This window comes from Streptomyces sp. NPDC030021 (genome assembly GCF_055574035.1).
Genome location: NZ_JBVIAH010000004.1, coordinates 419,201 through 476,368, shown reverse-complemented (window position 1 = coordinate 476,368; position 57,168 = coordinate 419,201). Strand labels below are relative to the sequence as shown.

Below are 57,168 nucleotides of genomic sequence, written 5' to 3'. Positions count from 1 at the left end.
CCGCGCTGTGCCCCTGTACGTCCCCGATGACGAAGGCCACATGACCGTCGCGGAGCGGAATGACGTCGTACCAGTCGCCGCCGACCTCGAGTCCGGCGGTCGCGGGCAGGTAGCGGGCGACGGCGACCCCGCCCGGCAGTTCCGGGAGCTTACGGGGCAGCAGACTGCGCTGGAGCATGGTGGCGAGTTCGTGGCGCGCGTCGAGCGCATGGGCGCGCATCAGAGCCTGCCCCACCAGCCCCGCGGTCGCTGTCAGCAGCGACCGCTCTTCCGGTCCGAACCGGTGCTCCTCGTCCCACCCCACCAGACACACCCCGACGATCCGGCCTTCGGCCGGCAGCGGCACCACCGCGAGGCCGCCGGGCCCGACGCCCAGAAGACCGGGTTCGAGGGCCGCACCCGGCGGCCACAGGCTCAGATGCCCCCCACGCAGCGCGCTCTGCAGGGTGGGCAGGTCGCTGAGCGGCGCGTCGGGCCACTCGGACCGCCATTCGGAGCGCCAGACCCCGGGCCAGGCATCGGGCTCGGGAGGGTCGAGGGCGGTGACGATGAGCCGTTCGGGCTCCAGTTCGCCGACCGCGACCCGGGAGGCGCCGAGCGGCTCGCGCAGGGCGGCGACCGCCAGGCGGCTGACCTCGCGGACGGTCGCAGCTCCCGCCAGCGTGGCCGACAGCCGCTGTACGAGGGAGACCTCGTCGGCGCTGGGGCGCAGATAGGTGGCATCGGCCACCACACCCAGGACGCGCTGCGGCGTACCCTCGGCGTCCACCTCCACCCGGCAGCGCAGCCCCAGCCAGCGCAGCTCGCCGTTCGGGCGGCGGATACGGAACGCCAGCTGCTGTCCGGTGGCGGCCAGTCGGCCCGGCTCCACGATCGCCATCAGTGCGGGCATGTCGTCGGGGACGGCACAGGCGAGCACGGTCTCCGCCTGCCCGTCGAACTGCTCGGGAGGCAGACCGAGCAGTTCCAGCACATGCGCGTGGGCCTCCATCCGGCCGCTGCTCAGTTCCAGGATGAACGCGCCGCCCTGGTCGGGCACCAGCGACTGCCCCAGATGGGCCTGCGGGGACTTGCGTCCGGCGAAGCGAGCGGCGGCCGATACGAGTCCGGCGGCCACCTGGTCGGCGTAGAGCTCCAGAAGGCTGCGGTCGTCGGCGGTGAAGCCGTCCCCGGCCTGCCCGGCGACGATCAGGCACCCGAGCTCCTGGTCCCCGTGTCCCAGTGGCAGCGCGCCCAGCGAGATCCTGGCCGGAGAGTTGGGCGGACCGCCCCGCACCCGGGTGGGGAAGTGGTGGGGGTCCTCCTCGATGAACGCGGCGAGTTCCTTGGGCGCCAGCCACAGCGGGCGGCCGGAGCGGAAGGCATTGGCGGCGGGCGAATGGCCGGCCACGGCGAGGATCGCCGGCAGCCCGTACAGGACGCCGCGGTTTCCGGTCAGCTCGGCCAGATGGAGCTCCCTGCCCTGGTCGGCGACCACGTAGACGGCGGCGAGCTCAGCCCCGCAGAACGAGAAGCGATGACTGGTCACTGTCCGTACCACCTCCTTCCGGGGGCATCTCGCCGACCGCCCTCACTCCATGCTGTCGCGTCCGGGACCGTCCGGGCGAGTCCACGGGCACTACGCCGGACCTCCGGCCGGCGGGCGCCCCTCGTCCTCGCACCGGTCGACCACGAGGATGGCCGCGTCGTCCGCCAGGCGGTTCTCGGTATGGCGGAGCAATGCCTGGTGCAGGTCCTCCAGGAACGCCTCCCGGCTGTGGTCGCGCATGGTCACCATGGCCCGGGCCAGGTCGAAGAAGGTGTTGTCCCGGTCGCGGGCCTCGATGACACCGTCGGTGTACAGGAGCAGCCGGTCCCCCGGTGCGAACGGATAGCTGTCCGCCCGTCCGGGGGGACCGGTGACGAATTCCTCCAGGCCGAGCGGCGGCAGGGGAGTGGTGGGCATCAGGGGCCGGACCGCGCCGTCGGACAGCAGCAGCGGTGGCGGATGGCCCCGGTTGATCACGTCGATACGAGAGGCGTCCGGGATCTGGGCCACGAGCGCGGTGACGAACCCTTCCAGGAGGGCGTCCTCGCTTTCGGCCGCGCCCGCGACGGCCGCGTCCCGCCGCAGGGCCGCTCCGCAGTGGTTGACGACCTCCACCAGATCGTCCTCGTAGTGCGCGGACTCCCGGAACGCGCCCAGCACGACCGCGGCGGCCCGCACCGCGGGCAGGCCCTTGCCCCGGACATCGCCGACGATCATCCGGACCCCGTACCGGGTCTGCACCACGTCGTACAGATCGCCGCCGATCTGCGCGCCCGTCTCGGCCGCCAGGTACATGCTGGCCGCCCGTACGGGACCCAGCCGGACCGGCACCGGCCGCAGCAGGACGTCCTGGGCGGCGGTGGCGATCCGCTGGACCTGGTCGAGCTCGCCCTCCTGGCGGGTACGCGCGGACCGGCTCGTCATGAAGCTCGCCGCCGTGACCAGGAACAGGGCGAGGAAGTTCGTGTAGACCTGCTGGCTGCCCCAGGCGCCGTTGTAGCTGGCGGTGGTCACACTGACACCGACGGCCACCCCGGCCGCCGCGAGCGTGCCCCTGGGGCCCATCGTCACGGCCGCCAGAGCGGGCGTCGCGACCAGCAGGGGGCCGGTGTACAGGACGTGCAGGGGCGTGAACTCGACGAGGAGCACCAGCAGGGCGATCGCGAAGGGCACACACTCCGCCAAGACGAAAAGGACCTGGTGGTGGCCGTCGGCTCGCGGTCCCGGAGGCGAGCGCAAGGGCGCTCTCATGAGTCCAGACTGCCTCGCCCGCACCCGTGGCCGCCACTTAGGTCCACCGCCCACACAGCCGTCCGGCCGCGGCCGGCGCCTCCGATCCTGGAGCGCAACAGGGTCGCCCGGGCTCAGCCGCGGACCTGCGTCAGGAGCACGAAGTCGGCGTTCGACGGGTCGAGGCAGACGGCGAGCCGGCCGACGCCTTCCGCGTCCTGCGGCCCCATCTGCACACGGCCGCCGTTCCCGGTGACCGCGGCGACCGCCGCATCGCAGTCGGCGACGGCGAAGACCGGGTGCCAATACGGCCGCCCGTGCGCGAGGGCCAGGTGCTCCGCGGGGAGCTCCATGAGACCGCCGTGCGTCCGCTCCTCGGGGAGCCCGGCGGGAGTGATGAGGGCGTACGCGCCCCCGCCGCCGGGCAGCGCCATGTCGCTGAACCGCCAGCCGAAGACGCCGCCGTAGAACTCCTTCGCGGCCGCGGCGTCACTCGTGTACAGCTCGGTCCAGCACAGCGAGCCCGGTTCGTCCACCAGCTCGACGCCCGTGTTCCTCCCCGGCTGCCAGACGGCGAACTGTCCCCCCAGGGGGTCGCTGTACTGCGCCATCCGGCCCCACTCGCCGAGGTCCCTCGGGGCCACCCGGACCGTGCCGCCCAGGCGTTCCACCGCCTGGGTGGTGGCGTCCGCGTCGGTGACGCTGTGGTAGATCATCCAGGCCGGGCGCGCGCCCTCCTCGGTGAGCTTGCCGAGCCCGGCGACGACCTTCCCGTCCTTCCGGAACATCCCGCCTTCCCCCTCCTCCCCCTCGCCCATGGACTCGAAGTCCCATCCGAGCACGGTGCCGTAGAAGGCCGCGGCCGCGCGGACGTCGGGCGCCCCGAGGTCGAGCCAGCAGGGGGAGCCGGGTGCGAAGTCGGTGGTGATCATGAGGATTGCCTTTCGCGGGTCCTGTGCGACCTCAGCCTGGCAGCGGACCCTGCCCCGCGCGCGCCGACCGTCGGCCCCGGGTGCCGGATCCCGGGTACGGCGCGCCGCGGCTCACGGCAGGCTTCGGCGGCGTCGCACGACGGCTGCCCCGGCCAAGGTCGCCACGGCGGCGAGGAACGCGGCCGACAAGCCGTAGACCATCGGCGTACCCACGTGGACCCGGTCCGGCGCGAGGGCGCCGGCGGCGACGGTGCGCGGCGCCTCGGGCGTCTCCGGCGGCGCCGGGGGGTCGAGTGATCCGACCGGATCCACCCGTCCCGCCGCGGCGAATCCCCAGTCCAGCAGGGACCGCGCTTCCTCGTACACGGCGTTCGCGCCGCCCCACTGGGGGTTCATCACCGTCGCCAGCAGAGTGCGGCCGTCCCGCCGGGCGGCCGCGATCAGCGTGAAACCCGCCTGGGAGGTGTAGCCGTTCTTGACACCGATGATCCCCGGGTACCGGCCCAGCCCGTCCTGACCGGTCACCAGCCGGTTGGTGTTCTCGATCCCGTACGTCCAGGTGGGACTGCCGTCGGTGTGGGTGCCGCCGGGGAAGCGGGCGTCGGCGGTCGCCGCGTACTCGGCGAAGGCGGGGTCGGCAAGGCCCGTACGGCCGAAGACGGCAAGGTCGTAGGCCGAGGAAGCCTGGCCGTCCGCGTCGAAGCCGTCCGGGGAGACGACGGTGGTGTCCCGGGCGCCCAGGGCGCGCGCCTTGGCCTGCATCTGCGCCGACGTGACGTCCCAGCCGCCGTTCATCCCGGCCAGCACGTGCACGGCGTCGTTGCCCGAGCTGAGGAAGACACCCCGCCACAGGTCGGCCACCCGGTAGGTGTGATCCGCGGACAGGCCCACCGTGCTGCTCCCCTCCGGTACCTCGTCCAGCTCGGCCTCGGTGACCGTGTGCCGGCCCGAGCCGGGCAGGTGGGGCAGCGCGGTGAGGGCGAAGAGGGTCTTGAGGGTGCTGGCCGGTGGCAGCCGGCGGTGTGCGTCGTGGGCCGCGAGCACCGCACCCGTCCCGGCATCCGCCACCAGCCATGACAGGGCGGACACGTCGTCCGGTAGCGCGGGCGCCCCCTGCCGCGCCCGTACATGCGTCCCGGACCGGTGCAACAGCGATGCGCCGACGGCCGAGGCGGGCCGCGGCGGCCGCGGCTCGGCCCGCGTGGTGCCGGCGGCCGCCGGAGCGAGGAGGACCGATGCGCCGATGGCGAGAGCCGCGGCGCCCGCGCCGGTTCTGCGCCCAGAGGATCTGATGCTCATTCATCCAGCGTAGAAATGCATCGGGCCGCGCGCAGCGACGTGTACGCCGACCGGCGGTAGGCCGGAGCCCGATCCTTCCGGCCGAGCTCGCCGAACCGGGCGCGGCCGGCCGCCGCTCACCGGGTCCCCGTAGGAGGTGTCCTGTCCGGGTGCGAGCGCGGCCGGCCGGGGCGGCCGGGCCGGGTCAGACGATGTCCTCGGCGATCTCCGCCTGCTCGCGGGCGTTGCCGTAGGCCGCCGGGGTGCCGTACGAGCGGCGGGCGACGTACCACCAGACGCTGGCCAGGACCAGGACCACCGCCAGCGCGATCACGGCGTAGTTCATCGAGTCGATGGTGACGGGGGACTTCTGCGGCAGGCAGAACAGGACGGTGACGAGCGCCACCCAGACGACGGCGATCCAGCCGATCGGCTTGCTCCAGCGGCCCAGGTTCCAGGGTCCGGGCTCGAAGCGGTTGCCGGCGCGCAGGCGCAGGTAGATCGGGATGGCGTAGGCCGGGGTGATGCCGATGACGTTGATGGCGGTCACGGCCCCGTAGGCGGTGGCGGAGTACAGCGAGGGGAGGGCCAGCACGCCCGCGACGACGACGGAGAGCCAGACGGCGGGCACCGGCGTCTGGGTCCGGCCGCTGACCTTGCGCCACAGGGCGGAGCCGGGGAGCGCGTTGTCACGGCTGAACGCGAAGACCATCCGGCTCGCGGCGGCGACCTCGGCGTTGCCGCAGAAGAGCTGCGCGACGATGACGACGAGGAGCAGGGCGGTGGCGCCGCCTGAGCCCAGCGCGTCGATGAAGATCTGGGCGGGCGGGACGCCGGTGTCGCTGCCCTGGACGGCCGCGTAGTCCTGGATGGCGAAGGTGAGGCCGGCGAGCAGGGCGAAACCGGCGATCCAGGAGACCCAGATGGCCCGGACGATGCCCTTGGCGGCGGAGACGGAGGCGTCCCTGGTCTCCTCCGACAGGTGCGCGGAGGCGTCGTAGCCGGAGAAGGTGTACTGGGCGAGCAGCAGGCCGACCGCCGCCACGTAGAACGGGTTGGCCCATCCGGTGTCGTTGACGAACTCGGTGAAGACGAACGACGCCGACTGGTGGTGGTCGGGGACGAAGGCCAGGGCGCCGACGATCACGGCGACGCCGCCCAGGTGCCACCAGACGCTGATGGAGTTGAGCACGCTGACGAGGCGGACCCCGAAGAGGTTGAGCGCGGCGTGCAGCAGCAGGATGCACAGGAAGATCAGGAAGGTCGAGCCGGGGGTGGGCACGAACCCGAAGCGGAGGTTGAGGAAGGCGCCGGTGAACAGGGCCGCGCCGTAGTCGATGCCGGCGATGGCGCCGAGCAGGCCGAGCAGGTTCAGCCAGCCGGTGTACCAGCCCCAGCGGCGTCCGCCGAGCCGGTCGGCCATGTAGTAGAGCGCACCGGAGGTGGGGTAGGCGCTGGTCACCTCGGCCAGGGCGAGACCCACGCAGAGCACGAAGAGGCCTACGCCGACCCAGCCCCACAGCATCACGGCCGGGCCGCCGGAGCCCATGCCGAAGCCGTACAGCGTCATGCAGCCGGAGAGGACGGATATGACGGAGAAACTGATGGCGAAGTTGCCGAAGCCGCCCATCCGGCGGGCGAGGACGGGCTGGTAGCCGAGTTCCCTGAGGCGCTGTTCCTCGTCCTGCTGGGGTGGAGCCTTGCGGTCCTGGCGGGCTGCCCAATCGGTTCTGGACACGGCGGTACCTCCGGGGGTCTGTGAAGCGCGGGGACGGTCGAGCCTGGGGGTGCGGGTGCGGCCTGGGTGGTGCGGGTGGAGCGAGGGGTAGGCGCCGTGGGGGAGGGCGGCGGGGGTCAGTTCCGGCCGGCCAGGCTGCGGGACCTGGCCTGCAGGAACACCTCCTCGGCCAGAGCGCGGTCGGCCGGGTCGCGGGTCCGGTGGGCCCACGGCAGGGTGGTCCAGTACGGGCCGATCGTGTCGAAGACCCGGGCCGCCTCGTCGAACTGGAGGGCTCCCCACAGGGCATGGGCGAGCTGGTTCAGATCGAGCGGGGAGGCGTGCGGCAGATCGGCGTGGTCGAACCAGGTGCCCAGGGCGTGCAGGGCGTCGCGGACGGCGTCCTCGGCGACCCAGTGCAGGTCGAGGGCCCGCTCCTGGCCGCGTTCGCGGCGGTAGCGTTCGACCCGTACGTAGAGCGGCAGGACGTGCACGGCGGATCCGGGCGGGGCGGAACCGGCCGCCCAGTGGACGAAGTTGGCGGCCTCGGAGAGCGGCCCGGGCGCGCCCGCGTACACGAACTGGAGCATGCGGTGATAGGCCTCGCGGTTGTGCGGGTCGCGCTTGTCGACCTCCGCGAGGATGCCCCAGGGGCCGGTGGGCAGCATCGGGCCGGGCGGCGCGACGCGGTGCTCGGCCATCTGGCGCTGCTCGTCGAGGAGGGCGAGGGCGAGCAGGCACACCCAGGGCACGGGGTCGGCGGGGCTGATGCGGGCGGCCTCCCGGCAGGTCGACCAGGCCTCCTGCCACAGCTCACCGGTGCGGGGGTGTCCGGCACGGTGGGCGCGGACGGCCCGCTCGACGCAGACGCGCGTGTGCATCACGAGTGCGGCGACGCTGTGCGGTTCCTCGGCCCGCCAGGCCTGGACCACGTCGGAGCCGGCGGAGACGGCGGCGAGGACCTGGGTGCGCTGGGTCCACAGCCCCCAGTTGTCGGTGCGTTCGAGTAAGCGCGCCATGGAGACCCAGCGGCCGGTGCGCAGCTCCTGGGCGGCGGAACGCAGCTCCTTGTCGTGGCCGGCCGGGTGGTAGACGGGCCGGAAATCGCTGCCCGCCATCACCTCGTCCCGGTCGAGGGGCGGCGGCCCGGGCGGGCGCGTTCTGCGGTGGTCGTGATCATCAGTCCTCGGATCGCATGGAAGGTGGGTCCATCCGGCCGCCGGCTGCCGCGTTGCAGCCGTGCCCGGTGCCAGGGATGCGTGAACCATGCGAGAACTGTTCGTCGAACCCCCGCCGTTGACCCACGGTCGATGTCGCTGCCCGTTGATCGGCGATCACTATATGGCGATCAGGAGCATACGCATCCAGATCCTTGTTCGAACGTAAGTATCAAGCCACGATCGGCATGTGAGTATGCGTCAGAGCCGGGCGGCAGCTCCGGACGGATCTTGACGGGTGACGTCGGCCGGTGCAGGCTTCCGACCGATGTCCGATCAAGGCGACACCAGGGACGGAGTGGTGATGACGGGCCCGGTGCTTGCTGTCGATCAAGGCACCTCGGGGACCAAGGCGCTGGTCGTCTGTCCGGTACGCGGGGTCATCGGCTCCGGATCCGCCCCCGTACGGCCCCGTTACCTGGCGGGCGGCCGGGTCGAGGTCACCCCCGGCGAGCTGCTGGACTCGGTCGTAGACGCCGGACGCGCCGCGCTGGCGGCGGCGGGCGAGCCCGTGGTGGCGGTGGGCCTCGCCAACCAGGGCGAGACCGTTCTGGCCTGGGACCCGGCGACCGGGGAGCCGCTGACCGACGCGATCGTCTGGCAGGACCGGCGCGCCGAACAGCTCTGCACCGAACTGGCCCCGCACGCGCCCTCCCTGCGGGAGACGACCGGTCTGCCGCTCGACCCCTACTTCGCCGCCCCCAAGATGGCCTGGATACGCCGCCACCTGACCCGGCGCGGCGTCGTGACGACCAGCGACGTCTGGCTCGTGCACCGCCTCACCGGCGCGTTCGTCACCGACGCGGCGACCGCCGGCCGCACCCAGCTGCTCGACCTCGACACCACCCGCTGGTCGGACGCGGCACTCGACGCCTTCGGCCTCACGGGTGAGCGGCTGCCGGAGGTCGTCGACGCGGACACCCGCGTCGGCACCACCACCGCGTTCGGTCCCGAACTGCCGCTGACGGGACTGCTCGTGGACCAGCAGGCCGCACTGCTCGCCCAGAGCGTCACCGAGCCCGGCACCGCCAAGTGCACCTACGGCACGGGCGCGTTCCTCCTCGCGCAGACCGGCCCGCACCCCCTGCGCAGCACCTCCGGACTGGTCGGCTGCGTGGCCTGGCGGCTCGCCGGCCGGACCAGCTACTGCCTGGACGGGCAGGTCTACACGGCCGCCTCCGCCGTGCGCTGGCTCACCGATCTCGGGGTGATCTCCGGCGCCGCCGACATCGACACCGTGGGCGGGCGCGTCCCGGACGCGGGCGGCGTCACCTTCGTCCCCGCGCTCGCCGGCCTCGCCGCTCCGTGGTGGCGGGGTGACCTGCGGGGCTCGGTCACCGGTCTGGGCCTCGACACCACCGCCGGGCATCTGGTGCGCGCCCTGTGCGACGGTGTCGCCGCCCAGGTGGCGGAGCTCGCGGACGCGGTCGCCGCCGACCTCGGCGCCCCGCTCACCGCCCTGCGCGTCGACGGCGGGCTGACCCGTTCCGCGCTGCTCATGCAGGCCCAGGCCGACCTCCTCGGGATCCCCGTGGAGGTGTCGGCGCTGCCGGACGTCACCGCGCTCGGCGTTGGCGCCGTCGCCCGGCTCGGGCTCGATCCCTCGCTCACCGTCGCCGAGGCCGTCCCGCAGTGGAAGCCGTCCGCCGTCTACGAGCCGCGGGCCGGCGCGGCGGAGGCGACGGAGCGCCGCGCACGCTTCCGCGCGGCCGTCTCGGCCCTGATCGGCGACGCACCGGCATGACCGGTACCACCACCAGCACCACCGGCGGTGCCGTGACCACCGGCGGCGCCCTGCCCGGCGGGGAGTACGACGTGACGGTCGTCGGCGCCGGCGTGGTGGGCGCGGCGATCGCCCGCGAACTGGCCCGGCTCCCGCTGCGGATCGCCCTGGTCGACGCGGCCGACGACGTCGGTGACGGCACCTCGAAGGCCAACACCGCCATCCTGCACACCGGTTTCGACGCGGTGCCCGGTTCCCTGGAGTCCCGGCTCGTCCGGGAGGGCCACCGGCTGCTCTCCGCGTACGCCGCCGATACCGGGATCCCGGTGGAGCCGCTCGGGGCGCTCCTCGTCGCCTGGGACGAGGAACAGCTGGCCGCACTGCCGGGGCTCGCGGAGAAGGCCGCACGCAACGGCTGCCGCACGGCCCGGATCATCCCGGCCGCAGAGGTACGGGCCCGCGAGCCGGAGCTCGGACCCGGGGTGCTGGGAGCGCTCGGCGTGCCGGGGGAGTCCATCATCTGCCCCTGGACGACCACGCTCGCGTACGCCACGCAAGCCGTCCGCGCAGGCGTCGACCTCCACCTCAACTGCCGTGTGCAGAACGTCACTTCGGGCGAAGCGCATACCCTGGCCACGAGCCGGGGCCCACTGCGCACCCGGCACCTGGTCAACGCGGCCGGCCTGTACGCCGACGAGATCGACCGGCTCCTCGGCCACGCGGACTTCGCCGTGACGCCCCGGCGCGGCCAGCTGATCGTCTTCGACGAGCTCGCCCGCGGCCTGGTACGGCACATCCTGCTGCCCGTACCGGGCGCCCTCGGGAAGGGGGTGCTGGTGTCGCCGACGGTGTACGGGAACGTGATGCTCGGCCCGACGGCCGAGGACCTGGACGACAAGACGGACACCGGATCGACCGCCGAGGGGCTCGCGCTGCTGCGGGAGAAGGGCCGGCGGATCGTGCCGGCCCTCGTGGAGGAAGAGGTCACCGCCGTGTACGCCGGCCTGCGGGCCGCCACCGGCGACGACGACTACGCGATCCGGGCCCACCCCGCGCAGCGGTACGTCACCGTGGGCGGGATCCGTTCGACGGGACTGACGGCCTCGATGGCGATCGCCGCCCACGTCGTGGAACTGCTCGCCGACGGCGGCCTGCCGGTGGCAGGGGCCCGGGAGCTGGAACCCGTGCGGATGCCGAACCTGGGCGAGGCGTTCCTCCGGCCCTACCGCGACGCCGAGTTGATCGCACGGGACCCGGAGTACGGCCGGATCGTCTGCCACTGCGAGCGCGTGACGCGGGGGGAGATCCGCGACGCGCTCGCCTCGGCCGTCCCGCCCGCGTCGCCGGACGGCCTGCGGCGGCGCACCCGCGCACGGGCGGGCCGCTGCCAGGGCTTCCACTGCGGGGCCGCCGTCCGCGCGCTGTTCGAGGAGGCCCGCAGGTGAGCCGCGACCGCACGGTCGACGTCCTGGTCGTCGGCGCCGGTCCCGCCGGACTGGCCCTGGCCGCCCGCCTCGCCCGCGCGGGCGCGGGCCACGTCGAGGTCCTGGAGCGCGAACAGGACGCGGGCGGCGTGCCGCGCCACTGCCACCACGGCGGATTCGGGGGGCCCGTACTCCCCTGGCTCACCGGACCGGCGTACGCACGGCGGGCCGTGCGGGCGGCGACGGCGGCCGGGGCGATGCTCCGTACCGGTGTCAGCGCCACCGGCTGGGCCGGACCGCTGACCCTGGAGACCACGAGCCCGGCGGGCCTGGAGCGGATCACGGCCCGGGCCGTCGTCCTCGCCACGGGTGCCCGCGAGCGCCCCCGCAGCGCCCGGCTGGTGCCGGGCTCCCGGCCGGCGGGCGTGCTGACCACCGGGGAGCTGCAGCAGTCGGTCCACCTGTACGGCCAGGACATCGGCCGGCGGGCCGTCGTGGTGGGCGCCGAGCCGGTGGCCCGGTACGCCGTACGCACCCTGCGCCGGGCGGGAGCCGAGGTGGTGGCCGTGGTCACGGAGCGCTCCCGTGGCGCCGCCGTACCAGGAGTCCCGCTGCTCACGGCCACGACGGTGGGTGAACTGCGCGGCCGGGGCCGCCTGTCGGGCGTGGCCGTGCGCCACGAGGACGGCCGCCGCGGGGTCCTCGCGTGCGACACGGTGGTCTTCACCGGCGATTGGATCCCCGATCACGAGCTGGCGCGCCGCGGCGGCATCGCCGTGGACCCCGGCACCCGCGGTCCTTCCGTGGACGCGTCGTTCCGTACGCCGGTGCCCGGGGTCTTCGCGGTCGGCAACGCCCTCCACGGCGTCGAACGCGCCGCCACCGCGGCCGCGGAAGGCGCCGCCGCCGCGGCCCCCGTCCTGGCCCGCCTCTCGGGTGCGCCGTGGCCGGAGCCCGGTCCACCGCTGGTCGTCCGGGCCCCGCTGCTGTGGGTGGCGCCCAACCGGCTCACGGACCCCGGGGGGCGGCCGCTGCTGCTGCGGTCGGGGGAGCCGCTGACCGCCCCGGTGCTGACGGCCGCCCAGGACGGCCGGCTGCTGTGGCGACGGCGGTTCCCGGTCCGGATGACGCCGTCGCGGTCGCTGAAGCTGCCGCCGGGGTGGACGGACCGCGTCGACCGGTCGGGCGGTCCGGTCGTGCTGGGCGTCGGCTGACGGCGACGCTCCCCGCGCCCGGTGGACGGCGACGGGCGCGCCCTTGACTACGTTCCGTGAATAGATGGATACTCTGTGTCACGATCTTGGTCGCTCACAACGTCACCTACGGGGTCACACCCCGTCAGGAGGTACCGACGTGCCGTTTTCCGTCCCTGGACTGGCCGACGACCTGCCCCCCGATCTCCTGGACCGCTGGAACAAGGAGATCGACCGCCAGTTCAGGAGCCTGGAGCCTGATCTGGGGAGCAAGTACTTCACCCTGGAACCCGACGATCCGGCCGCCGATCGGGTGGCCGTCACCTGGTTCGGGAATCCGGCCGAGCCCGAGTTCTGCTTCGACGCCGCCACGGCCCGCACGTTGTCCGACTGGGGTGTACGCGGCCGACGCGCCCTGCACAACGAGTACTGCGAGTACGCGGTCATCAGTGCGGCCGACACCGAGGGACGGATGCGCCCCAAGCGGGTGCAGGTCACCACCGAACTCCCCGAGTACTACCTGATGCTCGCCGAACACGCCCCGGACCGCCTGCGGGAGATCCTCACCGCGACGCTCGGCACCGAACCCCGCTGGCAGGAACTCTACGGACCGGCCGTCGCGGACCCGAACCCGCTCGCTCCGGCCCAGCGCCGCGTGGCCTTCGCCCGCCACCTGACCGGCCACGGACTGCACCGCGACCTGATCGACGCCGGAGTCCCCGCTGCCCCGGCGGGCTCGCTCAACGCGGCCAACGCCCTGTTCATGGCCCATCCCATCAACGGGCTGGACGACCTGATCTACATCGTGATGTTCGGCGCGAAGCCCTACGCCCGCCGGAATTCCGCCGGCGGCTTCGAACCCGCCGGACGGGACCAGATCTTCCGCCAGCAGCCCGGGCTCGAAGCCCTCTCCTGCCGCCATGCCGACCCGGCCGCCGCGCTGGCCGCCGCGGATGCCGCCTTCCAGGGCCGGACCGTGTCCTTCGCCGACCCGCTGGGCATGTACATCCAGCAGTTCACCTCCGAGGTCTTCCTCTTCGAGGGCGGGCCCGTCCCGGACCCGTGGATCCGGCTGGGGCGCGGTCGGCAAGGACTGCACCAGCGCCTCGAATTCGGCCCGCCGGACGACGACCCGCACTTCCTCGACGACATCACCGTGGTGGAGGGCGACGAGGAGGAGCCCCTGACCGGCGGCTACCAGGTCGTACGCCAGGTACAGGTGGGCCCGGTGGTCGCGCTCGGCGCACCGGCGCCCGTACCGCCCGCTGACTTCGTGGTCCTCGCCGACTCGCCCGGACCCATCCGCTGCCGGGACGCGAGCGTGTGCACCGACACGGTGGGGCCGCTGAAGGAAGCCTTCGACGCCGAGGCCCTGCTGCCCGGACCCGTGGGCGCCGGCCCCCGGGGCGGGAGATGAGCGTCCTCCAGGACGGGATCTACCACGGGCCCGGCCGGCGCCCGCCCGGCCATCTGGCGCTCGTGTTCCTGCGGGCCGACCCGGAGGCCGGTGCCACGGCCGTCGACGGCGCGCTGCGCGAGGTGACCACGATGCTGCGCGGGCTCGCCGACGGCGTCGTACCAGAACTGCCAGGCCACCCGGTGCCGAGCGCCGGGCTGGAGTTCCTGCTCGGCCTCGGCCCGAAGGCCTTCGACATCGCCGGCGCGAAACTCCCGTGCCCGGCCGCACTCGGCCCGCGCCTGCGGTTCCGCTCGCCCCGCCCCACCGGCGGCGGACCGCTGCTGGTCGGCGGGGGCCTGTCCTACGCGGCGGACGTCACCCGCAACGACGCCACGGAGGAGTTCTGCCTGCAGCTCACCGCGGACACCCAGCTCGCGGTCTCGCGTGCCGTGGTGGAGCTGTGGAAGCTGCTGCGCGGCGCGCGCACCGGCGACACACGGACTGCCGCGCTGGAGATCGCGGGCATCCACACCGGATTCCAGCGCGACGACCGGCGCAGCTGGATCGGCTTCCACGACGGCGTGTCCAACCTGGAGAGCGCCGACCGGGAACGGGTCATCAGCATCGCGGCGGCCGACGCTGGCCCGGACCCCTGGACGATCGGCGGTACCTGTCTGGTCTTCGCCCGCCTCGCCGTCGACCTCGACCAGTGGCACCTCCTGCCGCGCGCGCAGCAGGAGTTCCTCGTCGGCCGGGACAAGCTCACCGGAGCCCCGCTCACCGGCCGTGATGCCGACGGGAGGCCCGTACCGGCCGCGGGCTGTCCGGTGGCCGGGACCACCGAGGTGACGCAGCCGGGCAACGAGGACTTCCTGGAGCCACGGCCCACCGCCGATCCGGTGCTGCTCACCGCCCATGTGCGGCGGGCCAATCTGACCGGCACCGCCGACCCCGACCAGAGCGGCTCGCTGCGGGTGTTCCGGCAGGGGTACGAGTTCTTCGAACCGGTCGCGGCCGCCCCCGGCTTCCGGGCCGGGCTGAACTTCGTCGGCTTCCAGGACAGCCCCGAACGGGTGCTGCGCATCCTCACCCAGCGCGGCTGGCTGGGCGGCGTCAACTTCGGCGGGCAGCCCGGTCCGGACGGACCGGCCGGGCGGCTGCTGACGGTACGGGCGGCAGGCACGTATCTGGTTCCGCCCGTACGGGACGGCGCCCCCTACCCGGGGGCGGAGGTATTCGGCTGAACAGCCGCCCCCGCTGACCGGATTCCCCGGACTCCTCGGATCCCCGGACTCCTGGAAGGAAACAGAGACTCACAGTGATCGAACAGATCTGGCTCCATCCACCGCTCGCCTTCGCCCGGCTGGGCCCGTCCCCCGTGCCCTGCGACAACTACCGGTGGGGAATGAGCGACCTGACGCCGGGCGGCACCGGCAAGACCGTCGTCGAGCCCCGCCCCTCCCTCGACGTAGCCGAGGACGGGACCCTGACGGAACGGGAGCCCGAGGGGGACCGCGTCCGGTTCAAGGACGCCGACGGCTTCCGTCCGCTCTGCCCCTTCTTCGAGGTGCACGGCACGTGGACGGCCGACGGGGAGCGGCACACCGGCCCGCTCACCACCGATGTGCTGGCCGCCGCCGGCACGGAACTCGCGGGCGTGCACTGGGAGGTGGAGGTCGCCAATCTGAAAGCGCACCACTGCACCCTCTCGCCGGGCGACCGGATCGAGGCCGGTGTGGAGCTGGCTGGTGACGACCACCGGCGCAAGCCGCTGGAGGGGCGATCGCCGCAGGGGGCCGACCGGCCGCTGGTCCCGGCCGGGCGGCACGTACCGCTCGGGTCCGTCCAGGTACCCAGGCCCGACCACCGGTTTCCCGAACTCCGGTTGCGTTTCACACCCGCCACCGGAGCGGTGTACGGCCCCACGAACCTTCCGGCGCGCTCCCAGCGGTTCGTCCTGCCGGCCGAGCACCTGTTCCTCTCCCCGGACGCGCGATGGTGCGAGTTCACCGGCGAGGACGATCCGCGGACGGTTCCCGGAGGGCTGTTCGCCGGCTCGCGGGAGGAGGACGGCGAGACGAGCCTCGGACTGGTCGACGACGTGTGCGACGGCCTGGTCACCGTCACCCTGCCGGGCGGCCTGTCGGCACGCGCGCGGATCGTCGTCACCCCGCCCGATTTCGCACCCGACCGCAGACCCTTCACCTCCCTGGCCGACGGCCTGGCGGACCGGGTCAAGCGCGGGGAGGTCCGCGACCCCGACTACATCGCCGCGCACCCGCAACTGACCGCGCTGGAGGTGCGCGACCTGTTCGAACGGGTGCTGGAGGCCATGGACGCCGTCAACGTCGACGCGCAGAACGAACGGGCGACGCTGGAGAACGAGAGCACGGCCGAGGACCTCGGCCTCCCCACCGGCCCGGCCCGGGCCCGCACCTTCGGCCCGCCCGAACCCCTGCTCGGGGTGATCCTCGCGCTCACCGAACGCGGCCGCCGCCGGCACCGCCGCTTCGTCGCGCTGGAGGCCCTGGAGGACATGTTCCGCGAACAGCCCGGACTCATCGAACGGGCCATCAGGGAGCCGGGGTCCGAAGACGTCTGGTACGACCGCCGGATGCCGGTCGCGGTGCGGGGATCCGACGCCTTCCCCATGCACCTGACCCGCCGCCAGTACGACCTTCTGGTGGCGTGGGCCGGATCGCTGCGCGATCAGGTCGAGGAGGGGACATGAGCGTACTGCTACAGATCGGCCGACGGCCGCCGGAACGGAAACCGCAGGCCGAACCGGATCCGGAAACGGGCACCGGGGGCGGGCCGCCCGGCCTCGCCGCCGAGACCAGGGTGTTCCGCAGCGCCCACGGAGCCCACCTGTTCGTCGCCGACGGCAGCCGGATCTACGACCTCCCGGAGGAGACCGCGGACCGCCTGGAACGGTGGACGGCCGCCGCCCACGACCCGGCCCAGGACGCCGCCCTCGCCGCCGGGCTGGGCCTGCCGCTCTGGGGCGGGGCGGGCCTGCCGGCCCCTCGCATCGACGGTACCCCGGCCGCCGTACCACCACTGTCCTCCCTGTCGCTCAACGTGATGCAGGCCTGCAACCTCAGCTGCGGCCACTGCTACGCCGACGAGGGCCGGTTCGGCGGCTCCGCCCGGGCCATGCCCCGCGAGACCGCGTACGCCGCCGTGGACCGGCTCCTCACGGAGGCCGCGCCGGGGGCCGCGGTGGTGGTCGGGTTCATGGGCGGTGAACCCCTGCTCGCCCGCGACCTGGTGCACGAGGTCGTCACGTACGCGACCCGGGCCGGAGCCGCCACCGGGCACGCCGTCCGCTTCGCGCTCACCACCAACCTCACCACGGTCCGGCCGGCGGACGCGGAACTGTTCGCCGCCCACCCGTTCACCGTGGCCGTCAGCCTGGACGGCGACCGGGCCGGCCACGACGCACTGCGCCGGGCCCCGGGCGGGGGCAGCGCGTACGACCGGCTGCGGGCCGGGATGGAGGTGCTGGAGCGGCACGGAAGGCCGCGCCATCTCTCGGCCCGGGTGAGCGTCACCCCGTACACCGGGCGGCTGCTCGGCATCCTGGAGCACGGCATCGGCCTCGGCTTCGACGAGGTCGGCTTCGCCGCGGTGGTGAGCGCCCCGGACCCCGCGTACGAGATCGGCCACGACGCCTTCACCGGATTCCTTGAACAGATGGTCGAGTGCGGGCAAGCGGCGCTGCGCGAGCTGACGGCGGGCCGCCCGTACCCCTTCGGCAACTTCCAGACGGCGATGTACGAACTGCACACGGGCGGCCATCGCCCGTACCCCTGTGGCGCCGGCGCCGGATACCTCAGTGCCTCCGCCGAGGGCGGTCTCTACGCCTGCCACCGGCTAGTCGACGACCCGGCCTTCGCCATGGGCTCGCTGACCCAGGGACCCGATCAGGGGGCCAGAGCGGCCCACCTGGCGGCCCGCCACGTGGACCGGGCCGAGCCCTGCCGGTCCTGCTGGGCCCGCTACCTGTGCGGCGGCGGCTGCTACCACGAGGTCACCCGGCGCGGCCGGACCGGCTGCGACTACATCCGCGGCTGGCTGGCCTTCTGCCTGCGCGCCTACGTCGAACTCTCGCAGGCCGCACCGGAGTTCTTCCGGAATCCGACCGCATCCGACCTCCCGGGGGATCCGGCTGCCCTGGCCCGCTGACCCGCGCCCCTGCCCCATCCGGCCGAAGGAGCCGCCATGAACGACCCCACTCCCGGCAGCGTCGACCTCCCCGTACCCGAGGGGAAGATCTTCCCCCGCAACCTCACCGCACGGGCCGACCACGTGGTCCGCGGCAACCCGTCCGGCTCCCGCCCGGAGAGCGGTGTCGACAACTGCTTCCCCGGCCTGGAATTCGACCAGCGCAACCTGGAGAAGGCGTTCTTCCCCGGCCTGACGGTCGACTTCCACCACGCAAGCGGATCGCGGGTGCTGGCCGTCACCGGCGGAGTCGCCGCCGACCAGGGCATCACCGACGCCGATCTGGACACGGGAACGCCGCAGGACCCACGGCCGCTCTACCTGTGGGCCGTCTGCGGGCGCACCACCGTGGATCAGGAGGAGCAGGACGCGCCCGTGTTCCACGCGACCGAGCGGACCGGCCTGGAACTGTGGCGCCGGGTGCACGACCTGCTCCCGGGCCGGGTCGCCATCGTCCTCGGCCGCACCCCGGGCAGCACCTCCCCGGGGGCGTTCTGGGTGCCGGACGGCGGCCTCAACCGCTGGCGGACGGACAACCGGAGCGAGGTGCAGTTCGACGCGGACGGAGTACTGGAATGGGCGATCCTGGTCGCCGACCGGGCCCGCTACCTCGACCCGGACGGGGTCATCGACCCCGACGTGTACCAGGCCGGCGACCTCACCCGGAGTCTCTGCGCGCCCTGGCAGTACGACTTCCGCGAATGCGGCTGCTACTACTGGGCCGCCTCCAAGCCGGACATCTCCACCAGCTCCGACGGAGTGCACCGCAACCTCAACTTCCAGCGCCGCGACCGCACCACCAACCCGCCCGAGCCCGACATCCCCACGATCCGGGGCCGGGCCGCCAAGGAGCTCGACCACCCCGCCCTGATCGCGAACTGGAACGTGCTCCCCGTCGTCCTCAACGGCCGCGAGGACGACAGCATGCAGCTTCCGGACTGGTCCGGCCTCCAGCCGATGACGCGAGCGAAGGTGATCCGGGAGCTGGAACGCCTCGCCTGCGTCGAGCACGCGCTCTGCCTCGAATACCTCTACGCGCACTACTCCCTGAACGCCCCGCCCGTCCTCGATCCGGCCGTGCACGACCCGGCCACACCCCAGGGGGCGCGCACCCGGAAGATCTACGCGGCCGCCGCGGAGGTGTTCTCCGTCGCGGTGGACGAGATGCGCCACCTGAGATGGGTCAACGAGATGCTCGGCACACTCGGCCGGCCACTGCGCCTCGAACCGCCCCGGCCCGACACCGTCATCCAGCTCCAGACGGGCCTGCGCTTCGAGCTGAAGCCGCTCACGCCCGAACAACTGGACTGGTTCATCGCCGTGGAGCGCCCCAGCGCGGTGACCGCCGACCCGCAGGGCATCGACGGGATGTACGTCAAGCTGCACGAGACCATCGTCCGCTGCCCGGAACTCTTCCCGGAGGCGGACCGGCTGGCGCACCTCATCAAGCTCATCATCGACGAGGGCAACGACCACTACCGCCGCTTCACCGCCGTCAAGGAGCACCTCGCGGAGCTTTCCCCCGACGACTACCTCCGGCCGCTGAGCACCGATCCGGGCACTGCGCTGGACGTCCAGCTGGTCGAACTGTCGGCGCTGAACTACACCATGCTGCTGGGCGCCTTGGAGGCCACGCTGAAACGGGGCGACACCGCGGGCGGGGTGCTGATCGAACAGGCCCGCCGGACGATGTTCAACCTCCACGAGCTCAACCACCTCCTCGCGTCACGCGGCGTCGCACCCCGCTTCACCAAGCTCCCCGTGGCGCCCGTACCCGCCGGCGAGCAGGCGATCGCGCCCGCGTCCGGGCCCGCTCCGACTCCTGCGCCGGTTCCCGCACGGGCACCCGGCCCGGACCTCGCCGACGGCCAGGCCGCCCTGGCCGCCGCACGGGCTTCCGGCGCGGTACGGCAGAGCATCAACGCCCTCGCCGTCGACGGGGTGCGCGCCATGATGACCCGTCATCAGGCCGACACAGACGCCCTGATCGCCGCCTTCAGCGTGCGATGAGCCGGGCCGACGTCGAGATCGCCGGTTCCGGGCTGGCCGAAGTCACCTGCGCCTGGCTCCTCGCCGCACGGGGCCACCGGGTCCGGCTCCGGCCGCGCCCGGACGGGGGCCGGCGGCCGCTCCTGCTGGGCGAATCCACCCTGGCCCTGCTCCACTCCCTGTGGGGCATCGGCAGCCCGGACGAACTGGGCCTCGTCACCCATGGACTGACCCACCGGCGGGCCTGCTGGGGCACCGGTCCGGCCGGCCCCCGCACCGGAGCGCCGGCCGTGGTGCTGGACGGGGCCCAGCTGGCGGCCCGGCTGCTCGACCGCCTCGCCGCACACCATCCGGACGCCGTCGCCGGAGAACCCGGGGGAGGCGGCGTACCGCAGTGGACGGTCACGGCCGCCTCCCACCCCGACGACCGGTGGACGGCCGGCCGCCGTCGGCTGCTGGCCGGTGAAGCGGCCCTCGCACCCGGCCAGGACGACACCACCGCCCGCCTCGCCTGCACCGAACTCGCCTGGCTCCACCTCACTCCACTGGGTGACGGGAGTGCTCTGCTCCAGGCCATGATCCCGGGTCCCGCCGCCCACCCCGAGAACCTGCTGAGCCGCCTGCTCGCCGGATCCGCCCTGGCCCCCCGGCTCCTGCGGGCACCGGCCGCCGCCGTCTCGCTGCCGGCCGCCCCCCGCCTCCACCGCACCCTGGCGACCGCCCCGACCCCGCACACCCCCGGGCGGCTCCTGGTCGGTGCGGGCGCCATCCGCTACGACCCGCTCAGCGGCACCGGCACGGCCCAGGCCCTGCGGACGGCCGTCCTCGCTACGGCGGTCATCCACGCCGCGGCCACCGGAACGTCCCCGCAGGCCTTGTGCGCCCACTACGCGGGCCGCCTGCGCACGGCCTTCAGTGCCCACCTGGCCACGTGCGCCCGGCTCTATCCGCAGGCTTTCCCGTCCCCCGCATGGCATCACGAGATCGACGCCTGCCGCTGAGCGGGAGAGCCAAGCGTTCGGCGCCGGGTGCTGCGCAATGCCCGGCGCCCGTACCGGTCCGCGTTCTACCTGGCACGCCCGGCACGCCTGGGGCCCGGGAGCTCGACGTACCGCCGCTCGCGGATTCCCGGAAGGAGATCCTCGTCCTGGATGTCCAGGGGGTGGCCGGGCGTCCGCCGGGACCTTCCGTTTCCGTCCGGAAGAGGCCGCGAGAAGCAGGGGGCGGAGACCTCCCGGCGCCCGGTGGCCAGGAAGCGTGCGCTCACCGAGGGGGCCGCGCGGGCGTTCCGCTTCGCCCGCACCGGCCGGGCCGGCCGGGACCCCGGAGTCAACTGCGGCGCTCATCAGGAAGGTTCGCTTCCGCAGCGGTCCTCTGGATTATTGACCAGAGGTCATGTCACACCCCGGGAAGGGGTTTTGTAGATCTGCACGAAGAGTAGGTTTCAGCCAGCGTACGTTTTCATGTCTTCCGTCCCTGCCTGACTCCGCCCGGTTGCCTGTGTACTCCTTCACACACGATGCAACGAAGCGGGGGAGAGGGAGCCTTGAGCGAGACGTTGTCCGTCCGGCTGCTCGCCATGGCCTGGCTCGATCCAGGCGTCACCGTCCTGGCCCGCACCCCGGTCGCACCGGAGCACATCGCCGGCGTTCAGCCGTAGCGATCTCCCGCGGGTACCGCCGACCGCGCCGATCCCCGGACACCGGCCCCCGGAGCGGCACCCGCGAGACCCACCTGTCGCCCCTGGTCCATGTCCCGCACGGGCAGAACACCAGGGAAATCCCCCACCGTCTCCCAAGGAGTGACCGTGACCGCGCACACCCAAGAAGCGAACATCCAGGACCTCAAGCGCACCTGGCTGGACGAGGCGATCAGACTGGCCACGAACAGCGTGGCGAACGGCGGCGGGCCGTTCGGCGCCCTGGTCGCCAAGGGCGGCGAGATCGTGGCGATCGGGAACAACCAGGTCACCTCCACCCTGGACCCGACCGCCCACGCCGAGGTGACCGCGATGCGTGCCGCCTGCAAGGAGCTGGACACCTTCTCGCTCGAAGGCTGCGTCCTGGTGACCTCGTGCGAACCGTGTCCGATGTGCCTTTCCTCGGCGCTGTGGGCGCGGGTCGACCGGATCGTCTTCTCCGCCGACCGGCACGACGCCGCGGTGGCCGGTTTCGACGACCGCAAGTTCTACGACCTGTTCGAAAAGCAGCCCGCGTCGAAGTGGCCGTTGGCGATCGAGCACCTGGACCTGCCCCACCGTACGGCGCCGTTCGACGCGTGGGTGGCCAAGACCGACCGCATCGACTACTGAGGCAGCGGTTCACGAACCGACCGGACCACTGTGGCCGCCGGAGCTTTCCGGCACCGCAACACCAGGTGAACGTGCACGGACGGCAGTGAACACCCCGCGAGCCGGGCGCCGGATCGACAGCGTCGTCCGCCGCCCGGTCGTCACCGGTGGGGGCCGCCGTGACGCGTTCCGGGACCGGTCGGCGGCGCTGCCCCGTTGCCGACGGCCGAGCGTGCAAGATGAACCCGACTGACCTGTCGTCATGACCGAGGTGGGTTCGCATGCCCCGCAGCACCGCCGATGACGCCGGGCGGCGACACCCTCGGCTCCCGCGACGCATCGGTACCTGGCCGGCCGTGGGAGTCACGGTGGCCGTCCTCGTCGCCGCCAACCTGGCCCTGCACCGCTGGACGGGCCTGTGGAGCCTGGTGACGGCCGTCGTGGTCAGCGGCCTGCTCCTCGGTGTGCTCCGCTGGGCCGGCGGAACCCTCGCGGACGCGGGTCTGGCCCGGGGCACGCTGGCCCGCGGCGCCCGTTGGGCGCTGGTCCTGATCGGTCTGGTCGGTGTCGTCTACCTGGCCGGGGCCCTGCTGCCGGCCACCAGGGGGCTGTTCGAGGACCGGCGGTACGAGGCGATGGACGGGGGCGAGGTGATGCTCCGCGCGTTCGTGCTGGTGCCCGTCGGCACGGTCCTGGTGGAGGAGATCGCCTTCCGTGGCGTGCTCTACGGCCTCGTGGACCGCGTCCGCGGGGCGGTCTGGGCGACCGCCGTGTCGAGTCTGCTGTTCGGGCTGTGGCACGTGCTGCCGTCGCTGCACCTGGCGACCGCGAAACCGGCCGTGAACTCGGTCGTCGGCGACTCCGGGCTGGGGTCCGTGCTGGCGGTGCTGGGGGCCGTGCTGTTCACGGCGGCGGCCGGCGTCCTGTTCTGCGAACTGCGCCGCCGCAGCGGCAGCCTGCTGGCTCCCATGGGCCTGCACTGGGCGGTCAACGCCTTCGGCTACCTCGTCGGGTACCTGCTGCGCTGACCGGCGGCGGGGTGGGCTCAGTTCTGCGGCGAGACGATGCCCTTCAGCTCGTTCAGGTCCTGTGCGGTGAATCCGCCGGGCCGCATGACATCGTTCCAGGCGTCGACGTACGCGGCCTTGTACGTGTGGCCGTGGCCGTCCGGTACGCCGGTCGAGAACGGCAGGTCGGCGGTGACCTGCCAGAAGGTCACGAACGGAATCCAGACCATGGATTCGAGCACGTCCGAGCCGGGCCGCTCCCCGATCCAGTCGGGCTCGGTGAGAGCCAGGCTCGGGCTCCACCAGACGATCGGGTCGGACGGGTGCATCAGGTAGAGCACCCGCGGACCGTCCCACGGCCGGTCCGCCGGAGGGGTCCCGGTGGCCGGGTCGTCGGTGAACCGGACGGTCCGCCCCTCCCGGTAGACGGGTTCGATCTCGGGACTGCCGGCGTCGCGGTCGTCGCTGAACTCGCGGAACAGCGTGTTGAAGTTGGGCGGGCCGGCGAACACGGTGCCGGCGGTGCGGTTGCGCAGGTCGGCCTCCCCGCTGAAGGCCGTCTCGCCGCCGAACGACCCCAGGCTCTCACCCGCCACGAACAGGCGCGGGCGCTGGTCCGGGGGCAGCTTGGACCATTTGTCGTAGACCGCGTCGAAGAGATCACGGCCGGCCTCGCGCGCCTTGGACTGGTCCACCAGGTACGACATCCACGACGGCAGGTACGAGTACTGGATCGCCACGCTGGCCGCGTCGCCGTTGCCCAGGTACTCGAACGAGTCCACAGCGGCGGGATCGACCCAGCCGCTGCCCGTGGTGGTCATCACGAGCAGGTTCTCGCGTGTGAAGCCGCCCGCCCGTTCGAGGTCCGCGACCGCCCGGGCCGCCCGGGTCTCCGTGTCGTCGGAGGTCTCCAGCCCGGCGTAGGCGCGGATGGGCTCCTGCGCCGTACGGTGGGTGAACGCGCCGATCTCCTGGGCCGAGGGCCCTCCGTCGGCGAACGCCCGGCCCTCCCGGCCCAGTGAGTCCCACGGCACCAGCGAGCCGGGCCCGCCCGAGCGCAGCGCCGACGTGGGCTGGTGCACGCCTTCCGGGGTCTCCGTGTCACGCAGCGAGAAGGCCTCGTTGGACGCGTTCACGAAGCTGCTCAGCAGCAGCCCGGAGAACGCGGCCCACGCCAGGCCCGCCACCAGGAGCCAGCCGACCACCCGCGCCGCCCGCCTGCCGATCCAGCGCCCGAGCAGGTCGGCGGCCCGGTGGTACAGGGCCCGGAGCCCCCGCCCGGCCAGGAGCAGGAGCAGGAAGACGAGGGCGGCGACGAAGGGGCAGGCGACGGTGGCGAGGGCGTTGTAGTCGGTGACGTCCATGAGCCGGCGGATCTCGTGCTGCCAGTACTGGCCGAGCCCGAAGGAGACGCCGAAGAGCACGACCGCACTGACGATCAGGACGAGCCACGACCGGCGCGAGGGGCTGCGCGCGTCCCGGTCGGCGAAGGCGCGCCACACGTAGGCGGCGACCACGCCCAGCCCGTAGCCGATGGCCGCGCTGATGCCGCAGACCAAGCCCTGGAGTACGCCGCCACGGGGGAGCAGTGACGGGGTGAAGGACAGACAGGCCAGGAGGAGCGCGCCCCAGCAGCCGGGCAGTGTCAGGCGGGGCTGCAGGCGGTGTCTGCGTCCCGGCTCGTCCTGCGCGGGAGGTACCGGCGGATCCTGGCTCATGGCGTCCTCCACGGCCATGGTGCCCTGGCTCCGCCGGTCGTGCCATCCGGGGCGCGGGCCGTCATTTCGGGCCGGCGGGCGGGGGACCGGCGGTCCCGTCGGGGCCCGGTGCGGACCACTGCGCTCCGGTGCGCAGCCGGAAGGCGGCGACCGCGGCCTCCACGGTGGGGAAGAAGTGCCGGGGGTCGATGGTCCGGGTGAGTTCGTACCGCTCGATCTTCCGCCGCACCGGGTCCTTGAGCTCGGCGAACACGAGGTGCACACCGGCCGCGTTGAGCGCCTCGTCGAGCTCCTCCAGGATGTCGGCGGCGGTGGTGTCCACGTCCGTCATCGGCTCCGCCGCGACGACGATCCAGCTCGGCCGCGGATCCGCCCCGGCCAGCCGCCTGACCTCGTCCCGGAAGGTCTTGGCGTTGGCGAAGATGAGCGGGGCGTCGAACCGGTAGATCACCAGGCCCGGCAGGTGCTCGGAGTGCGGGTACGAGCGGGTGTCGTGGTAGCCCTCCAGCCCCCCGACCCGCCCCAGCACGGTGTCGTACGGCCACCAGGCGCGCCGGAAGACGTTGAGTACGGACAGGGCCACGGCGATGGCGATGCCGGGCAGCACGCCGAGCAGGGCCACGCCGGCGAAGGCCGCGAAGCAGAGCAGGAACTCCGCCCGGCGCTGCCGCCAGAGCCGGACGGCCCCCGGGACGTCCGCGAGGGACAATGACGCGGTGATGACCACGGCCGCGAGGGCCGGCTGGGGGAGGTTGCGGAACAGACCCGGAGCCACCACGAGCATGAGGACGATGAGCGCCGCCCCGACGACCCCGGTGAGCTGGCTCCGGGCCCCCGCCCGCTCCGCCACCGCCGTCCGGGAGCCGCTGCTGCTGACGGGGAAGCCCTGGAAGAGCGCGGCCGCCAGGTTGGCCGCACCGACGCCCGCCATCTCCTGGTTGCCGCGGACCTCCTGGCCGGTGCGGGCCGCGAAGGCGGACGCGTTGGAGATGGTGTCGGCCAGCGACACCAGGGCGATGCCCAGCGCACCGCCGAGCAGCGGCGCGAGGTCGGCGAGCCCCACCTCGGGGAGGGTGAACGGCGGGAAGCCCTCGGGCAGTACCCCGACCAGGCCCACGCCGTGCTCGTCCAGGTCGAAGACGGCGGCCGCGCCGATCGCCAGGACCACCATCACGAGCACCGCGGGAACCTTCGGCAGGAAGCGCTGCAGGACCAGGATCAGGGCGATCCCGCCGAGGCCCACGGCCGCGGCGGCCGGTACCACCGCCCCGTCGGCGATCTCCCGCACGACGCCGGCACACTCGCCGATCAGGTTGTCCGCCTCGACCTTGAAGCCGAGCAGCTTGGGGAGCTGGCCGATGAGGATGGTCAGGGCCAGGCCGTTCATGTAGCCGATCATCGTCGGTTTGGAGATCAGGTCGGCGATGAAGCCGAGCTTCGCCACCGAGGCCAGGATCATGATGGCCGCCACCATGACCGCGAGCATCGACGCCAGCGCGACGGCCCGGTCGGGATCCCCGTCGGCCGCCACCAGGGGCAGCACGGTGGCGGCGATCATCGGACCCAGCGAGGAGTCCGGGCCCAGCACCAGGATCCGGGACGGCCCGAACACCGCGTACCCGAGCATGCAGAGGATCGTCGTGTACAGGCCGGTGATGGCCGGCAGGCCCGCCAGCTCGGCGTAGGCCATGCCCTGCGGCACCAGCAGCGTCGTCAGGACGACTCCCGCGACCAGGTCCTTGGGCAGCCACTCGCGCCGGTAGGACGACACCGCGCGGATCCCGGGAACCGCCCGGAAGCGGGAGAGCACCCTGTGGCCGTCGTGCCGGGTGGTCACGGAACGGCCTTCCTCACGCGGTCCTCGACGCGGCCCTGGACCGGCGGGCCACGAGCTTGCCGAGTTCCCATACGAGCAGGAGTGCGACGGCGGCCAGCAGCGCCCAGCCGAACTGCCGCGCGTCGATCTCGGTCGTCCCGAGGACACGCTGGAAGCCGTCCATCTGGGTCACCAGCACGGAGAGCACGAACTGGGCCAGGGCGACCCAGTTCATCTGCTTGCTGTCGAACGTGGACGTCGTCAGCACGGAATCCGTCTCGCTGCGGCACTCGAACGCCGCCACGATCAGGCACAGGGAGAAGGCCGTGAACGCGATCGACCGGCCGATCTCGACGTCGCCGAAGTGCCTTTCGCCGAGCGTGATCAGGCCGAGCAGGAGGACGGTGATCGCCAGCCCGCCGAGCCCGACGGTGACCAGCACGGGACGGGTGAGCACCGATTCTCCGCGCGGACGCGGCCGGCGCCGCATGAGCCCGGCGCTCTCCCGGTCGAAGCCGAGCGCGAAGCCGAAGGAGGCGTTGACGACGAAGTGGATCCACAGCACCTGCGGCGGGGTGAACGGCTCGCCGGCGGCGATGTTGAAGACGGTCGCCCCGAGGAACGTCAGCACGAACGTGACCAGCAGGAGCAGGACGAACCGGATGTACTTGGTGAGGTTGTCGTAGATCGTCCGGCCCTGCTCGACGGCGTAGACGATGGTGGCGAAGTTGTCGTCGGAGAGGATCATGCGGCCGGCGTTCTTGGCCACGTCCGTGCCGCTGCCCATGGCGATACCGATGTCGGCGGCCTTGATGGCGGGAGCGTCGTTGACGCCGTCCCCGGTCATCGCCACGACCTCGCCCTTCTTCTTCAGCGTGTTCGCGAGCAGCACCTTGTGCTCCGGGGCGACCCGCCCCACCACACCGATCCCCTCGATGCGGGCGAGCTGCTCCTCCTCGCTCATGGCGGCGAAATCGGAGCCGAGAACGGCCTCGCCGGGGATCCCGATCTGCCGGGCGATCGCCGCCCCGGTGGTGACGTCGTCCCCGGTCACCAGGCGGACCCGGATGTGCGCCGCCTGCGCGCCGGCCACCGCGGCCCTGGCCTCCTCACGGGGCGGATCGACCATGCCGACGAGACTCGTCATCCGCAGCCCGGTGACGTACGCGAGCAGGTCGCCCTCCGGATCGAAGCCGTCCGGGTCCAGGTCACGCATGGCCGCCGCCATCACCCGCCGCCCCTCGCCGCCCATCCGCTCGCTCTGCTCCTCGGCCCGGCGGAGCAGACCGGCGTCCCACGGGACGGTCTCGCCCGCCGCGAGCGCGGTGGCGGCCCGGGCCATCACCGCAGGGGCCGCTCCTTTGACGAAGCAGCGCACGACCTGCCGCCCGGAGGCGTCGACCGCCGAGTGGAAGGTGGCCATCAGCTTGTACTCGGGGTCGAACGGCAAGGTGGCGAGCCGGGGGAGGGCGTCCCTGGTGGCGTCGGTGTCCAGGCCGGCCTTGTGCGCGAGCACCAGCAGCGCCCCCTCGGTCGGATCGCCCACCACCTCACCGCCCACCAGCTTGGCGTCGCTGGCCACCACGTACGGCAGGATCGCGTCCTCGATCCCCGCGGCGGACCCGGCGGCGTGATGGACCTTCCCCGCGAGTCCGTAGCCCGTGCCCGACACGGTGTACCGGTCGGTGGGGCTCAGCACTTCGACGGCGGTCATCTGGTTCATCGTCAGGGTGCCGGTCTTGTCCGAGTTGATCGCCGACGTGAACGCCAGCGTCTCCACCGACGGCAGTTCCTTGACGATGGCGTTCCGCTTCGCCAGGTTCAGGCTCCCCACGGACAGGATCGCCTGGGTCACGGTCGGCAGGGCCTCGGGGATGGCCGCGATGGCCAGTGAGACCGCGCTGACGAACAGCACGTCCCAGGCCTGGTCCCGCTGGCGTCCCAGGGCGAACATCACGATCATGGTGAGGCCCGCCGCCCCCGTGATCCACAGGGTCAGCCGGTCGAGCTCCCTGGTGAGCGGCGGCACTTCCTTCTCGGTGGCCGACAGCATCCCGGAGATCTTGCCGAGCTCGGTGTCCGCGCCGGTCGCGGTGACGATCATGAGGCCGCTGCCGTGGGTGACCGGGGTGTTCATGAACGCCGTGTTGGTCCGGTCGCCGGGCGACAGCCGGCTGCCCTGCAGCGGGCCGGTCTCCTTCGCGGCGGGAACGCTCTCACCGGTCAGCGCCGACTCGTCGATCTGCAGGGCGCTGGCCTCGATGAGACGTCCGTCCGCCGGCACCTGGTCCCCGGCGGAGATGAGCACGACATCACCGTCGACCAGCAATTCGGCGGGGATCTCGGCCTCCCTGCCGTCCCTGCGCACCCGGGCCGTCGCCTTCATCATCGACTTCAGCGCGTTCATGGCGCTCTCGGCCTTGCCCTCCTGGCGCAGGCCCACGACCGCGTTCAGCAGCGTCAGTGCGATCAGCAGGATCGCGGTGGTCCACTCCTGGATGACCAGCGAGACGATCGCCGCGGCCACCAGGACGATCTGCATGTAACTGCGGTACTGGGCGAGGAAGCGGCGCCAGGCCGGTGTGCGCTGCTCCTCGGGCAGGGCGTTGGGGCCGTGCGCGGCCAGGAGTTCCGCGGCCCGCGCCGCGGACAGGCCGGCCGCGGGATCGACATCGAACGCCGCCACGACCTCCTCGGGGGAGCGCGCGTACCAGCCGTCCCCGGCAGCCCGGGGCGGTTCCGCCACGGAATCCGACCGCACCGTCATGGTTGTGCCTCCGATCCGGGGCCGCGGACGCGTCCGGGCCGGCCGCGCGCCGTCCGAGGGCCGCTAGCCACGCTTCTTCTTCGGCTTGCTCCTCGGCTTGCCGTGCCGGGCGGCGTACGGATCGGCCGGGGCTCCGGCGGGCGCCTCCCGTTCCAGCGCCCGTTTGGTGACGAGGAGATCCTTGCGGGCCTCTTCCCCCACATCGGGGTACTGGGGATCGATGTCCATCAGGGTGTGCGCGAGGATCGCCCCCGCGCAGATCCGTGCGAACCACTTCCGGTCCGCCGGCACGACGTACCACGGCGCCCACTTCGTGCTCGTGGCCGACAGCATCTCGGAGAACGCGTGCTGGTACTCGTCCCACCGGCGCCGCTCGCGGACGTCGGCGGCGGAGAACTTCCAGTTCTTCTCCGGCAGGTCGATCCGCTTCAGGAAGCGGGTGCGCTGCTCCTCCTTGGACAGGTTCAGGAAGATCTTCACCACCTTGAACCCGTTGTCCGTCAGGTAGCGCTCCCAGCGGTTGATCTCCCGGTAGCGCCGGTCCCAGATGTCCGGCCCGAGTACGTCCTCCGGCAGCTTCTGCCGCAGGAGGACTTCGGGGTGGACCCGTACGACGAGGACCTCCTCGTAGTGCGAGCGGTTGAAGATGGCGATCTCGCCGCGTGCCGGCAGCCGCCGGGCGTAGCGCCACAGGTAGTCGTGGTCGAGTTCCTCGGAGGAGGGCACCTTGAAGCTGCTGACCCGTACGCCCTGGGGGTTGACGCCGCTCATCACGTGGCGGATCGTCCCGTCCTTGCCTCCGGCGTCGAGTGCCTGGAGGGCGAGCACCACGCCGTAGGTGTTCTGGGCGGCCAGCCGCTCCTGGTACTCGGCGAGCAGCGACACCCCGGTCCGCAGCAGTTCGGTACCCTCGCGCTTCTTCATGCCGGCCTTGTAGCGGGGATCGAAGTCCCGTTCCAGACGCACCTTCGACCCCGGTCGCACCCGTAGCGGCTCGATGAAGTCCGCGATGCGTTCGGCTCTCTCGTCGGACATCAGCGCTCGCCCCTTCCCCGGCCCCCGGCGGTCACGGCCCGTCCCCCGCTGTGTCCGGGGTGCTCCCGGTGGCGGTGGCGAGCGCCTTACGGGACCGGCGTTCGGCGAGGATCGGGACGTACTTCCTGACCCTGGCCTGCCGGAACGCGTCGTACGCGGCCTCGACCGTCGCCTCCACGGTGCCCGCGTCGACCGACGGGTAGGCCGCCTTCATCCGGGCCACGGTGGTCCGGAGGGACGCGAGTTCCTCCGGGGTGGGTGACCACTCTTCCGTTGTCCGCGCCCCGGGATCTTCCATGGCGGGGGAGGTCCCGGTCCGTTCCGCGCCCTGGAGCGTTGCAGGTGCCATATCCCACGACCTTCGGACCGCCGGTCCGCGCATGCCGACATCGGGTGAGGGTGTTCGTCATGGCGATTCTCTGCCAAACGGGACAAGATCGCCCATCGGGTGCGCGAATGTGGGAAGGCGGCTCGTGCGGCCGGGCCCGGCAAGGCCCCGAAGGGGCACCCCTGGGGGGCTAGCAGCCGCCCGGGCTCTTGTAGGCGGCATCGCACTCCGCGCCGGCGCCGCGGGCGACCTCCGTGCACAAGGTGGCTTCGACCTTGCCCAGGAGGCGGGCCAGTTCGGCGCGTTCGGCGGTGTCCAGGCCGTCCAGGGTCTGGCGTTCCAGTTCGCCCCATGCCCTGCGGACCTCGACCAGGAGTCCGCAACTGGCGTCCGTCGCCTCGACCAGGGAGGCCCGCCGGTCCGAGGGGTCCGGGCGGCGTCGCACGTGGCCGGAGAGCTCCAGGCGCTGGAGCATCTTGGTCACCGTCGAGGGGTCGAGGCCGACCGCCTTGATCAGCTCGGACTGGCGCACGGCCCCGCTGTCCCAGAGGTGCATCATCAGGAACTCCTGCCCCGGGTGCAGCCCCAGGTCCCGCAGGACCCGGCCCGCCGCGATCCGGTGGAGCCGGGAGACCCGGCTGATCGCATGACTCACCGGCCCGTCCAGCACCGCACTCGGCACCGCCGTGCACTGCGCGGCGGAGCGCGGCTCCTGTACGGATTCCGCGGTCATGGAAGCGCTCCTCCTGGTCGGTCCGGCAGATCTCCGGCGGATCCCCCGGGTGGATTCTACCGTCCGCCCACATTTTATCTTGGTCGGCCAAGTAATGAGGTACGCTGCATCCCGCAGTCAATCATTGGCCGACCAATTATCTTTGTGGGGCAGACATGACCAGCGCCTTCGAACCGGTCCACGTGGCCGGCGCCACCCTCTCCAACCGGATCGCCCTCGCCCCGATGACCCGCAGCCGCGCAGGTCAGGGCGGCATCGCGACCAGCCTCGTCGCCGAGTACTACACCCAGCGCGCATCCGCCGGCCTGATCATCACCGAGGGGATCCAGCCCTCCGTCGTCGGACAGGGCTACCCCTTCACCCCCGGCCTGCACAGCGCCGAGCAGGTCGCTGCCTGGCGCGAGGTCACCGACTCCGTGCACGCGGCCGGCGGCCGGATCTTCGCCCAGCTGATGCACTCCGGCCGCATCGGCCACCCGACGCTGCTGCCCGACGGCCTCGTCCCCGTGGCCCCGTCGGCGGTGGCCGCCCAGGGCCAGCTGTTCGCCGGCGACGGCATGAAGGACTTCGTCACCCCGCACGAGCTGACCGGGGCCGAGGTACGGCAGACCATCGCCGACTACGCGCAGGCCGCCCGCAACGCGGTCGAGGCCGGCTTCGACGGGGTGGAGCTGCACGGGGCCAACGGATACCTGATCCACCAGTTCCTGGCCCCCGGCTCGAACCTGCGCACCGACGAGTGGGGCGGCTCCGCGGAGAACCGGATCCGCTTCGCGGTGGAGGTGGTCAAGGCGGTGGCCGCCGCCATCGGCGCCGAGCGCACGGCACTGCGCGTCTCGCCCGGCAACACGTACAACGACATCTCCGAGCCCGACCCGCAGCCCGTCTACGAGGCCCTGGTCCAGGAGATCGACGGACTCGGCCTGGCCTACCTCCACGTCCTGGAGCACGCCCCCGAGGCACGCGAGGCCACCCTCGCCCTGCGCAAGCAGTTCTCCGGACCGTTCGTGCTGAACCCGGCGACCGAGGGCCCCACCGACCACCGCGCCCTCACGCTGATCGAGGACGGCGTCGCCGACCTCCTCGCCTTCGGAGCCCTCTTCCTGGCCAACCCGGACCTGCCGGAGCGCCTGCGCACCGAAGGCCCGTACAACACCCCTGACCCCGCCACCTTCTTCGGGGGCGACGCACGCGGCTACACGGACTACCCGACCCGCTAGCCGGGATCCGCCCGGGCGGGTGGGGGCGGTCCGGAGGGTCCGGCAGTATGGCCCCGTGAACTCCCTGCCCCGATGCCGTGACAGCGCCGCCGCCCCCGACCTCCGGCGGACCCGGCTGGTGGCGGCCGGGGCCGCGGTGGTGACCGTGGGTGCGGGGCTGGGACTGCGGGCCGTCGCGGCGGGGAGCACGGCGAAGTACGGGGGAGACGCCCTGTACACCGTGCTGCTGCTGACCCTCGTCGTGCTGGCCGCGCCCCGGCTGTCGCCCCTGCGGGCGGCCGGTACCGCGCTGGCCGCCAGCTGGGCCGTCGAGTTCCTCCAGCTGACCGCCGTACCCGCGGAGCTCTCCCGGCACAGCACCGTGGCCCGCCTGGTCCTCGGTTCCACCTTCAACGCACCCGACCTGTTCTGGTACGTGGTCGGCGCGGCAGCGGGCCGGCTCCTGCACACCGCGCTCGGGCCGTCCGGGACGGCCGGTCGGAGGCCGTCCTGATGGCGCCGGACTCGATCTATCGCAGCGCGGTGGGCCGGGAACTCATCCGGCGCTGGTGCGACGAACAGCTCGACGGGTGGGACGTGCCGCACGAGCGGACCGTGGTGGACGCCAACGGAGCGCGGACCCATGCCGTGTCCGCCGGTACCGGTGGCACCGCGGTCGTGTTCGTCCCGGGGACCAACTTCAACGCGGCCGCCTCGCTGCCCCTGGCCACGGCTCTCGTCGCCGCCGGCCACCGGGTGTCGCTGCTGGACGTCCCGGGACAGCCCGGCCTCAGCTCCGGCGACCGGAACCTCGCCGGGGGCCGGTTGTCCTGGTACGGAGCATGGCTGGACGAGGCGATCGACAAGACCTCGCCCGGCCCCGTGGTGGTGATGGGCCACTCCTTCGGCGCCGCCATCGCCCTGTCGAGCGCGTCCAGGCACATCGAACGCCTCGTTCTCGTCTCTCCCGGCGGCCTCACCGGGCTGCGCCTGCCCCCTGGCCTGCTGGCCGCCTCCGCCGCGTGGTTCCTGCGGCCCGCCCCCAGGAGCAGCACCAGGCTCCTGCGGGCCATGCTCGCCCCCGGCCACGAGCCCAGGGAACGGCTGGTGGAGTGGATGACGCTGGTGGCCCGGCACTCCCGCTCCAGCGGGGCGCCCGGCACGGCGGACCTGCCGGCGAAGCCGGTGCGCCGCACGGTCTTCACCGGGGAGCGCGACGTGTTTCTCCCGCCGAGGCGGCTCGGCCCGGCGGTGACCCGCACGCTGGGCGTCGAACTCCGGGTACTCCCAGGGGCCGGACACCTCGTGGTGGAGGAGGCCCCCGACCGGCTGGCCGCCCTGGTCGACGGCGGGACGTGACGGCTCGGGCGGGCGGGGCCCGTCAGGGGGACCGGCGAGCGCTGTTCAGCCGGGCGGCCTGGCGCATCAGGTGATCGCGCTCGGCGAGGTTGGGCGCCTTCCGGGCCGCCTCGGCGTACAGCCGCGCCGCCGTCACCGGGTCGCCGTCGCGCTCGTGGAGGTACGCCGCCACCGCGGTGTGGCGGGGCAGCGCGTCGTCCAGCGCCGCGAGCGCCGCCAGTCCGGCCCGTGGCCCGTCGGCCTCGCCGACGGCCACCGCGCGGTTGAGTCGCACGACCGGGCTGCCGGTCAGGAGCACGAGCTCGTCGTACCACTCGACGATCTGCACCCAGTCGGTCTGCTCGGCGGTGGGCGCGTCGGCGTGCAGCGCCGCGATGGCCGCCTGGGCCTGGAACTCGCCCAGCCGGTCGCGGGCGAGGGCCGCCTGCAGGATCCGTACGCCCTCGGCGATCGACCGGGTGTCCCACCGGCCGCGGTCCTGCTCGGCGAGCGGCACCAGACTGCCGTCGGCCGCGGTCCGGGTGGCGCGCCGGGCGTGGTGGATCAGCATGAGGGCCAGCAGCCCGGCCACCTCGGGGTGGTCGACCCGGGCCGCGAGCTGCCGGGTGAGCCGGATGGCCTCGGCGGCGAGGTCGACGTCGCCGGAGTAGCCCTCGTTGAAGACCAGGTAGAGCACGCGCAGCACGGTGGCGACATCGCCGGGACGGTCGAACCGTACGCCGGAGACGGTGCGCTTGGCCCGGCTGATGCGCTGCGCCATGGTCGCCTCGGGCACCAGGTAGGCCTGGGCGATCTGGCGGGTGGTGAGCCCGCCGACGGCGCGCAGCGTGAGCGCCACCGCGGACGACGGCGTCAGCGACGGGTGGGCGCACAGGAAGTACAGCTGGAGCGTGTCGTCCACCGCGGGCGCCGGCCCGGGCGGCGGCTCCTCGTCCACGACGTCCTCGCGCCGGCGCCGGGCGGTGTCCGCGCGGGTCGCGTCGAGGAACCGGCGCCAGGCCACGGTGACCAGCCAGCCCTTCGGGTCCCGCGGAGGGTCGGCGGGCCAGGTGCGGACCGCCTCGATCAGCGCTTCCTGGACGGCGTCCTCGGCCGCCGCGAAGTCGGCTCCGCGGCGGACGAGGATCCCGAGCACGCTGGGCGTGAGGCTCCTGAGCAGGGCCTCGTCCATCGGTGAGGTCATTCCGTGATGGTGGGCGGCGCGGCCAGGAACGGGCGCAGTTCGAGCCACTCGTGGATCGGCTTGCCGCCCGCACCGGGGGCGGCCGACAGCTCGCCGGCCAGTTCGAGTGCACGCTCGTAGCTGTCGACGTCGATCACCATCCAGCCGGCGATCAGGTCCTTGGTCTCCGCGAACGGGCCGTCGGTGACCGGCGGGCGCCCCTCCCCGTCGTACCGGACGAAGGTCCCCTCGGGGGCGAGTGCCTGGCCGTCGACGAACTCGCCGGTCCCTTCGAGCCGGGCCGCGAAGTCGTGCATGTACTGGATGTGCGCCGAGATCTCCTCGGGCGTCCACCGGTCCATGGGCACGTCGTTGACCGCTGCCGGGGCGCCGCGGTAGTGCTTGAGCAGCAGGTACTTGGCCATGATGGTTCTCCTCGGTCCTGGTGCGACCCATTGTGGTCGCGTTCACCCCTGGGACGGAGCCGGCCACGGGTTCTCGACATCCCGTCCGAATCCCGTCCGAAGTTTTTTCGACATGTATGGATGAGCCGGTGCGAGCGGACCCGGGCCGGGGCTGATCCCGCCGAATGCACGCGGAATCAGCCCATCCGGATCTCCGGCTCCCGAGCGGTTCCGCGGCGCTTTCCGGATGCCCGCCGAGGTGGGAGGGCCACCGGTCGCGCGGGGGTGGAACGCGCGGAGCGCCCGGCTCAGGCCACGCGCCCCCGCACGCCTCCCGCCGTGACGTTCCCTCACCGCGGTAGCTGGGCAGCCGCTTGATGCTGATCGATCGTCTCGTGAGGGGAACCCCGATGACCAAGGTCCTGGTGCTGCACGGCGTATGCCTCGTGAGGTCGGCCCTGGCCGCGCTGCTGAGATCCGAAGGCGACTTCGACGTCACCTCCGCCGCCTGGCGCGCCGCCGCGCGCCAGGCCGAATTCTTACGACCCGACGTGGTGGTCGTGGACCTCGACTGTCCGGGGGTCTCGGCGGCCCTCCTCGAGGACGCGGGCGCCGCCCGCCTCCTGCCCCACTCGCCCACGCCCACAGCCCTGCTCGTGCTCGCCCGGGCCGACCTGCCGGGCTCCCTGCGGCGCGCGTTCCGTACCCAGGCGCTCGGCTACGTGGACAAGGACGGCTCACCCGCCCGGCTGGTCCGGGCCATCGGGAAGGTCGCGGCGGGAGAACGCTTCATCGACGCCACGCTCGCCTCGGCCTTCATGGAAGCCGACCCCGTGCCGCTCAGTCCGCGCGAGCTGAGTGTGCTGGCCCGCGCCGCCGAGGGCGACTCGATCGCGGAGATAGCCCGCGCCCTGCACCTCGCCAGTGGAACCGTACGCAACTACATGGCCGCCGTGACCCGGAAGACCGGCGCCCGCAACCTGATCGACGCCATCCGGATATCCCGGCGCGCCGGCTGGGTCTGAGCCGCCGGCCCGGGTTCCCGGGCCCCTCCCTCACCCTTGCGCGTTCCACAGGCCCACCAGCTCCCGGTACAGGGGTGACCTGGCCGGGAGCTCCGCATGCGTGCCGCACACCGCCCGGGTCCCGTCGAGTACGAGGACCCGGTCGGCCCTGACGGCCGAGGAGATGCGGTGGGCGACCACCACCAGCGTGCCGGGGCGTTCCGCGAGCGCCCGCTCGGCGCGTTCCTCGGTCCGGGGGTCGAGGTGGCAGGTGGCCTCGTCCAGCAGCAGCAGGGGGGCGGGGGAGAGGTAGGCGGCGGCGAGGGCGAGGTGCTGCCGCTCGCCCGGGGTGAGCCGGCCCGGATCGACGGCCCCGTCCAGTCCGCCGAGCCGGGCCACGAGTGCGTCCGCGCCGAGGGCGGCCGTGGCCCGCTCCACCTCGCCCCGAGGCACCGGGCCCGGGCACAGGTGGGTCAGGTTCTCGCGGACCGTCCCCGTGAACACATACGCCTGCTGGGGCAGCAGCGTCCGGCGGAGGTCGGGGCGGGGCCCCGGGCCACCGTGCTCCGGGGCGCCGCGCGCGGGGGCGCCCGCCACCCGTACGGTTCCCCGGCCGGGCGCCAGCAGGCCGGCGATCAGGGCGGTGAGGGTGGACTTGCCGATGCCGCTCGGACCCACCACGGCCAGGTGTTCGCCCGGCCCGACCACCAGGTCGAGGCCGTCGATCACCGGGTGCGCGCGGGGACCGTACGCGAAGCGGACCCGACGCAGTTCGACGGCGGGCGCGGGCGCGGGAGCGGGCGTGGGCGGTGCGGGCGGATCCGGCGGTGCGGGTACCGGCCCCGGGTCCGCCGCCCGGGGTTCGGAGTCCGGCCGCGGGGCCGCCGGTTCCGGATCGCAGAACCGGTCCAGCACCACCAGCAGCCGCGTGCCCGCCGCGCCCACCGCCGTCATCAGCGCGTCCAGGGCGGGCAGCAGCGACTGCACGAGGTAGGTGAGGGCCCCGGCCACCGCCCCCGCGCTCACCCCGCGCCCGAGCAGCCAGGGCGTTCCGGCCAGCAGGACGACGACCGGCAGCCGGCCCGCGACGCCCAGGGCCAGCGTGCGCAGGGCGGTCCACCGCGCGAGCCGCCCGGTCAGCCGCTCCTGCTCGGCGATCAGCGGCTCCACCCCGGCTCCGGCGCTCGCCCCGCCCCCGCACGCGACGACGTCGCGCAGCCCCGCCGCCAGTTCGCCCGCGCGCCCGGACAACGCCTCGTCGGCGTCGAGCGCCGCACGCTGCACCCGTGCCATCGGGTGCAGCGTGGCGAGGAAGGCGGCCGTGCCCAGGAGCAGCGCGGGCAGTACGAGGACCAGCAGGACGGGGGCCAGCGCGGCCAGCCCGAGCAGCGCGCCCAGGGCGGTGAAGACGAACGACCGGGCGATCAGGACCAGTCCGGCGAAGGAGTCCCGGGCCATCTCGGTCTGCTGCGTGAGCCGGGAGACCGCACCCGAGTCACCGGCCCGCCCGGGATCGGCGACGGCGCGCCCGATCGCCTGGCGCACGGAACGCCGCACCAGGCCGTCGCGCAGCGGTTCCACCAGGTCCGCGAGCCCGCCGAACACCCCGCGCAGGGCGAGGGCGCCGAGCAGAGCGCCCCCACCGGCCGCGGCCAGCCAGCCGATGCCGGTACCGGTGCGGCCGGCGAGGAAGCCGTCGTCGAGGGCGCGGGCCACCGCGTAACCGCCGAGGAAGGTGTGCGCGGACTCCAGCAGGGACCAGAGCGCGAGCCGGCACAGTGTCCGGATCCGCCCGCGCAGGAAGCGGCGGCCCTCGCGGGACACCCGGCGCCAGGTGCCGTACTCGTTCATCGGACCGGCTCCCGGCCGGGCGGCCCGGCAGCCGGTTCCGGTTCCTGTCCCGCTTCCTGGTCCCGGTCCGCCCCCGCGCCGAACACCGCCCGGTAGCCGGGGTCCCGCCACAGTTCCGCGTGCGTACCGGTGGCCCGGACCCGTCCCGCGTCGAGCCAGACGACCAGGTCGGCGCGGGCGGCCGTGGAAACGCGGTGGGCGACGACGAGGCGGGTCCCCGGCCGGACCTCGCTCGCTAGGGCCCGTTCCACCTCGCGGGCGGTGAGGGTGTCCAGGCTCGACGTCGCGTCGTCCAGGACGAGCAGCCGCCCCGCACGGCAGAACGCCCGTGCCAGGCCGAGGCGTTGTAGCTCCCCGCCGGACAGCGGAGCGTCCGCGAGCGCGGTGTCGTACCCCTCGGGCAGGCGGCGGACGAAGGCATCGGCAACGGCCGCCCGCGCGGCCGCGCGCACGGCCTCCAGGTCCCGGTCGGGGTCGGGGCCGGGGTCCCGGTTCGCGTGGGGATCCGGCCCGCCGCCGAAGGCGACGGCGGCCGCGACGCTCCCCCCGAAGAGGGCCGGCCGTTCGAAGGCGTGGCCGACCTCGCGGCGCAGCTCCCCGGCCGACAGCTCGTCGAGCGGCACGCCGTCGAGCAGGACCCGGCCCTGGTCGCACGCTGTGAGCCGTCCTGCCACGGCGGCCAGCGTCGTCTTGCCGGAGCCCGAGCGGCCGACCACGACGGCGGTTGCCCCACCGGGGATCCGCAGGTCGACGTCGTGCAGCAGCACGGTGCCCGCGCGTACCACCCGTACCCCGCGCAGCTCCAGCGTCCCCGGCCCCGCCTCGGGCAACCGGCGCTCACCCTGCGGGAGTTCGGGGAGCACGAAGAGGGCTGCGGTGCGGCGGGCGGCGGCCCGGCCGCGCACCACGGCCGCCAGCCGCCCCGTCACGGCGCCCACCCCGGCCGCGAGGCCCGCGTAGCGGACGGCGGCGAGGAGGCCGCCGACGCCGAGGGCCCCCTCCGCGAGGCGGACCCCGCCCACACCGAGGACCACGTACAGCAGCAGGGGCATGAGGGCACCGGTACGCGCCACGGTCGCGCCGTAGATCCGCCACGTCCGCCGCCCCTCGGCGCCGAGCTCCGGCAACCGGGCCAGTACGCGGGCCTGTTCGCGCTCGGAGGTACCGGCGGCGGCGATCGTACGGGCGCCCCCGAGGGCCTCCACGAGGCGGCCGGCCAGGTCGAGCTGCACCTCCTGGTAGCGGCTGACGCTGGCCCCCGCGTCGCGGGCGAACGCCCTCAGCAGCAGGGCGAGCAGCGGGAGTCCGGCGAGGAAGGCCAGCGCGGTCCATACGTCGACCAGGAACAGCGCCACGAGTCCGCCGAGCGGGGGGACCAGGGCCATGGACGCGGTCACGACGGCCGCCGGTACGGCGCCGGCGGCGGTGGCCTGCGCGGTCAGCCGGGCGGAGAGCTCACCGGGGGAGTGGCGCGCGGCATGGTGCGGCGCGGTGCCCAGCAGCCGGCCGAGCCCGAGCCGCCGCAGCCAGGCGGTGGAGCGGGCGTCGACACCGCCGGTGAGCCGGGCCGTCGCCGCGTCGAGCAGCACCTCGGCGGCGATCACCGCCGCGCACCATGCGGTCCACCGGGTGCCGGCGGGGTCCTGCCGCAGCAGCAGATCGAGGGTGTGGCCGAGGACCGCCGGCTCGGCCAGGGCCGCGCCGGCGGCGGCCACCGCGCAGCCGGCCGCGGCGGCGAGGCGGCCTGCGCTGTGCCGCGCGGCCGCCCGCAGCGCCCGGTGGGCCGCGCGGTCGGCCGGCGCCTCGCCGGGGGGATCGGGCACGGTCATGGGGCGCGGGCTCCAGGGGTGTGGTGCGGGCCCGGGCGGCGAACCGCCCGGGCCCAGGAGGACCTGATCCCTGATCAGTTACAGGTCGTGATGCTCAGGCTGCTGTCGCCGCAGAGGAGCAGGCTGGCGCGGCTGCCGCCACCGGTGAGGTGCGCGGCCTCGGTGGCCTCTTCCTTGGGGGTTTCCATCGACTGCAGGTCGAGAAGCGTCATGTCCGTTTCCTCTTCACTGTGGTGTTCCGATGGGTCACGGCCCCCGCGAGGGGGACCGGCTCTGGGGCCGCCGCGGTGGACCGCGGCGGCGGGAGGAACGGCAGGTGCGCGCGCCCGCCGGGCGTGGCGCCGCCGAGGGCGAGGAGCGCGCCGGCCGTGCCCGTGGACAGGTCCATGGACAGGCGCATCATCTGCTCGCCGGGGAAGGCCAGGAAGCCCTGGTACGGGACCGCGTGCCGGGCCAGGGCCTCCACCTGCCGGGCGATGTCCGCGGGGGCGGAACCCGGACCCGGCGTCGTGGTCCGGGCCAGGTGGAGGATCATGCCGGCCGCGCCGCGGAACAGGCCGGGCTGGGCGTAGAAGGTCGCCTGGGCGGCGCGGACGATCTCCGGCCGGGCCCGTTCGAAGCGGTCGTCCCGTGCATGCTCCAGCCAGTCGTCCAGCACCATGCCGATCCCTACGCTGCCGCCGCCGAGGTAGGGCATCGTGCGCCAGCCCTCGTCGACCTGCAGGGTGCCGAACGCGCTGGTCACGCAGCGGTCGAGATCGCGGTGCAGGGCCCGGCCGGCCCGGATCAGCGACTCCTGGTCGCCGGTGCGCTCGTAGAGCCGCAGATGGAGCAGCGCGGGGCCGCTGTGCCCGTGGAGCAGACCGGCCCGTTTCGGCCCGGTCGCGGACGCGGACGTAGATATGGATGTGGACGTGGACGCGGCATCGGCGAGGAGCTCGGCGCAGCGCAGGGCCGCGGCGTGCAGTTCGCCCTCGCCGGTGGCCGAGCCCAGGGAGTCCAGGGCCAGGCCGATGCCGGCGAGTCCGCCGTGCAGGTCGGGTCCGGCCGACTGCCAGGGCTGGCCCAGCAGTTGTTCGGCGAGGGCGAGCGCGCGGTCGCGGTGGCCGAGCCGTTCCAGCGTCCAGGCGAGACCGGCGAGGCCGTCGTAGAAGCCCAGCGGCATCCCGGAGGCCGGCTCCTTCGTACGGGCCAGCAGCCATTCCTCGGCCTCGGGCCACGGGCCGGCGCCGGTCTCGGCGAGCGCGTACAGCACACCGGCCGCTCCGTAGCCGAATCCGGTTCCGCCGCCGGCGGTCGCGAACTGGGCCGGGTCCCCGGGGAAGAGGCGGTCCTCGCGGTCGAAGGTGGCGCTCGCCCGGATCGCCGCCGTCATCGAGGCACATGCGGCCGCCAGGTCGCCCGGCTCGACCGGCAGGTAGGGGCGGGCACGGGGTACGACCACGCGACCGCCGGAACCACCGCCGGAACGAGGGCCGGGATCGGGACCGGGGTCCGCGATGATTTCCCGTACCGCCTCGTCGAGGAACCCACGGGGCACCGGGAACTGCTCGGCGGCGATGTCGGCCAGGTGCGCCGCCTTGGCCCGGTCCAGCGCCAGCAGGCTGGTCAGCGGCAGGAACAGGGCCAGCCGCAGGCAGGCCAGGGCGTACCGGTCGACGGCGAAACCGCGCCGGCCGGCCGGGGCGACGAAGGCCGGGTTGGCGACGGTCTGGCGGAGCCCCTCGTCCACGTGGGCGGCGGCCTCGAAGTCGAGCAGCGCGACCGACATCCCCCCGGTCCCCTCGTCCTCCGCGACCATGATGTTGAACAGGTGGAGGTCGTTGAAGACGATGCCGCGGGCGTGCACCGCCTCCACGGCATGCGTCACCTGCCGATGGACCTCCAGCGCCCACCGGGTGTACTCCGCGAGCTCCGCGGGATCGGGGTCCGCCTCGATCAGCGGGTGCCGGCGGGCGAAGTAGGTGTTGAGGGGTTTGCCTTCCAGGTACTGCATCACGAGGAAGTGGTGGTCCCCGACGGTGAAGGTGCCGTGGACCGCGGGCACGCAGTCCAGCCCGGCCAGTTGCTCCAGGGCCCTGCGTTCGCGGTGCAGCCGGGTTACGGCGTCCGCCCCGTCGGCCGCGAGCCCCGCGAAGGGGCGTGCTTCCTTGAGGACGACCGGTTCGCCGGTACGCACGTCACGGCCGGCGTAGACACCGCCACCGTTGGAGAAGTGCAGGGCGCGTTCGACCGTGTAGGGAAGGCCTTCGAGGGTGACGGCGGCACGCCGGGCCAGATGGGGCGCGAGGAACGCGGGCAGCCCGGCCCACTCGGGCGGCTGGAACACCGGACCCCGCGGGTCCGGTACGAGCCGGCCGTCCGGGGTCTCGATTGCCGGGACGAGCTCGCCGCGGTCGTCGTAGCAGTGCCGCAGGGTGAAACTCCCGTAACGCAGGTGCACGGGCCCGTCGTTCCAGCGCAGGTCGCTCAGGATGTACGGGCCCGGCTCCCCGGCCAGCAGCGCGTCGAGCTCCTCGGCGACGCGCCGGCACGCCTCCTCGTCCGCCGGGTACACGGTGAGGAACTTGCCGCTCGCCGCGCGGTCGGCGTACTTCGCGTTGCGCAAGTGCAGCAGGTACCGGCTCGGTACGAACTTGAAAGCGATCCGGCGCTCCAGGCAGTACGCGCGGACCCGTTCGAGGACGGACTCGGCGTTGTCCAGGCATGCCGAGACGTGGATCTTCCAACCCTGGGAGGGCAGCCGGGCGTCGACGGGCCGCAGCGCCAGCCAGTCCCCGCTGCGGTGTGTCTGCCACCCCGCCGGTATGGGGGCGAGCGCGGCCGGGTAGTTCTGCTCGGCCCGCCGGTACGGCGCGTCGTAGAACCAGCGGTCGGCGTCGCAGAAGGCGGCGTACCCCTTGTTCACTCCTGCTCCCTCGGTCGGTGACGTGCCCACGCTGTCACGCGCTCCGAGGGCCGCGACAGTCGCGGCTGTCACCGATGGGGTGTGCAGTACGCACGAGTCACCAAGAGCCGGAAGGGGGGTCGGCGGGTCAGTCCTTGCTCGCCGACTGCCAGCTCATGCCCCAGCCGTACTCGATGTCCGCCGCCTGCTGCTTGAAGACGCCGGGCGCCGGCAGGAGGTACTTCGCCTCCCTCCGGACGATCAGCTCCCCGCCCACGTTCTCGATCAGTGCGATCGCGGCCACCGGCGACGGGACGGTGCATTCGTCCAGGCGCACCTCGATCGGCGGACCGACGGGCGGATGGAGCGTGGCGACCCCTTGAAGCCCCGCGAAACTGGTGGCCCCGGCGTAGATGACCACGAACACCAGGAGGCGCTCGATCTCGGCCGCGTGGTCGAGATTGATCATGAGATTCTCGCCGGCCTCGCTGGCACCGGTCCGGTCGTCGTGGTCCAGCTGGATGTACGGCGGCTGGTGGAACGAGCCGAACTGGTTGTCGATGGGGTGGACGATCCCCCTCGTTCCGTTCCGCAGCTCCCACAGGCAGGAGAGGTCGAGATCGACGTCCGCCAGCCGGACGGCGTCCTTCCCTTTCCGCATCCAGCCGCGCGGCGGCACGGCGGCGCTCCACGTGAGATTGACCCGCATGCCCCCGGAGGTGGCACCCTGCTTGGTCAGCGACACCGCGGGCGCCGCCTTCGTCAAGGTGATCTTCGACAGCTGTACCGGACGGGCGGGCTCGGGCGGAGTCACCGCCCGCTGCACCGGCACCGGCACCGGCACCGGCACCGGCGGAGGTGGGGCCGGGGCCGGGGCGGAATCGTCGACCGTGATCCCGAAGTCGGTGGCGAGCCCGGCCAGACCGGAGGCGTACCCCTGGCCCACCGCCCGGAACTTCCACGCGCCCGCCCGCCGGTACAGCTCCCCGAGCACGAACGCGGTCTCCGACGTGGCATCCGTGGCGTCGAACCGTGCCGTCTCGGCACCGCTCCGCGCGTCCAGGACGCGTACGAAGAGGCCGGACACCTGACCGAACGTGCCGTCGGTGGACGCCGCGACCACCACGGTCCCGATCTCCTCCTCCACCCCGGACAGGGTCACCCCGATCGTTTCGAGCACGCCCGTGCCGTCCTGACGCCGTCCCTCGTGGCGCACGGCCCCACTGGGGTGCACGGGCTGGTTGTAGAACACGAAGTCGTCGTCCGACCGCACCTTGCCGGCTGCCGTCAGCAGCAGGGCGGACACGTCCACATCAGGCGCTCCGGGACCCCCTTGCCAGCCCAGCTCCACCCGGACCGTGGTGCTCGGCACCGGTACGTTGGCACCCTTCCGCATGGACATGCGGTCCCCTTCCGCCAGGTGTCTCCCACTTCCGCAGCGTACGAGGATTCGGCCCGTTCCCCGCCCCGAAGGCGGCGATTGCTCCAGTGCCGGGGGAAGTTGTGGGGTCACGGCATGATGGGGCGGTGATCACCATTCATCTGAAGTACGAGATCGACGTCGACAAGCTCGCGGACTTCGAGGAGTACGGGCGCCGTTGGGTCCGGCTGGTCAACCGGTTCGGAGGCACCCACCACGGCTACTTCCTGCCCAGCGAAGGCGACAGCGACATCGCCTACGCCCTCTTCTCCTTCCCCGGCTTCGCCGCCTACGAGCAGTACCGCACGGACAGCATGTCCGATCCGGAGTGCCAGGCCGCCTTCGACCTGGCGCGCGAGACCCGCTGCATCAAGCGGTACGAGCGCCGCTTCCTGCGGCCGCTCGACGCCCCCGGCCTCTGAAAGGTCCGGTCCGGCGCCCGTGTGTGGCGGCAGGTGGGCGCCGGACCGGACCGGCCCGCGAGGTCAGGTCACCGTTCGCGGTCCATGACACGACGGGCGGCCTCGGCCTCCGCCGCGGGCGGTGACAGTTCGTCGAGCGTGTCGAGCTCGTCGTCCGAGGCCAGCTCCCGCTCCCAGGCGGCCGCGAGCCGCTCCTGATCCTCCGGCGGTCTGCTGGTGACGGCGTCCTGCTGCTGCGGTCCCAGAGCCGCGAGGAAACGCCCGACCGCGTCCGTCGGCATGCCGTACTCCTTCTCGCCGTGGGGGAGGGCAGCGGCGATCGCGATGCCGTGCCTGGCCCAGGATGGCGAACCGGGCCGGGGCGGGCGGCCCGACACGGCGGGCCGCCACCCGAATGCCGCGCCCGGTGCCGACCGCCCGCGGGGGACTCGTCGGCCGCGTGTCACGAGGGCGTGGAACTAACTCGGCACGTGCGCCGGACGCTTCTCCTCCCCGGCCCGCTCCCGCTCGTGCGCCGCGGGGCGGTCCGGCCGGAGTCCGACGGCCAGGACGACCGCGCCGATCAGCGCGAACCCGGCCGTCCAGAGCGCTCCGACGTGCATGGCGTGCAGGAAGGCGGTGTCGGCGGCCGCGGCGAGCCGGGTGTCGTGCGTGGCCGCCGCCACGTGCCGGGCGAGTTCGGCCGAGACCCGCGCCGGTTCCCGCACCGAATCCGGGAGGCCGGTCAGCGAGCCGTCGATCGAACGCCGGTAGACGATCGAGGTGATCGTGCCGCCCGCCGCGATGCCCAGCACGCTGCCGGTCTGGCGCAGGGTGCTGTTGACCGCGCTGCCCGCGCCGGACCGCTCCAGCGGCAGGGAGCCCAGTACCGCGCCCGTGACGGGAGCGATCACCATGCCGATGGCGGTGCCCTGGACCAGCACGGCCGCCGCGTACCAGACGATCGGTGTGGTCGCGCCGAAGAGGGCGAAGGATCCCATCGACACGGCTGCGACGGCCAGCGCGATCGAGGAGACGAGCCGGACGGAGGTCCGGCGGGCCAGCCGGACGGCGATCGGGGAGCCGACGACCACCCCGAGGGCTCCCGGGAGCGCGAGGAGCGAGGCGTCCAGCGCCGAGTACCGGCGGACGCCTTGCAGGTAGAAGGCGAGGTAGAAGGATCCGGCCGTCATGGCCAGGAAGACCGTCATCAGGGTGAGGTTCCCGGCGGCGAAGCGGCGCTGTGCCAGCAGCCGGGGGTCGAAGCTCGGGTGGGCGATCCGCAGCTCGACCACGACGAACGCGGCGATCAGCGCGACGCCGACGAGGGTGGACCCCCAGACGCGCGGCTGGGCGAAGGAGGCGTCCTGGCCCGCGCGGATCAGACCGTAGGCGAGGATGCCCAGGCCGCCGGTCGACAGCAGCAGCCCGGCCGGGTCGAGGCGGCGGACCTGCGGGCTGCGGGAGTTGGGCACGTACCGGGCGATGAAGCCGAGGCCGAGGACGACGACGGGCACGTTGACGAGGAACACCGACCCCCACCAGAACCTTGCGAGCAGTACCCCGGCGAGGACCGGCCCCGCGGCGAGGCCGACGCCGGCGAAGGAGGACAGGGTGCCGAAGGCGGCCGGGCGCTGCGCGGGCTCGAACGTCCAGCTGACCACCGCCATGGTGGCCGGGACGAGCAGCGCGGCGCCGGCGCCCATCACGGCGCGGGCGGCGATGAGTTGGTCAGGCGTGGTGGCGTAGGCGGCGAGGGCGGAGGCGGCGCCGAAGAGGGCCATGCCCGTCAGCAGGACGTTGCGGTGGCCGAACCGGTCACCGAGCGCGCCTCCGGTGAACATCAGGCCGGCGAAGGCCAGTGTGTAGGCGCCCGTGGCCCATTGGAGCTGGCCGGGGGTGGCGCCTAACCCCCGGACGGGGTCGGAGAGCGTCTCGAACGCGGTGGTCAGGATGGTGCCGTCGAGCCAGATGAGGAGCTGGGCGAAGACGAGGACGCCGAGGATGAGCCGCTGACGGGCCGGTGTCGGGGTGGACGACACCGGTGACATGGGTGAGGACATGCGTGACTGCCTTCGGATCAGGGTGAGTTACGTTTCGGTGGCGCGCGTCGCGGAGCATGCGGCGGTGGCGCGCCGTCAAGAATCGTCAAGTACCTGACGGTTCTCTCATCGTGGCAAACTCGTAAAGTACCTGTCAATCGTGAATCCGGAGGTCGTCCGATGGGCGAGCAGAGTCACCGTCGGGTGCTGAGCTTCGTGGTGCGCCACGCCTGGCTCAGCATGCGGGCCGCGATCGGGGCCGAGCTGGAGGAATTCGGGCTCACCGTCCCGCAGTTCGCGACCCTGATGATCGTGGGGCAGTCCCCGGGCATCTCGGTGGCGCAGCTGGCCCGCCTGGTCGGGAGCTCCCGCCAGGCCGCCAACGAGATGCTCGCGGCGCTGGAACGTGACGGCCTGATCGTCCGGGCCCCTCACGCCACCGACCGCAGGACGCACCAGTTGAGCCTCACCGAGCTCGGGCACACGCGCTACGAGGACGCGCTCCCGGCCGTCCGGCGCCGCGAGGCCGAACTGGAGGCGGGGCTGACGGAGGAGCAGTGCGAGGCGGCGTTCGCCTGGCTGTCGGCCATGTCGAACGCCCGCCAGGAGGCGGGGAGGAAGTGACCCGGCCCGGGCCCCCGGGTGTCGACCCGGGGCTCGGCCGGTCCGGGGGCCGTCGGACGGCTCAGGGTGTGGACTTCCAGCCCCGCCCGTGGAGTCGTTCGAATCCGTCCAGGAGGAGGTCGAGCGCGAACTCGAACTCGAACTGGTCGTCGCACCCCTGGCCGACGACCGACCGCCGGTCGTGCGCCACCGCCCGGGCCAGTTCGGTGACGTGGGGATACCGCCGGGCCATCGCCTCGTACGCGGCCGCCTGTGCCCGCTCGCCCTGCGGTGCGGTGCCCGCCGGGTCGTCGAACAGCTCCTCGGTGAAGCCCAGCACCCGGCTGCCGAGGGCGTGCATCACGTGGTGGGTGAGGTCGGTCGAGAAGCCGCCGGCCCGGAACGTTCCGATCACCGAGTCGAGGTACGCGAGCACCGCAGGCGTCGGGCTGGTGCGCGACCGGATCACCTGAGCCGCCCAGGTGTGCGCGAGGAGGGCGCCGCGCGCCCCGAGGATCCGCCCGCGGACCGCGCTCTTCCAGTCGGATCCGGGGGCCTGGCCCTCGATGCCCGCGACGACGACCTCCACCATGCCGTCCAGGAGTTCTTCCTTGTTGGCCACGTGCTTGTAGAGCGCCATCGGGACGACGCCCAGCTCCTGGGCGAGTCTGCGCATGCTCAGCGCCTCGATCCCGGCGCCGTCGGCGAAGGCCACGGCGGCGCGCAGCACCCGGTCCCGGCTCAGGGGGGTCCGGCGTGGTTCCTGTGGCTGCTGGGGCATGTGGGCTTCTCCTTCGGTCCGTTCCCGGGGTGGTGCGGGTGGCGTCCGTCCCGCCTTGACGAGTGTACGGCGTACACCTAGGGTGAGCGCCAACCGTCGGGTGTACGCCGTACACCCATGAGGGAGGGGCTGTTCCGTATGGGATCGACCAGGAGAACCGCGATCGTCGCGGGAGCGCTGTTCCTCGTCACCGAGGTCGCCGCGATCGGCGGGCTCGTGCTCTACCGTCCCGTTCTGCACGACACCGGCTACGTCCTCGGACCGGGCGCCGACAGCCAGGTTTTCCTGGGCGCGCTGTGCGAGTTCGTGCTCGCGCTGGCGGTCACGGGCACGGGGGCCGCGCTGTACCCGGTCCTGCGCAGGCGGAACGAAGGGGCGGCCATCGGCTACGTCTGCGGGCGCCTGCTGGAGGCCGCCGTCATCGTCGTCGGCATCATCAGCGTGCTGTCGGTGGTGACGCTGAGGAGGCAGGCGGAGGGCGCGGCGGGCGCCGACGGGGCTTCCCTGGTCACGGCCGGCCAGGCCCTGGTGGCGTTCCACGACTGGACGTTCCTGTTCGGGCCGAACTTCGTCCTCGGGGCCAACACCCTGGTGCTGGCCGGCCTGATGTACACCTCGCGGCTCGTACCGCGGTGGATCGCCGTCCTGGGGCTGGTCGGCGGGACGATGATCTGCGCCTCGGCGACCGCCGTCCTGTTCGGGATCTACGAGCAGGTCTCGGTGGCCGGGTCGCTCGCGGCGCTTCCCGTGTTCGCCTGGGAGGTGACGCTGGCCGTCCGGCTGCTCGCCAAGGGCTTCGACACGGGGACGGGCGGCAGCGCCGCCGCCGCATGACGGCCCTCGTCGGCTCCCGCCGGCACCGCCCCCTCAGGACATCCGGTCCACGTTCCACAGGGGCAGGCCCCGGAAGAACTCCACGGCCTCCGCGCGCCAGTACGGTTCCCAGGCCGCGGCCTCGGCGGCGGCGGCCTCCGCGTGCCGCCGGATCTCCGCCCTGAGCCGCCGGTCCACGCCGGCGGCGCGGGCGATCTCCCTGATCCGGTCCAGGGTCTCGTCCGGGCAGCCGGGATCGCCGAGCGCGGCTTCGACGAGGGCCGCGTCGGCCCCGGTCGTGGCGGCCAGGACCGCGCGGACGGCGTAGGTGCGGCGCCCCGAGCGGATGTCGGCCCCGGTGGACTTCGCCTCGGCCGCGGGGTCGTCGCCGGACGGGCCGAAGAGGTCGAGGAAGTCGTCGCGCATCTGCTCGGAGATGCCCACCAGCCGGGAGTAGCGGTGCAGTCGGGCGCGGTGCGGCGCCGGATCCTCGCCCGCGGCCAGCAGGCCCATCGTCAGCGGCGCGAGGATCGAGTACCGCGCGCTCTTGAAGTCGGTGACGGTGTGCAGGAACTCCTCGTCGGGCAGGGTGTGCGAGTCCCGTTCCAGATCGGCCAGCTGCCCGGCCACGGTCTCCGCCGCGGTGCGCGTGTGCACGCCGAGCAGGGCCTGGCGGAGCTCGGCGGGAACCTCGGCCTCCAGCAGCACCTGGGTGGACAGGAACGCGGCGAGGTCCCCGGCGAGTATCGCGAGCCCGAGGGCGGTGGCGTCCTGACCGGGGAACTCCCGGCGGTAGGCGTAGTACGTCGAGGGGCCGCCGCGGCGCAGGGGCGCGTCGTCGATGATGTCGTCGTGGACGAGCCCGTGCGTCTGGAGCAGTTCGATGCTCAGCGCGGCCTCGGCGAGCCCCGGTATCTCGTCGGTGGTGACCAGCCGGGCCGCCTCGTACAGCAGGACGACCCGCAACCGCTTGCCGCCGCGCATCGAGAACTCCCGCAGGAGCTCCAGGCAGCGGGGGACGTACCGGCTGGGCACCGGGACGTCGAAGCGCTCGCCGAGGCCGTCGAAGTACTGCTCGAACCGGGCGTCGAAGCGGATCCGGTGACCGGCGACGCGTTTCAGGGTGGTGGCGGAGACGTTGACATGCATGAAGATCAGTATCGATCACGGCCCCGCCCGCCCGGATCCGCTCCAGCGCGTCGGCGCATCCGTTCAGCCGCCCGAGGGTGCGGCGGAGAGACAGGCCCGCAGTTCGGCTTCGCCGGCGTTCCCGCCCGTGCACATGAGCGCCACCCGCTGCCCCGCGAGGCCGTCGCGTGCGGCGAGGAGCGCGGCCAGCGGCGCGGCGGCAGCCGCCTCGGCCACCGTTCGGGCATCACGCATGAGCAACCACTGAGCCCACCGGATCTCGTCATCGCCGACCAGCCGGAAGTCCGCCAGATGCTCACGGAACAGGCGCTGCGTCAGCTCGAAGCCCGACCCGGTGGCCAGTCCCTCCGCCGTCGTGGTGTTCGGACGCTCGACACAGCGGCCCGAGCGCCAGGAGTCGTGCGCGGCCGGCGAGTGGCGTGACTGCACCGCGATGACGCGGCAGCGCGGGCTGATCGCCGCCGCCACCAGGCAAGCGGCGGCGGCGCCGCTGCCCCCACCGACCGGCACGACGATCGCGTCGAGGTCCGGTTCCTGCTCGAAGACCTCCAGGAACGCGGTGGCCACGCCCGCGATCAGGTCCGGCTCGTTCGCCGCGCTGACCAAGCGCATCCCCCGCCGGGGCGCGAGCTGCTCGGCGTGGCGGCGGGCCTCGTCGAAGTCCGCGCCGCATTCGACCAGTTCGGCGCCGAGCCGCCGCACGGCCTCGGCCTTCAGAGGATTCGGGTTCTCCGGCATGACGATGGTGCAGGGGACGCGGAAGAGCGCCGCGGCATGGGCGAGGGACTGCGCGTGGTTGCCGGTCGAGTAGGAGAGGACACCGCGTGCACGCTCCTCCGCGTCCATCGCGGCCAGCAGGGCGATGCCTCCCCGGACCTTGAGGGCGCCGGTCGGCTGCAGGTTCTCGTGTTTGACCAGCACACGGACCCCGGCGCCGACGGCGGCGTCGAGGGCGGGATAGGAGAGCAGAGGGGTCGGGGACAGGTGCGCGCTCTGCAGACGACGCGCGCGAAGGACGTCGGAGATCGTCGGACTGTGCATGCACTCATGCTGCGCAGGGGGCAACCCATAGGACAAATGTCAGTTTCCGATGAACCCATCGATATCATCGATGAATGTTCGACGAGAACCGCCTCCGGGTGTTCGCCGCCATCGCCCGCGAGGGCTCGGTGACGGCTGCCGCCGCCGTGCTGCACTACGCGCAGCCGTCGGTCAGCCACCACCTCGCCAGGCTCGAAGCCGAAGCCGGTGTGCCGCTCGTTCAGCGGGCAGGCCGTGGCATCCGGCTGACCGAGGCCGGCCGGCTGCTCGCCGATCGCGCGGAGGAGATCCTCGGCCGGATCGATTCCGCCCGGACCGAACTTGCCGCCCACGCCGGGCTCAGCGCCGGACGGGTGCGCCTCGCGGCCTTCCCCTCCGCGCTCGCCACGGTCGTCCCCACGGTGGCCGCCGCCTTCAGCGCCGCGTACCCGGACATCGAACTGGCACTGACCGAAGCGGAGCCGCCCGAAGCCCTGGCCGCCCTGCGGCGCGGCGAGGTCGATGTCGCCTTCACCTTCCACCACGGCGACGGCCCACCCGCTGACCGCGAGGGCCACACCGTGACATCGGTCCTGCACGAGCCGGTCTACATCGTCAGCAGGGCCGGCGAGTCCTGGCCCGGTCCGCGCACCGACCTCGACACCTACCGAGGAGAACGGTGGATCGCCGGCTGCGAGCGGTGCCGTACGCACCTCCTGTCGGCGTGCGGGAAGAGAGGCTTCACTCCCGCGATCGCCTTCGAGACCGACGACTACGTCGCGGCCCAGGCACTCGTGGCCGCCGGCCTCGGCGTCAGTACGCTGCCCGGCCTCGCCCTGCACGCTCATCTCCACCCCGGCGTGAGGATCGACCGCCTACCGGACGACCACCGCTTCGTCGACGCCGTCGTCTACGGCGCACCGCCGCTCCCGGCCCCGGTCGAAGCCTTCCTGAAGGTCCTAGAGGAGACCGACGTGGAGCCCGCACCATGGCCCTGACGGGCCCGGCCGCCGAGGAACCACCGATGAGCAGGTCGGCTGGCGTGACCGCTCGGACCATATTCGAACCGACTGCCGCGCGGCAGGTGCTGCCACTGCTCGGTGACCCGGACGACACCGTCCCGCGGGACCGGGAGGCTCGCTCTCACCGGATACGGCCGCCGCCTGGGCGCGCCGCCGGGTGTGCTCGGGCGGTGATCGAAGGGGCTGGCGGCGCGTGCGGAGGTGCCCTGTCACGCGCCTGTGACAGTCGGCGGACAGCCTGATGAAGTTCCGCGGCCAGGCTCTTAACAGAAGGGCAAAGCGGACATTTCGTCTCTCGTCTTCTGGAACCTCCCCCTTCGTCGCCTCTTCATTGGAGAAATTCTCATGGCCCGCACGTCCCGCAAGCAGCGTTTCGCGATGTTCGCCGTTACGGCCGCGCTCGTCACAGGCGGCGCGCTGGTTCCCACCAGCGCATTCGCCGCCCAGACCGCGCCGCACGCCGCCGAGGCGCACGCGAAGAGTGGTCACGGGGGCGCGACCGGCAAGCATGAGCGGGGAGGCAAGGACAGGTCGAAGGGCAGGAAGAACAACAAGCCCCGGGACGTGGAGAACATGCCGGGCTGCAAGTTCTACCAGGGCAAGGTGTACTGCGAGCACAAGCCCGACACCCCGAAGCCCGCTCCGGCCCCCAACCCCGCTCCCGCTCCGGCCCCGGATGTTGTGGACAAGGAGAACCCGGACCGGGTTCCGGCGCCCGACGCGGGCGGGTTCGGCATCGAGCTGACGTCCTGACCTGCGGGTTTCCTGCTGATGGGGTCATGTTCGATCGTAGGCGGGCGCGATCATCCACGCGCCCGGTCCCCCTACTGGCAGCGCGGCGGCAGGCTCAAGGCTCACAGAGGCGTACGGCGAGGGCGGCGATGTCGTCGTCGAGGCGTCCCTTGCTGTGGCGGAGGAGGTCGCGGTGCAGAGCCGTGAGCAGTTCGTCGGGCGGTGTCGGGGGCTGTCGACGCATCCAGGCCGCCAACGGGAAGAACTCGCCGTCGCGGGCACGGGCCTCGGCGATCCCGTCCGTATAGAGGAGCAGCAGGTCGTCGGGGGCGAAGTCGAAGGTGTCGACGCTGTAGTGGTCGCCGATCAGCTCCGCGAGGCTGAGCAGGGGAGAGGGGGTCGTGGACTCAAGGGTGAGGACCTTCCCGTGGTTCAGGAGCAGCGGCGGCGGGTGGCCGCAGTTGAGGATGTCGATACGTCTGCCCCCGTGCGGGATCTGGACGAGAAGGGCGGTGGCGAACCGCTCCAACGGCCCCTCGGGAGGGAAGGCGCCGTTGTAACGGGTGCTGCTGGCGTCCATTCGGCGGGCGACGTCGACCAGGTCGGTCTCCCCGTACGCGGCCTCCCGGAAGGCGTTCACGATCGCCGCGGCCGCCCCCACCGCCGGCAGGCCCTTGCCTCGCACGTCACCGATGAGCAGCCGGACCCCGAACGGCGTGTCGACCACCTCGTAGAAGTCCCCGCCGATGCGGGCCTCGGCCGCGGCCGCGAGGTACAGCGACTCGATCTCGATGCCGCCGAAGCGGCGGGGCAGAGGGCTGAGCACCACCTGCTGCGCCGCGTCGGCGACGAGCCGTACCTGGAAGAGGGTGCGTTCCCGCTGGAGCCGGACATGGCTTCCGTACGCGGCGGCCACGGTGACCGCGATGATCCCCGCGGCCGTCCACCACGTCCCCAGGTCGGGGAAGACGAAGCTGAGGCCGATCATCAGGATGAGACAGACCGTCCCGAGCAGGACGGTGGGCAGCACCGGCCACATGGCGGCGGCAAGGGCCGGCGCCGCGGGCAGGAGACGACTGAAGGCCATTTCCGGCGGAGTGTTGTACGCCAGGCTGGCGATGACGACGGTCAGGATGACCGGCGACAGCCGCACAAGTCTTCCCGGGCCAGGGCGCCTGCGTAGCCGCGGCCGTCCAGACTCGATCACACTTCACAGGATATCTACGTAATCGGGTCACAGCGCTCTGACGGTCGGGGTCGGCCGCCCGCCCCGGATCATGCGGCCACCGTCGCGGGTCCATCGGGATCGCGTGGCCGCCGGCCGTCGTGTCAGGCCCTACAGGCAGGCCGACCAGGCAAAACGCGGGGCATCCGGCCGCTTCGGACGCATCCTGTGCTTCGTCACGGCACTCCGGTTGCGGACAGTGGCTGTCCGTGAGGGCGAAGGGGTGCTCTCGGTTCTTCGGCGTACCGGGGCCCCTGGGCCGAGCCCGGCAGGCCGAGGGGGCACCGGGGAGAACCGTGGCCGGTCAGCCTGCCTGTGGCCGGACTCGGATGCTGTTCCGTGTTACTCCAGTGGGCTGACGTGGGGCATGTGAAGTGCCACGATGATCCGTGCTTCAACAGTGTGCCGGACGGGACGCGGTGAGTGCGGTGACAGCGTGTCCCGGAGGCAGCCCTACCCCACGAAAGGGCGGACACCCCATGCGCGTCACCCCCCTCGTATCGTCCTTACCCGGCGGCCAGGGCTCGGCCGCGGACGATCCCATACGGCTCTATTACAGCCACAAGACGCAGGAGATCCTGCACAAGTACGGCCCGGGCCCGCGTGTCCACTTCCACGTGGGCCTCTACCCGGACGGCCCGCCGGACAGTACCGCCCCCCAGAACGTGCTGAAGCAGCGCATGCTCGACGCGCAGGAGCGGATAGTCGAGCACGCGGCCCGGTCGTGGGGCGCGTACGACGTGTCGCCCCGGCGCCTGCTCGACATCGGCTGTGGCCTGGGCGGTACGTCGCTGTACTGGGCGCAGGAGCACGGAGCATCGGTCACCAGCCTCACCGTCGCGGCGGAACACATCCCGATCGTCCGGCACTTCGCCCGGCACGCCGGGGTCGGCGAACGGGTGAGGCCCGTACTGGGGGATGTGCACGACCTGGACGAGACCTGTGCGTACGATGCCGTCTACGCCAACGAGAGCAGCGGCTACACCGACCGGACCCGACTCTTCGAGGTCGTCGCCAAGGCGCTGGAGCCCGGTGGATGGTTCGGGATCCAGGAGCACTTCGTGGGCCGCTCCGCATGGCGCGAGTTCATCGACGGCTACTACAGAACGCGACTGGGGCTGAGAGGGGAGTACCTCGCCGCAGCCGAGGCGGCCGGGTTTGAACTCGTGCACGAGGAGGACGTGACGGACTCGGTGGCGGAGTTCTGGGTGCAGTCCATGGCGTGGAACACCGCCGAACTCGACCGGCTCCGCGCGGACGCCGGCGCCCGGCCCGGTGCCTGGACCGGCGAACGGCTCGAACAGTCGACGCTCGCGCACAGCAGGTTCTTCCGGCTCTGGCGTGACCACGCGGTGCAGACGCGGCTGCTGCACTTCCGGATCGGGGGCCGCCGATGACGACGTCACCGGCACCGGCACAGCGTCCCTCGCTCCTCGGTACGCGCCTGCCGTCGTTCTACTGCCCCCTGGAGCGTGACCTCGTCCATCCCGAGGCGAAGCAGGTGGAGGCGCTGGCGGTCGAGTGGCTGGACGCCTTCGGCGTCTACCCCGATCCGGTCGAGCGCGCATGGGGTCTCGCCACCCACAGCGCCGACTTCTCCTGCCGCATCATCCCCGACGGGAACGTGGAGGCCCTCCTGCTCTTCACCGAATGGAACTACTGGGCCAACGCCGTCGACGACTGGCAGGATTCGGGTTCCGACGAGGTGGGGACGGGTGCCGTCGTCGAACACGGCGTACGTCTGCTGCGCACCATCGAGGACCCGGGAGCCTCGGTGCTGCCCGACGGACCGATGACCCGTGCGCTGCTGGACCTGGTGCGCCGCACCCATGCGATGCTCACGCCCTACGAGCTGCGCAGGTTCGCCGAGGGGACGCGCGACTGGCTGCTCGGAGCAGCCTGGCGGGGCGCCCGGGCCGAGGCCGGGATCATGCCGGGGCTGAACGACTTCGTCGCCATGGGGCCGCTGGCGAACGGTACGCGCTTCTCGCTGACCTGGTCCGGAGTCGCACGCGGGGACCGGATGCCGGCGGAGGTGCTCTGCTCCCGCGCTCTGACGGCACTGACGGATGCGGCGGGATTCGTCGTCAGCGCGGACAACGACCTGTTCTCCTACGACAAGGACGACCACCTGGAGCCGAGGGAGGTGAATCTCGTCAATGTCCTCGCCCACCAGGAGAACTGCTCGCCCGCGGAGGCCGTGCCGCTCGCGGTGTCCCTGCGTGACCGGGTGATGGTCCGCTTCACGACGCTGCGGGCCCGGATGGAGGCCGGCGCGAACGCGGAACTGCGCCGCCACCTGGCGGCGTTGGGACACTACGTGGCCGGCTCCATCGCCTGGCAGAGCCGGGCACCCCGGTACGCGAGCCCGCGCAACCGGCACGAACTGCCCCTGGCGGAAGCCCGGTTCGCGATCCGGTACGCCGACGTCCCCAGCTTCGCCGGGACCGAGCCGCCGGATGTGCCGGCCCTCGCCTCCTGGTGGCAGCAGGTGCACGACTGAGTGATACCGAGGGGCCCGGGCGCTTCGCCCGGGCCCCTCGGCCCGGAAGCCGTCAGCCGTCAGCCGAGGCCGAGCAGCCGCCGCCACCAGCTGACGCCGCGGCGGCGGCCCGCGACCGCGGGCGCTGCCGTCGGCCGGGGCGGGACGGGCGCGTGCACGGGGTGCCCGGCCGGCTGCTCGTCCTGGGGCTGCGCGTTCGGTACGGAGCGCG

Annotated in this window: 48 protein-coding genes (2 of these 48 only partly in view); 22 read left to right on the top strand and 26 right to left on the bottom strand. The window is 73.0% G+C overall.

Annotation, left to right across the window (positions count from 1 at the left end; all coding sequences use genetic code 11):
• The 6 genes from ACZ4YL_RS11040 to ACZ4YL_RS11015 all read right to left on the bottom strand — a co-directional run.
• Nucleotides 1–1,528, bottom strand: partial view of a SpoIIE family protein phosphatase gene (locus tag ACZ4YL_RS11040; RefSeq protein WP_468115495.1) — the 5' portion only. 902 nt of this gene lie to the left of the window's left edge; the window shows 1,528 of its 2,430 coding nt (coding positions 1–1,528); the start codon lies at nt 1,526–1,528; its stop codon lies beyond the left edge, outside the window.
• A gap of 90 nt (nt 1,529–1,618) precedes the next feature.
• Nucleotides 1,619–2,701, bottom strand: coding sequence for a PP2C family protein-serine/threonine phosphatase (locus ACZ4YL_RS11035; RefSeq protein WP_468115493.1), 1,083 nt, complete (start codon nt 2,699–2,701; stop codon nt 1,619–1,621).
• Between the two features lie 191 nt (nt 2,702–2,892).
• The gene (locus ACZ4YL_RS11030; protein ID WP_468115491.1) at nt 2,893–3,690 is read right to left on the bottom strand and encodes a VOC family protein; all 798 of its coding nucleotides are present in this window, start codon (nt 3,688–3,690) and stop codon (nt 2,893–2,895) included.
• Nucleotides 3,691–3,801: 111 nt separating this feature from the next.
• Complete coding sequence (locus tag ACZ4YL_RS11025; protein ID WP_468115489.1) at nt 3,802–4,989, bottom strand: D-alanyl-D-alanine carboxypeptidase family protein; 1,188 nt, start codon at nt 4,987–4,989, stop codon at nt 3,802–3,804.
• A 184-nt stretch (nt 4,990–5,173) separates the two neighbouring features.
• On the bottom strand, nt 5,174–6,598 hold the full coding sequence (locus ACZ4YL_RS11020) for an amino acid permease (RefSeq protein WP_468115638.1): 1,425 nt from the start codon (nt 6,596–6,598) through the stop codon (nt 5,174–5,176).
• 224 nt (nt 6,599–6,822) lie between these two features.
• Nucleotides 6,823–7,803 (bottom strand): hypothetical protein, encoded by a 981-nt coding sequence (locus ACZ4YL_RS11015; RefSeq protein WP_468115487.1) that lies wholly within the window; start codon nt 7,801–7,803, stop codon nt 6,823–6,825.
• A gap of 403 nt (nt 7,804–8,206) precedes the next feature.
• On the opposite strand from ACZ4YL_RS11015, the gene ACZ4YL_RS11010 reads away from it, so the two are divergent.
• The 11 genes from ACZ4YL_RS11010 to ACZ4YL_RS10960 all read left to right on the top strand — a co-directional run bounded on the left by ACZ4YL_RS11010 (nt 8,207) and on the right by ACZ4YL_RS10960 (nt 23,175).
• The gene (locus tag ACZ4YL_RS11010) at nt 8,207–9,646 is read left to right on the top strand and encodes an FGGY family carbohydrate kinase (RefSeq protein ID WP_468115636.1); all 1,440 of its coding nucleotides are present in this window, start codon (nt 8,207–8,209) and stop codon (nt 9,644–9,646) included.
• Nucleotides 9,643–11,070 carry an FAD-dependent oxidoreductase gene (locus tag ACZ4YL_RS11005; RefSeq protein ID WP_468115486.1) on the top strand — a complete coding sequence of 476 codons (1,428 nt, stop codon included), beginning with the start codon at nt 9,643–9,645 and terminating at the stop codon, nt 11,068–11,070. Before ACZ4YL_RS11010 ends, ACZ4YL_RS11005 begins: the two co-directional genes overlap by 4 nt.
• On the top strand, nt 11,067–12,263 hold the full coding sequence (locus tag ACZ4YL_RS11000) for an NAD(P)/FAD-dependent oxidoreductase (RefSeq protein WP_468115485.1): 1,197 nt from the start codon (nt 11,067–11,069) through the stop codon (nt 12,261–12,263). Before ACZ4YL_RS11005 ends, ACZ4YL_RS11000 begins: the two co-directional genes overlap by 4 nt.
• 139 nt (nt 12,264–12,402) lie before the next feature.
• Complete coding sequence (locus ACZ4YL_RS10995; protein WP_468115483.1) at nt 12,403–13,659, top strand: hypothetical protein; 1,257 nt, start codon at nt 12,403–12,405, stop codon at nt 13,657–13,659.
• Nucleotides 13,656–14,885, top strand: a complete 1,230-nt coding sequence (locus ACZ4YL_RS10990; protein WP_468115481.1) for a Dyp-type peroxidase — start codon at nt 13,656–13,658, stop codon at nt 14,883–14,885. The genes ACZ4YL_RS10995 and ACZ4YL_RS10990 overlap by 4 nt, the downstream gene beginning before the upstream one ends.
• A 74-nt stretch (nt 14,886–14,959) precedes the next feature.
• Nucleotides 14,960–16,372 (top strand): hypothetical protein, encoded by a 1,413-nt coding sequence (locus ACZ4YL_RS10985; RefSeq protein ID WP_468115479.1) that lies wholly within the window; start codon nt 14,960–14,962, stop codon nt 16,370–16,372.
• On the top strand, nt 16,369–17,829 hold the full coding sequence (locus tag ACZ4YL_RS10980; RefSeq protein WP_468115477.1) for a radical SAM protein: 1,461 nt from the start codon (nt 16,369–16,371) through the stop codon (nt 17,827–17,829). The genes ACZ4YL_RS10985 and ACZ4YL_RS10980 overlap by 4 nt, the downstream gene beginning before the upstream one ends.
• 36 nt (nt 17,830–17,865) lie before the next feature.
• Entirely contained in the window at nt 17,866–19,878 is a 2,013-nt protein-coding gene (locus ACZ4YL_RS10975; RefSeq protein WP_468115475.1) for a ferritin-like domain-containing protein, read from the top strand.
• Nucleotides 19,875–20,858 carry a hypothetical protein gene (locus tag ACZ4YL_RS10970; protein WP_468115473.1) on the top strand — a complete coding sequence of 328 codons (984 nt, stop codon included), beginning with the start codon at nt 19,875–19,877 and terminating at the stop codon, nt 20,856–20,858. Before ACZ4YL_RS10975 ends, ACZ4YL_RS10970 begins: the two co-directional genes overlap by 4 nt.
• A gap of 800 nt (nt 20,859–21,658) precedes the next feature.
• The gene (locus ACZ4YL_RS10965) at nt 21,659–22,168 is read left to right on the top strand and encodes a nucleoside deaminase (protein WP_468115472.1); all 510 of its coding nucleotides are present in this window, start codon (nt 21,659–21,661) and stop codon (nt 22,166–22,168) included.
• A 260-nt stretch (nt 22,169–22,428) separates the two neighbouring features.
• A complete protein-coding gene (locus ACZ4YL_RS10960) occupies nt 22,429–23,175 on the top strand; it encodes a lysostaphin resistance A-like protein (protein WP_468115470.1) in 747 nt (248 codons plus the stop codon).
• 17 nt (nt 23,176–23,192) lie between these two features.
• Here the strand turns inward: ACZ4YL_RS10960 and ACZ4YL_RS10955 are convergent, their stop codons facing one another.
• The 6 genes from ACZ4YL_RS10955 to ACZ4YL_RS10930 form a co-directional block, all read right to left on the bottom strand.
• Entirely contained in the window at nt 23,193–24,872 is a 1,680-nt protein-coding gene (locus ACZ4YL_RS10955; RefSeq protein ID WP_468115468.1) for an alpha/beta hydrolase, read from the bottom strand.
• 61 nt (nt 24,873–24,933) lie between these two features.
• Nucleotides 24,934–26,709, bottom strand: a complete 1,776-nt coding sequence (locus ACZ4YL_RS10950) for a SulP family inorganic anion transporter (RefSeq protein WP_468115466.1) — start codon at nt 26,707–26,709, stop codon at nt 24,934–24,936.
• Between the two features lie 13 nt (nt 26,710–26,722).
• On the bottom strand, nt 26,723–29,455 hold the full coding sequence (locus ACZ4YL_RS10945; RefSeq protein ID WP_468115465.1) for a cation-translocating P-type ATPase: 2,733 nt from the start codon (nt 29,453–29,455) through the stop codon (nt 26,723–26,725).
• Between the two features lie 63 nt (nt 29,456–29,518).
• Nucleotides 29,519–30,490 (bottom strand): polyphosphate kinase 2 family protein, encoded by a 972-nt coding sequence (locus ACZ4YL_RS10940; RefSeq protein ID WP_468115463.1) that lies wholly within the window; start codon nt 30,488–30,490, stop codon nt 29,519–29,521.
• 31 nt (nt 30,491–30,521) lie between these two features.
• Entirely contained in the window at nt 30,522–30,839 is a 318-nt protein-coding gene (locus tag ACZ4YL_RS10935; RefSeq protein ID WP_468115462.1) for a three-helix bundle dimerization domain-containing protein, read from the bottom strand.
• A gap of 169 nt (nt 30,840–31,008) precedes the next feature.
• Complete coding sequence (locus tag ACZ4YL_RS10930) at nt 31,009–31,551, bottom strand: MarR family winged helix-turn-helix transcriptional regulator (protein ID WP_468115460.1); 543 nt, start codon at nt 31,549–31,551, stop codon at nt 31,009–31,011.
• Between the two features lie 155 nt (nt 31,552–31,706).
• On the opposite strand from ACZ4YL_RS10930, the gene ACZ4YL_RS10925 reads away from it, so the two are divergent.
• From ACZ4YL_RS10925 to ACZ4YL_RS10915, 3 genes are read left to right on the top strand one after another with little or no spacing between them, the layout of a single operon-like run.
• A complete protein-coding gene (locus ACZ4YL_RS10925) occupies nt 31,707–32,771 on the top strand; it encodes an alkene reductase (protein ID WP_468115459.1) in 1,065 nt (354 codons plus the stop codon).
• A 55-nt stretch (nt 32,772–32,826) separates the two neighbouring features.
• Nucleotides 32,827–33,264: a ribosomal maturation YjgA family protein gene (locus ACZ4YL_RS10920; protein WP_468115457.1), complete on the top strand. Its 438-nt coding sequence runs from the start codon at nt 32,827–32,829 to the stop codon at nt 33,262–33,264.
• Nucleotides 33,264–34,109 (top strand): alpha/beta fold hydrolase, encoded by an 846-nt coding sequence (locus tag ACZ4YL_RS10915; protein ID WP_468115456.1) that lies wholly within the window; start codon nt 33,264–33,266, stop codon nt 34,107–34,109. The genes ACZ4YL_RS10920 and ACZ4YL_RS10915 overlap by 1 nt, the downstream gene beginning before the upstream one ends.
• Nucleotides 34,110–34,131: 22 nt before the next feature.
• Here the strand turns inward: ACZ4YL_RS10915 and ACZ4YL_RS10910 are convergent, their stop codons facing one another.
• On the bottom strand, nt 34,132–35,280 hold the full coding sequence (locus ACZ4YL_RS10910) for an RNA polymerase sigma factor (RefSeq protein ID WP_468115634.1): 1,149 nt from the start codon (nt 35,278–35,280) through the stop codon (nt 34,132–34,134).
• Between the two features lie 8 nt (nt 35,281–35,288).
• On the bottom strand, nt 35,289–35,696 hold the full coding sequence (locus ACZ4YL_RS10905; protein ID WP_468115454.1) for a YciI family protein: 408 nt from the start codon (nt 35,694–35,696) through the stop codon (nt 35,289–35,291).
• Between the two features lie 389 nt (nt 35,697–36,085).
• Here ACZ4YL_RS10905 and ACZ4YL_RS10900 point away from each other — a divergent pair, with 389 nt between their 5' ends.
• Entirely contained in the window at nt 36,086–36,700 is a 615-nt protein-coding gene (locus ACZ4YL_RS10900) for a response regulator transcription factor (RefSeq protein WP_468115452.1), read from the top strand.
• A gap of 30 nt (nt 36,701–36,730) precedes the next feature.
• Here the strand turns inward: ACZ4YL_RS10900 and ACZ4YL_RS10895 are convergent, their stop codons facing one another.
• The 5 genes from ACZ4YL_RS10895 to ACZ4YL_RS10875 form a co-directional block, all read right to left on the bottom strand.
• A complete protein-coding gene (locus ACZ4YL_RS10895) occupies nt 36,731–38,530 on the bottom strand; it encodes an ATP-binding cassette domain-containing protein (protein ID WP_468115450.1) in 1,800 nt (599 codons plus the stop codon).
• Complete coding sequence (locus tag ACZ4YL_RS10890) at nt 38,527–40,359, bottom strand: ATP-binding cassette domain-containing protein (RefSeq protein WP_468115448.1); 1,833 nt, start codon at nt 40,357–40,359, stop codon at nt 38,527–38,529. The genes ACZ4YL_RS10895 and ACZ4YL_RS10890 overlap by 4 nt, the downstream gene beginning before the upstream one ends.
• Nucleotides 40,360–40,433: 74 nt before the next feature.
• On the bottom strand, nt 40,434–40,571 hold the full coding sequence (locus ACZ4YL_RS10885; RefSeq protein ID WP_301364230.1) for a SapB/AmfS family lanthipeptide: 138 nt from the start codon (nt 40,569–40,571) through the stop codon (nt 40,434–40,436).
• Nucleotides 40,568–43,267, bottom strand: coding sequence for a class III lanthionine synthetase LanKC (lanKC, locus tag ACZ4YL_RS10880; RefSeq protein WP_468115446.1), 2,700 nt, complete (start codon nt 43,265–43,267; stop codon nt 40,568–40,570). Before lanKC ends, ACZ4YL_RS10885 begins: the two co-directional genes overlap by 4 nt.
• A 127-nt stretch (nt 43,268–43,394) precedes the next feature.
• Nucleotides 43,395–44,648, bottom strand: a complete 1,254-nt coding sequence (locus ACZ4YL_RS10875; protein WP_468115445.1) for a TerD family protein — start codon at nt 44,646–44,648, stop codon at nt 43,395–43,397.
• A gap of 125 nt (nt 44,649–44,773) precedes the next feature.
• Between ACZ4YL_RS10875 and ACZ4YL_RS10870 the strand changes: the two genes are divergently transcribed.
• Nucleotides 44,774–45,088, top strand: a complete 315-nt coding sequence (locus ACZ4YL_RS10870) for an NIPSNAP family protein (protein WP_468115444.1) — start codon at nt 44,774–44,776, stop codon at nt 45,086–45,088.
• Between the two features lie 68 nt (nt 45,089–45,156).
• On the opposite strand, the gene ACZ4YL_RS10865 is transcribed toward ACZ4YL_RS10870, so the two are convergent.
• Complete coding sequence (locus ACZ4YL_RS10865) at nt 45,157–45,369, bottom strand: hypothetical protein (protein WP_468115442.1); 213 nt, start codon at nt 45,367–45,369, stop codon at nt 45,157–45,159.
• A gap of 177 nt (nt 45,370–45,546) precedes the next feature.
• A complete protein-coding gene (locus ACZ4YL_RS10860; protein WP_468115441.1) occupies nt 45,547–47,130 on the bottom strand; it encodes an MFS transporter in 1,584 nt (527 codons plus the stop codon).
• 159 nt (nt 47,131–47,289) lie between these two features.
• Between ACZ4YL_RS10860 and ACZ4YL_RS10855 the strand changes: the two genes are divergently transcribed.
• Nucleotides 47,290–47,733 carry a MarR family winged helix-turn-helix transcriptional regulator gene (locus ACZ4YL_RS10855; RefSeq protein WP_468115439.1) on the top strand — a complete coding sequence of 148 codons (444 nt, stop codon included), beginning with the start codon at nt 47,290–47,292 and terminating at the stop codon, nt 47,731–47,733.
• A 61-nt stretch (nt 47,734–47,794) separates the two neighbouring features.
• Here the strand turns inward: ACZ4YL_RS10855 and ACZ4YL_RS10850 are convergent, their stop codons facing one another.
• Complete coding sequence (locus ACZ4YL_RS10850; protein WP_468115437.1) at nt 47,795–48,493, bottom strand: TetR/AcrR family transcriptional regulator C-terminal domain-containing protein; 699 nt, start codon at nt 48,491–48,493, stop codon at nt 47,795–47,797.
• Between the two features lie 138 nt (nt 48,494–48,631).
• Here ACZ4YL_RS10850 and ACZ4YL_RS10845 point away from each other — a divergent pair, with 138 nt between their 5' ends.
• Entirely contained in the window at nt 48,632–49,327 is a 696-nt protein-coding gene (locus ACZ4YL_RS10845; RefSeq protein WP_468115436.1) for a DUF4386 domain-containing protein, read from the top strand.
• 33 nt (nt 49,328–49,360) lie between these two features.
• Here the strand turns inward: ACZ4YL_RS10845 and ACZ4YL_RS10840 are convergent, their stop codons facing one another.
• Together ACZ4YL_RS10840 and ACZ4YL_RS10835 are read right to left on the bottom strand one after the other, a co-directional pair.
• On the bottom strand, nt 49,361–50,455 hold the full coding sequence (locus tag ACZ4YL_RS10840; protein ID WP_468115434.1) for a polyprenyl synthetase family protein: 1,095 nt from the start codon (nt 50,453–50,455) through the stop codon (nt 49,361–49,363).
• Between the two features lie 63 nt (nt 50,456–50,518).
• Nucleotides 50,519–51,496: a threonine ammonia-lyase gene (locus ACZ4YL_RS10835; RefSeq protein WP_468115432.1), complete on the bottom strand. Its 978-nt coding sequence runs from the start codon at nt 51,494–51,496 to the stop codon at nt 50,519–50,521.
• A 74-nt stretch (nt 51,497–51,570) separates the two neighbouring features.
• Between ACZ4YL_RS10835 and ACZ4YL_RS10830 the strand changes: the two genes are divergently transcribed.
• A complete protein-coding gene (locus ACZ4YL_RS10830) occupies nt 51,571–52,473 on the top strand; it encodes a LysR family transcriptional regulator (protein WP_468115430.1) in 903 nt (300 codons plus the stop codon).
• Between the two features lie 369 nt (nt 52,474–52,842).
• Nucleotides 52,843–53,250: a hypothetical protein gene (locus ACZ4YL_RS10825; RefSeq protein WP_468115428.1), complete on the top strand. Its 408-nt coding sequence runs from the start codon at nt 52,843–52,845 to the stop codon at nt 53,248–53,250.
• A 94-nt stretch (nt 53,251–53,344) separates the two neighbouring features.
• Here ACZ4YL_RS10825 and ACZ4YL_RS10820 read toward each other — a convergent pair whose 3' ends face one another.
• Nucleotides 53,345–54,382, bottom strand: a complete 1,038-nt coding sequence (locus ACZ4YL_RS10820) for a PP2C family protein-serine/threonine phosphatase (protein WP_468115426.1) — start codon at nt 54,380–54,382, stop codon at nt 53,345–53,347.
• Between the two features lie 551 nt (nt 54,383–54,933).
• Between ACZ4YL_RS10820 and ACZ4YL_RS10815 the strand changes: the two genes are divergently transcribed.
• Together ACZ4YL_RS10815 and ACZ4YL_RS10810 are read left to right on the top strand one after the other, a co-directional pair.
• On the top strand, nt 54,934–55,851 hold the full coding sequence (locus tag ACZ4YL_RS10815; protein WP_468115424.1) for an SAM-dependent methyltransferase: 918 nt from the start codon (nt 54,934–54,936) through the stop codon (nt 55,849–55,851).
• Nucleotides 55,848–56,957: a terpene synthase family protein gene (locus ACZ4YL_RS10810; protein WP_468115422.1), complete on the top strand. Its 1,110-nt coding sequence runs from the start codon at nt 55,848–55,850 to the stop codon at nt 56,955–56,957. Before ACZ4YL_RS10815 ends, ACZ4YL_RS10810 begins: the two co-directional genes overlap by 4 nt.
• A 59-nt stretch (nt 56,958–57,016) precedes the next feature.
• On the opposite strand, the gene ACZ4YL_RS10805 is transcribed toward ACZ4YL_RS10810, so the two are convergent.
• A protein-coding gene (locus ACZ4YL_RS10805) for a cytochrome P450 (protein WP_468115421.1) crosses the window boundary here: on the bottom strand, nt 57,017–57,168 show its 3' end. Its footprint extends 1,243 nt past the window's final position; the window shows 152 of its 1,395 coding nt (coding positions 1,244–1,395); its start codon lies off the right edge, out of view; the stop codon is at nt 57,017–57,019.

Coding starts and splice junctions, on each gene's coding strand:
- ACZ4YL_RS10830 (WP_468115430.1), top strand. CDS start 51,571: ATGTTCGACGAGAACCGCCTCCGGGTGTTCGCCGCCATCGCCCGCGAG.
- ACZ4YL_RS10890 (WP_468115448.1), bottom strand. CDS start 40,359: ATGACCGTGCCCGATCCCCCCGGCGAGGCGCCGGCCGACCGCGCGGCC.
- ACZ4YL_RS10945 (WP_468115465.1), bottom strand. CDS start 29,455: ATGACGGTGCGGTCGGATTCCGTGGCGGAACCGCCCCGGGCTGCCGGG.
- ACZ4YL_RS10980 (WP_468115477.1), top strand. CDS start 16,369: ATGAGCGTACTGCTACAGATCGGCCGACGGCCGCCGGAACGGAAACCG.
- ACZ4YL_RS10875 (WP_468115445.1), bottom strand. CDS start 44,648: ATGTCCATGCGGAAGGGTGCCAACGTACCGGTGCCGAGCACCACGGTC.
- ACZ4YL_RS11010 (WP_468115636.1), top strand. CDS start 8,207: ATGACGGGCCCGGTGCTTGCTGTCGATCAAGGCACCTCGGGGACCAAG.
- ACZ4YL_RS11025 (WP_468115489.1), bottom strand. CDS start 4,989: ATGAGCATCAGATCCTCTGGGCGCAGAACCGGCGCGGGCGCCGCGGCT.
- ACZ4YL_RS10845 (WP_468115436.1), top strand. CDS start 48,632: ATGGGATCGACCAGGAGAACCGCGATCGTCGCGGGAGCGCTGTTCCTC.
- ACZ4YL_RS10840 (WP_468115434.1), bottom strand. CDS start 50,455: ATGCATGTCAACGTCTCCGCCACCACCCTGAAACGCGTCGCCGGTCAC.
- ACZ4YL_RS10960 (WP_468115470.1), top strand. CDS start 22,429: ATGCCCCGCAGCACCGCCGATGACGCCGGGCGGCGACACCCTCGGCTC.
- ACZ4YL_RS10855 (WP_468115439.1), top strand. CDS start 47,290: ATGGGCGAGCAGAGTCACCGTCGGGTGCTGAGCTTCGTGGTGCGCCAC.
- ACZ4YL_RS10835 (WP_468115432.1), bottom strand. CDS start 51,496: ATGCACAGTCCGACGATCTCCGACGTCCTTCGCGCGCGTCGTCTGCAG.
- ACZ4YL_RS11005 (WP_468115486.1), top strand. CDS start 9,643: ATGACCGGTACCACCACCAGCACCACCGGCGGTGCCGTGACCACCGGC.
- ACZ4YL_RS10815 (WP_468115424.1), top strand. CDS start 54,934: ATGCGCGTCACCCCCCTCGTATCGTCCTTACCCGGCGGCCAGGGCTCG.
- ACZ4YL_RS11030 (WP_468115491.1), bottom strand. CDS start 3,690: ATGATCACCACCGACTTCGCACCCGGCTCCCCCTGCTGGCTCGACCTC.
- ACZ4YL_RS10955 (WP_468115468.1), bottom strand. CDS start 24,872: ATGAGCCAGGATCCGCCGGTACCTCCCGCGCAGGACGAGCCGGGACGC.
- ACZ4YL_RS10825 (WP_468115428.1), top strand. CDS start 52,843: ATGGCCCGCACGTCCCGCAAGCAGCGTTTCGCGATGTTCGCCGTTACG.
- ACZ4YL_RS10925 (WP_468115459.1), top strand. CDS start 31,707: ATGACCAGCGCCTTCGAACCGGTCCACGTGGCCGGCGCCACCCTCTCC.
- ACZ4YL_RS10990 (WP_468115481.1), top strand. CDS start 13,656: ATGAGCGTCCTCCAGGACGGGATCTACCACGGGCCCGGCCGGCGCCCG.
- ACZ4YL_RS11020 (WP_468115638.1), bottom strand. CDS start 6,598: ATGGGCGGCTTCGGCAACTTCGCCATCAGTTTCTCCGTCATATCCGTC.
- ACZ4YL_RS10860 (WP_468115441.1), bottom strand. CDS start 47,130: ATGTCCTCACCCATGTCACCGGTGTCGTCCACCCCGACACCGGCCCGT.
- ACZ4YL_RS10915 (WP_468115456.1), top strand. CDS start 33,264: ATGGCGCCGGACTCGATCTATCGCAGCGCGGTGGGCCGGGAACTCATC.
- ACZ4YL_RS10970 (WP_468115473.1), top strand. CDS start 19,875: ATGAGCCGGGCCGACGTCGAGATCGCCGGTTCCGGGCTGGCCGAAGTC.
- ACZ4YL_RS10895 (WP_468115450.1), bottom strand. CDS start 38,530: ATGAACGAGTACGGCACCTGGCGCCGGGTGTCCCGCGAGGGCCGCCGC.
- ACZ4YL_RS10975 (WP_468115475.1), top strand. CDS start 17,866: ATGAACGACCCCACTCCCGGCAGCGTCGACCTCCCCGTACCCGAGGGG.
- ACZ4YL_RS10900 (WP_468115452.1), top strand. CDS start 36,086: ATGACCAAGGTCCTGGTGCTGCACGGCGTATGCCTCGTGAGGTCGGCC.
- ACZ4YL_RS10935 (WP_468115462.1), bottom strand. CDS start 30,839: ATGGCACCTGCAACGCTCCAGGGCGCGGAACGGACCGGGACCTCCCCC.
- ACZ4YL_RS10940 (WP_468115463.1), bottom strand. CDS start 30,490: ATGTCCGACGAGAGAGCCGAACGCATCGCGGACTTCATCGAGCCGCTA.
- ACZ4YL_RS10885 (WP_301364230.1), bottom strand. CDS start 40,571: ATGACGCTTCTCGACCTGCAGTCGATGGAAACCCCCAAGGAAGAGGCC.
- ACZ4YL_RS10850 (WP_468115437.1), bottom strand. CDS start 48,493: ATGCCCCAGCAGCCACAGGAACCACGCCGGACCCCCCTGAGCCGGGAC.
- ACZ4YL_RS10865 (WP_468115442.1), bottom strand. CDS start 45,369: ATGCCGACGGACGCGGTCGGGCGTTTCCTCGCGGCTCTGGGACCGCAG.
- ACZ4YL_RS10905 (WP_468115454.1), bottom strand. CDS start 35,696: ATGGCCAAGTACCTGCTGCTCAAGCACTACCGCGGCGCCCCGGCAGCG.
- ACZ4YL_RS10930 (WP_468115460.1), bottom strand. CDS start 31,551: ATGACCGCGGAATCCGTACAGGAGCCGCGCTCCGCCGCGCAGTGCACG.
- ACZ4YL_RS10810 (WP_468115422.1), top strand. CDS start 55,848: ATGACGACGTCACCGGCACCGGCACAGCGTCCCTCGCTCCTCGGTACG.
- ACZ4YL_RS10910 (WP_468115634.1), bottom strand. CDS start 35,280: ATGGACGAGGCCCTGCTCAGGAGCCTCACGCCCAGCGTGCTCGGGATC.
- ACZ4YL_RS11015 (WP_468115487.1), bottom strand. CDS start 7,803: ATGGCGGGCAGCGATTTCCGGCCCGTCTACCACCCGGCCGGCCACGAC.